This is a genomic window from Streptomyces sp. MUM 2J (genome assembly GCF_022414535.1).
Taxonomy (GTDB): Bacteria; Actinomycetota; Actinomycetes; order Streptomycetales; family Streptomycetaceae; genus Streptomyces.
Map to the genome: position 1 here is coordinate 1 of NZ_JADWYM010000022.1, position 57,671 is coordinate 57,671.

The window sequence follows — 57,671 nt, forward strand, 5'->3', positions numbered from 1 at the left end:
GCTCCCGGCCTGCCCGCGGCCGGCCGTCACCTCAGCGCGCCGTCCCGGCGGTGCCGCGAGACCGCCGAGGCCCTCGGCCTCGACGCCGCGACCGAGACCGCGCTGCGCGACCTGGACCTCGGCTCGTGGCGGGGCCGGGCCCTCGACGAACTGGCCACCGCCGAACCGGCCGCGCTCGCCGCCTGGACCACCGACCCGTCGGCGGCCCCGCACGGTGGGGAGAGCGTTCTCGACCTGTGCCGGCGCGTGTCCCACTGGCTCGACCGGCTCCCGGACGACGCCGGCCGCATCCTCGCCGTCACGGACGCCTCCGTCGCCCGCGCCGCCGTCCTGCATGCGCTGAGCGCGCCCCCGCACGCCTTCTGGCGCATCGACGTCCCGCCACTGGGCCGCGTCCTGCTCACCGGCCGCGCCGATCGGTGGAACCTGCGCATGGAGTGATCGGCGGGCGCCGTCGCCGCCGGGCCGTGGACGGGGCGCGGTCCCGGACGGCGCCGCGCGGGCGGGAGCGCTTCCGCACACCGCGGCGCGGACGGGAGGGTCCCCGACACCGGGGTGGGATCGCCCGGACCATCCGGACATCTGACCCCACAGGTCACCGTTCGGTCACCGAGCGGACTCAAAAAGTCACCGCACGCCCCTCGTGGCTTCGATGTGTCGTACTCCACACTGGGTTCCGGTGCCTGAGTCCCCGGAGCGCGGCCGACCCGTCCCCCACGGGTCGCACACCCCCGCGGTTCCGCCCATCGCCTACGGGACGGACAGCGGCGAGGCCGCCGACTCCGCCCCCGAAGTACCGCTGCCGAGCCCCTCAGCAGCGATCATCCTGGAGGTCGCCCCCGTGCAGACCCAGACCCTCAGCCAGACCCCCGGCGGTACCGTCGGCGGCACCGCCGGAACGGAGCCTGACGCCGAGTCGGACATGCTTCGCACGGTGGCTCCGCAGCCCCGCGTCGTGCTCCGTCCCGAGACCGCGGAGCCCGCCGACTCCCCCGCGGGGGTGCCGGAGGCCGCCGACAGCCCCGGGCCCGTCGAGCCGCCGCCCGCGCGGGCCGCCGAGACCGGCGGGCCGTCCGCGGACCTGTTCCGCCAGTACCTGCGGGAGATCGGGCGCATTCCGCTGCTCACCGCGGCCGAGGAGGTCGACCTCGCCCGCCGCGTCGAGGCGGGCCTGTTCGCGGAGGAGAAGCTCGGCAGCACCCCCGACCTCGACAGCCGGCTCGCCCATGACCTGGACCGGCTCGTCGTCATGGGCCGTATGGCCAAGCGCCGCCTCATCGAGGCGAATCTGCGGCTCGTCGTCTCCGTCGCCAAGCGGTACGTCGGTCGTGGCCTGACCATGCTCGACCTCGTGCAGGAGGGCAACCTGGGCCTGATCAGGGCCGTGGAGAAGTTCGACTACGCGCGCGGCTACAAGTTCTCCACCTACGCCACCTGGTGGATCCGCCAGGCCATGTCCCGGGCCCTGGCCGACCAGGCCCGCACCATACGCGTCCCCGTCCACGTCGTCGAACTCATCAACCGGGTGGTGCGGGTGCAGCGCCGCATGCTGCAGGAACGCGGACACGAGCCCTCTCCCGAGGAGGTCGCCGACCAGCTCGACCTGCCGCCCGAGCGGGTCGGCGAGGTCCTGCGGCTCGCCCAGGAGCCGGTCTCCCTGCACGCCCCGGTGGGGGAGGAGGACGACGTCGCCCTCGGCGACCTCATCGAGGACGCGGACGCCGCCTCACCCGTGGAGTCCGCCGCCTTCCTGCTGCTCAGGGAGCACCTGGAGGCCGTGCTGTCCACCCTCGGGGAACGCGAGCGCAAGGTCGTCCAGCTGCGGTACGGCCTCGTCGACGGCCGTCCCCGGACCCTGGAGGAGATCGGGCGCATCTTCGGTGTCACCCGGGAACGGATACGGCAGATCGAGTCCAAGACCCTCAACAAGCTCCGCGACCACGCCTTCGCGGACCAGCTGCGGGGATACCTCGACTGACCGGGGGCCGCCGTGCGGCGGCCCCCGGTCCCGGGCCGGTCGCCGGAGCCTCAGTCGACCTCGGCCACCGCCCGCGCGAACTGCGCCTTGTACAGCCGTGCATAGGCCCCGTCCGCGGCCAGCAGCTCGGCGTGCGCGCCCTGTTCGACGATGGAGCCGTTCTCCATGACGAGGATGGTGTCAGCGTCCCGGATGGTGGAGAGCCGGTGCGCGATGACGAACGACGTGCGCCCGTGCGCGAGTTTCGCCATCGCCTTCTGGATCAGCACCTCGGTGCGGGTGTCGACGGAGCTGGTCGCCTCGTCCAGCACCAGGATCACCGGGTCGGACAGGAACGCCCGCGCGATCGTGACGAGCTGCTTCTCGCCGGCGCTCACGCCCGTGCCCTCGTCGTCGATGACGGTGTCGTAGCCCTCGGGCAGGGTGCGGATGAAGCGGTCGGCGTGGGCCGCCCGCGCCGCCTCCTCGATCTCCCCGAGGGTGACCTCGCGCGAGGCGCCGTAGGCGATGTTCTCCGCGATGGTGCCGCCGAACAGCCAGGTGTCCTGGAGCACCATGCCCACCCCGGCGCGCAGTTCGTCCCGGGACATCGTCGCGATGTCGACGCCGTCGAGGGTGATGCGCCCGCCGGAGACCTCGTAGAACCGCATCAGCAGGTTCACCAGCGTCGTCTTGCCGGCGCCGGTCGGCCCGACGATCGCCACCGTGTGGCCCGGCTCCACCTTCAGCGACAGGTCCTCGATGAGCGGCTTGTCGGGGTCGTAGCGGAACCGCACGTGCTGCAGCTCGACCCGTCCGAGCAACTCCGCGGGCCGCTGCGCGGGCACCGGATCCGCCTCCTGCTCCTCCGCGTCCAGGAGTTCGAAGATCCGCTCGGCCGAGGCGACACCGGACTGCACCAGGTTCGCCATCGACGCGACCTGCGTCAGCGGCATCGAGAACTGCCGCGAGTACTGGATGAAGGCCTGGACGTCGCCGATGGACAGCGCACCGGTCGCGACCCGCAGCCCGCCGACGACCGCGACCAGCACGTAGTTGAGGTTCGACACGAACATCATCAGCGGCTGCATGACACCGCTGTTGAACTGCGCCTTGAACCCGGCCTCGTACAGCGCGTCGTTCTGCTCGGCGAACTGCTTCGCCGACTCCTCCTGCCGGCCGAACACCTTCACCAAGGTGTGCCCGGTGTACATCTCCTCGATGTGCGCGTTCAGCGAGCCCGTCGACCGCCACTGCTGCACGAAGTGGGGTTGGGACCGCTTGCCGACGCGGGTGGCGACCAGGAACGACAGCGGCACGGTCACCAGCGCGACCAGCGCGAGGATCCACGAGACGTAGAACATCATCGCCAGCACACCGATGATCGTCAGCACCGAGTTGATGAGCTGGCCCATCGACTGCTGGAGCGTCTGCCCGATGTTGTCGATGTCGTTCGTCGCCCGGGACAGCACCTCGCCGCGCTGCCGCTTGTCGAAGTACGACAGCGGCAGCCGCGACAGCTTCACCTGCACGTCCTCGCGCATCCGGAACATGGTGCGGTTCACCGCCCGGTTGACCATCCGCGTCGCCACCGCCATCAGCAGCCCGGCGAGGAGGAATGTGCTCAGCGCCAGCAGCAGGACGTTCCCGACGGCGGTGAAGTCGATGCCCCGGCCGGGGGTGAAGTCCGTGCCGCTCAGCATGTCGGCGATGCCGTCGTCGCCGCTCTCCCGCAGGCCGTGCAGCACTTCGTCCCTGCTCTGGCCCGCCGGCATCCGCCTTCCGACGATGCCCGCGAACACCAGGTCCGTGGCCCGGCCGAGGATCTTCGGCCCGACGACGTTGAGCCCCACGCTGACGACCACACAGGCCAGCAGCGTGAACAGGGTGACCCGCTCCGGTTTGAACCGGCCCAGGAGCCGACTGCCCGACACCTTGAAATCCATCGAGCGGTTGTCGGGGCCGCCCCCGGCCATCATCCGCCCCATCGGCCCCGCCATCAGGCAGCCTCCGCTTCCGTCAGCTGGGAGAGCACGATCTCCCGGTACGTCTCGTTGTCCGCCATCAGCTCGTGGTGCCGGCCCGTGCCGACGACCCGGCCCTCGTCCAGGACGACGATCCGGTCGGCGTCCCGGATGGTCGCCACCCGCTGGGCGACGATCACCACCGTCGCCTCGGCGGTCTCCTCGGTGAGCGCGGCCCGCAGCGCGGCGTCGGTGGCGTAGTCGAGCGCGGAGAAGGAATCGTCGAACAGGTAGATCTCCGGCCGCTGCACCAGCGTGCGGGCGATGGCCAGCCGCTGCCGCTGACCGCCGGACACGTTGGTGCCGCCCTGCGCGATCGGGGCGTCGAGTCCCGCGTCCAGCCGCTCCACGAAGTCCTTGGCCTGCGCCACCTCCAGCGCGTGCCACAGCTCCTCGTCGGTGGCGTCGGGGTTGCCGTAGCGCAGGTTGGTGGCGACCGTCCCCGCGAACAGGTACGGCTTCTGCGGCACCAGCCCGACCGTGCGGGCGAGCACCCGGGGGTCGATGGTGGCGACGGGCACCCCGTCGACCAGGACCTCGCCGTCGGTCGCGTCGAACAGCCGCGGCACCAGCCCGAGCAGCGTCGACTTGCCGCTGCCGGTCGACCCGATGACGGCGGTCACCTCACCCGGGCGGGCCACCAGGCTGACACCCTTCAGCACCGGCTCCTCGGCACCCGGGTAGCCGAACCCGGCGTCCCGCAGCTCCAGGTGACCGTGCCGGCGCAGCTCGGTGACCGGCGCGATCGGCGGCACCACGCTCGACTCGGTCGACAGCACCTCCTGGATACGCTCGGCGCACACCTCCGCCCGCGGCACCATCATGAACATGAAGGTGGCCATCATCACGGACATGACGATCTGCATCAGGTAGGCGAGGAACGCGGTCAGGTCGCCGATCTGCATGCCGCCGCTGTCGATGCGGTGGGCGCCGAACCACACCACGGCGATCGACGACAGGTTGACCACCGTCATCACGATGGGGAACATCAGCGCGAGCAGGTTCCCGGCCCCCAGCGCCATGGCCGTCAGGTCGCTGTTGGCCTTGCGGAAACGCTCCTGCTCGTACTCGTCCCGCACGAAGGCGCGGATCACCCGGTTGCCGCTGATCTGCTCCCGCAGCACGCGGTTCACCGTGTCCAGCCGCACCTGCATGGCACGGAACAGCGGACGCAGCCGCCGCACGACGAGCGTCACGCAGATGCCGAGTACCGGGACGACGGCGACCAGCACGCCGGACAGCGGCACGTCCAGGCCGAGCGCCATGACGATGCCACCGACGCACATGATGGGCGCCGACACCATCAGCGTGAACGTCATCAGCGCCAGCATCTGCACCTGCTGAACGTCGTTGGTCGTCCGGGTGATCAGCGACGGCGCACCGAAGTGACCTACCTCACGCGCGGAGAACGACTGGACCCGGTCGAAGACGGCACTGCGCACGTCCCGGCCGAGCGACGAAGCGGTCCGGGCGCCGTAGTACACGGCGCCGATGTTGCACACGACCTGGGTCAGCGAGATGCCGATCATCAGGGCGCCGTAGGACAGGATGTAGCCGGTGTCCCCGTTGACGACGCCGTTGTCGATGATGTCGGCGTTCAGCGTGGGCAGGTAGAGGGTGGCGCAGGTCTGCAGGAACTGCAGCAGCACCAACAGGGCGATGGGTTTCTTGTAGGGCCTGAGATAGGTCCGCAGAAGTCGTATGAGCACGCTGGTCTCTCGGAGTCGGCGGGAGGGGCCGGGTCGGTTGCCCTTGGCCCCTATCGTCGGGCACTCCCCCCGCGTTACCTCAACCGAATAAGCCGGCGGCCCTGCGCGGTACGGCCGTACGGGTGCCGGTTCGCGGTCCCGCCCCACACACCCGTGCTACGACCGGAACGCTCCCGGATGGGTCTGCTCCCGCACCGATGCGAACTGCTGCCGCACCGCCTGGCCCATCGCCAGCTGCTCACCGGGGTCCAGCACCTGCGCCGCGGCACCCTGCCACAGCGGCGGCGTACGCGGGTCGAGGGCACCCTGCGACACACCGAGCGCCCAGGCCGCCTGCCGGGCGGCCCCGATCGCGGCGTAGTCGGCGGGCTGCGGTACGACGACCTGCGCACCGAACAGCGCCGGCGCCGCCGCCTGCACCGCGGGCAGCTCCGCCGCCGCGCCCAGCAGGAAGACCCGCCGCACCTCCACGCCCCGGCCGCGCAGCACGTCCAGCGCGTCACCGAGCCCGCACAGCATGCCCTCGAACGCGGCCCGCGCCAGGTGCTCCGGCTTCATCGACTCCCGCCGCAGCCCGGCCAGCGTGCCCGCGGTGTGCGGCAGGTTCGGCGTCCGCTCCCCCTCCAGATACGGCAGCAGCACCAGCCCGTGGGATCCCGGCGTCGACTTCATGGCCAGGTCGGAGAGGGACTCCAGGTCCGTCAGCCCGAGCAGCTCGGCGGTGCCGCGCAGGGTGCGGACGGCGTTCAGGGTGGTGACGACCGGCAGGTGCATGCCCGTGGCGTCGGCCAGGGAAGTGATCATCCCGGTGTTGTCCAGCAGCGGCTCGGGATGGACGGCCATCACGGAACCGGACGCGCCGAGCGAGACGACCGCGTCGCCGAGACCGATGCCGAGCCCGAAGGCGGCGGCCATCGTCTCGCCGGTGCCGGCCGAGATCAGCAGCCCCTCCGGGGTCGTGCCGGCCGCCTCCGCCGGTCCGATCACGTCCGGCAGCATCGCCTGGTGCCCGAGCGCCAGCTCCACCAGGTCGGGCCGGTAGGCGCCGGTCGCCGCCGACCAGTAGCCGGTGCCGGATGCCCCGCCGCGGTCGGTGGTGCGCCGCGCCGGCCGGCCCAGCAGCTGCCACACCAGCCAGTCGTGGGCCTGCAGCAGCAGAGCGGTGCGCTGCGCGGCCTCCGGCTCGGCCCGCGCCAGCCAGCGCAGCTTCGTCACCGGCTGACCGGCCTGCGGCACGCAGCCCACGGCCTGCGCCCACGCCTCGCGTCCGCCGAGCGCGTCCACCAGGTCCGCCGCCGCGACCTGAGCCCGTTTGTCGCCGCCGACCATCGCCGGGCGCACGGTGGCGCCCTGCGTGTCCAGCGGCACCAGCGCGTTCTGCTGCGCGGACACGCCGATGGCCTGCACGCCCTCCAGCAGCCCGCCACCTGCGGCCTCACCCAGGGACAGCAGCCAGGCCTGCGGGTCGACATCGCTGGGCCGGCCCGTGCCACCGCCGGCCGGCGGCTCGACCGGATGCGGGGCATAGCCCTGCCGGAGTACGGCCCCGGTGTCCGTGTCACAGACGACGATGCGCGTGAAATCGGGCGAACTGTCCAGCCCGGCGACTATCCCCATGCCGGAGATTCTGCCGTAGCGCGAGGCCTGTCCGGGCCGAGGGCGGGCTTCACCGCCTCGGCGCCCGCTGTCCGGCCGGTCCGCGGTCGGCGGCGGCGCGCCCCCCACTGCCAGGGGACGCCGCCGCGCGCCGCGCCGGACACCTCCTACGTGTTGCTGGTGCCCCAGTCGTCCTCGCCGCCGCCGTTGTGCGCGGAGCGCTCGCGCAGGGAGCGGACCCGCCCGGCGACCGAGTCGGGCAGGTGGTCGCCGACCTTCTCGCTGACCGCGTGGTACGCCCGGCCGGCGAACTGGCGGCTCTGCTGGGCGGCGCTCTCCGCGGTGTTGCGGACGGCCGGGCTCTGCGCGACCTGGCGCGCCGACTTCCTCAGCTGCTCGTAGCGCTCGCGGCCGGCCCTGGTGCCGAGCACGTATCCCAGGGCGAGTCCGGCGATGAACGTGAGCCGGTAGCGCATGGCGGCCACCCTTCCCTTGTGTCGGTCTGCGGTGCGGCATCGGTGTCGGGGGGAACCGATTGGCGGAGCACCCCCCTGCTTGCGCTAATGTATGTGTCGCAGCGAGCGAGCGCGCCCTGGCGACCACCCGGGTGGCACGTTCGACGCGATCGAGGCATTCCTCCGTAGCTCAATTGGCAGAGCAGCCGGCTGTTAACCGGCAGGTTACTGGTTCGAGTCCAGTCGGGGGAGCTCGGTCCTCCGTAGCTCAATTGGCAGAGCAGCCGGCTGTTAACCGGCAGGTTACTGGTTCGAGTCCAGTCGGGGGAGCTCGGTCCTCCGTAGCTCAATTGGCAGAGCAGCCGGCTGTTAACCGGCAGGTTACTGGTTCGAGTCCAGTCGGGGGAGCATGCTGAACGAGGACCCCTTGGGGGTCCTTTTTCATGCCTGGGGGAACCGCGCGGTCGGCGGTGCAGTCCTCCAGGTCAAGAAGGCCGTGCGAAGCCGACCATGCGAGGCAGGAGATCGTATGACCGGCTATGCTGCGGCACACGGCGCGCACACATGTACGCGACACGCCGCTATGGGGCGGTAGCTCAGCCGGTTAGAGCAGCGGACTCATAATCCGTCGGCCGTGGGTTCGAGTCCCACCCGCCCCACCAGTACAGGGCCGTGATCTGCGGAAACGTCTCTTCTGAGGTGTTGGAACGTCAACTCGGGCTCATCGGACTGAATCCGCTGCTCGTGACTTCGGCGGCGAGTTGACGGATGGGGGCAGGCGTTGCGCTGACCTGCGTGAATGCGCCGAAGCGTGGTTGGGGGGAAGGGCCCAGGAGCGGCCTCGACAAAGGGCCGGAGGCGTATTTGGGGACGCTGTGAGGACGCGGGTACGGCGAAGTCGGCCTTCGAGGTCGCCTCAGGGCGGGGTGCATGGTGCCGGCCCAGTGCTACATGGGTGCCTGGCAGGCATCCGAAGTGCGTCCTCGGCCACCCGGGACCGAGAGCAAGGGGTCACGAGCAAGGTCGACGAACGGTACGGGCCGCGGGTGAGTTCCCGGTTGGCCAGTCAATCCTGCGGCTCGGGCGCCCGGGCTTTGGCTGAGTTCTCGACAGGCCGTTGCCATGGGGCCGCCCTGTGCCTCATCGCCGACTGTGCGGCTGTGGAGGCTCTACGGCCTGAGGTCCATCGTGCGGACCGGCTGTCCCGTCGTGCGGGCGATGGTGTCGAAGTCGTGGTCGCAGTGGAGCAGTGTGAGCCCCGCTTCCTCGGCGGCGGCAGCCACCAGGAGGTCGACGGGGCCTGCGCTGCGGTGCTCACCCTTGGCGGTCAGCTGTTCCTGGACGGCGCGGGAGCGGCGGTAGACGCCGTCCGGCACGGGGCACCAGACGTAGTGGGCGTCGAGCGCCGTCTTCAAACGCGTACGGTCTGCGGCCGAACGGGCTGAGTAGAGGACCTCGAGTTCGGTGATGTCGCAGATCGCGACGAGGCCGGCGCCGATCCTGTCATCCCAGTCGGCCGTGTTCTGGCGGAGCAGGACGCGGGCGAGCGCGGAGGTGTCGATGAGGTAATCGGCGACGGTCACTCATGCGCTCCGGTGCCGGGGGTGGCGTCGGCCGTGCTCGTGGGCCGGTACCTGCTCTTGTCCAGGAGAAGGTCCATGTCCAGCGCGCCGTCGGTCACCAGCTCGCGGGCTTCGTCGAGTGCGCGCAGACGCCGGTAACGGGCCGTGACTTCCCGCAGGGCGGTGTTGATGGTCTCGCGCTTGGTCGTGGTGCCGAGTTCCTTGGCCGCTTCTTCCAGGGCCTCGTCGTCGAGGTCGATCACGGTACGGCTCATGGGCGCCCTCCTTTGTGTATCAACTAGAGTATACCAAGATACAAGATCTTTTATATATAGGTCAGTGATGAAGGCGTCTGCCCGCGGGGCCTGAACTGAACCGCCCCGGTTCGAATGGAGGCTCCGGACTGTCCCGAGTTGGGTGGAGTCGAGATGTGGCGCCCTGGTCGGCCGAGGCTTCCAGCTCGGGCCAGGACAGGCCGGGCCCCATGAAGTGGCCGTCGTCGGTGGCGAGGGTGAGAGTTTCCGTCCAGGCGGGGTGGGAGAGCAGGTAGTCGACGCCGTGGTCGCCTTCCAAGTCGCGATAGACGACGTGGAGCGCGTACCCGGAGTGCAGGTGCACGGTGAACGCCGGCCACTCGTCGGGGGAGGAGAGCGTCTTGTACAGCTCTTGAGCGTCGTCCCAGTCGGGGCAGAAGGCGGCGGCCTGTGCTTCCTCGCCCCAGAGGCTTGAGCCGAGGTGGCACGGCCAGAAGAGCGGCAGGTCGAGGAGCCTCGAACCGTCCACCAGCGGGCCGCCTTCGTCACCTGCGATCTCCAGCATGGGCAGATGATCGCACGGCGTTCTCCTCCGGGGCCGCGTCGCCGCTCTCCCGCCGCGTGCCTCGGCCCGTCGGGTTGCTCGCGTGGTCCGACAGTCCTGCCCGTGGTCGCGAGTGAGCGCGTGGGGAGTGACGACCACCCGCATATCCCTCCAGAATCAAGCTCAGCTCAGCGTCTTCAAGGCCGCCGCGTCATACGGCTTCAGTCCGTCGTGGCGGTCGGCGAGGATCTTGGCCGCCCACTGCGGGTCCTGGAGCAGGGCGCGTCCGACGGCGACCAAGTCGAACTCGTCGCGCTCCAGGCGGTCCAGGAGGTTGTCGAGGCTGCCCACCGGTGCGCCCTCGCCCTGGAACGCCTTGAGGAAGTCGCCGTCGAGGCCGACCGAGCCGACCGTGACGACCGGCCTTCCGGTGAGTTTCTTCGTCCACCCCGCGAGGTTGAGTTCGGAGCCGTCGAACTCGGGGAGCCAGTAGTGGCGGGTGGAGGCGTCAAAGACGTCGACGCCGGCCGTGGCGAGCGGGGTCAGTATGGCCTCCAACTCCTCGGGAGTCTCGGCGAGGCGGGCGCGGTAGTCCTGCCGCTTCCACTGCGAGTAGCGGAACAGGACCGGGAAGCCGGGGGACACTGCCTGACGGACCGCCACGACGATCTCCGCCGCGAACCTGGTGCGGGCCACCGTGCCACCGCCGTACTCGTCCGTGCGGCGGTTGGTGCCTGCCCACAGGAACTGGTCGACCAGGAAGCCGTGGGCGCCGTGGATCTCCACGCCGTCGAAACCGATGCGCTCCGCGGCGGCAGCGGCCTCCGCGAACGCGGCGGCGACGTCATCCAGGTCCTGCCGGGCCATGGCCTTGCCCGTGGGCTCGGCGCCCTCGGTGACAAGGCCGGACGGGCCGATGGCGGGGGCACCCGGGAAAGGGGGGTCGCCCTGCTTGCGGACCATCCCGACGTGCCACAGCTGCGGGACGATCGCGCCGCCCGCCGTGTGCACGGCCTCGGCGACTCTCGCCCAGCCCGCCAGCTGCTCCTCGCCGTGGAACCGGGGTACGCGATCGCTCTGCCCGGCCGATTCGTGGCCCACGTACGTGCCCTCGGTGACGATCAGGCCCACTCCGGCGGCAGCACGGCGCGCGTAGTACGAGCGCACGTCCTCGCCGGGGACACCGCCCGGGGAGAACATGCGGGTCATCGGGGCCATCACAATCCGGTTGGGGACGGTGAGACCGTTGAGGGTGATCGGGCGGGAGAGGATCTGGGCCGCGCGGGAGGCGGGCGTGGAAGCGGTCATGCGGGAGGCTCCTCGTGAGTGGTTCCGGCTATACCTGCTGTGTGCACGCGCATCGGTGCACCTTCTCGAAGAACTGCTGGTGACAGCTGAGCGCCGGCGGCCGCCCTGGTGGGCGTCCCGGGGGTGACGAGCGATGCCGGATCGGGATCCCTTCAGCGTGACGAGAAGGGCTGCTGCTGCCGTCGCTGACACGTGTTCAGGACTCCGGATCGGCCAGGAGGAGATCGACATCCACGCGGAAGCCACTGTCGTCCGTCTCGTGGATGTCGAACCAGTGCGCGAGAGCCTCGACGATGCACAGTCCGCGGCCGTGCTCGTCGGGGTCGGCGCACTCCGTCAACAAGCCGGAGGGGCGGGGCCGTCCGGTATCGGCGACCGCGATGTTGAGGACCGGTCGGTGCAGGGCCAGCCTGAGGGTCATTTCGGAGCGGCCGTGGCGTGCGGCGTTGGCCGCGAGTTCACTGACGATCAGCACGGCGGACTCCCGGTCTTCGGAGGCCACGCACCAGTGGTCCAGCACGCGAGAGGTGAAATCCCGGGTGCGGCGTACCTGGTCCTCGGCGGCCGGCAGCGCGAGCAGCGCCTGGTAGGTGGGCTCCGGGGCCGGCTCGCCGGGGAGAGCGGTCCGGACCGCCGGAGCCCCGTTGGGAAGCCTGGGACGGACCAGGGGTGCGGGGGCCTCGACGAACTGAGATCGGTGATACCTCATGGCCCCTCCTCGGCCATCCCCCGCGGGTGGCTTCCCCCGTTGGATGAAGCCTCTCAGGAGGGGGCGGGAAGGGACATGGGCGGCCTGCTGCCCCCGAGGGACACCGGTGGGCGCACAGCACACCGCTCAGTCGAGGCTCAGGCGCGCACGGCAGGCCAGGTGCAGTGCAAGGCGTTCGTCGGCGTTGGCCAAGTCCAGACCGAGGACCTGCTCGACTCTCGCGATCCTGGCGGCCACCGTATTGCGGTGCACCCCGAGCACCGCTGCTGTCTCGGTGAGCCGTGATTCGGCGTCCAGATAGGCCGAGACGGTGGCAATGAGGTCGCCTGGCTGATCCACCAGCGGCGCCAGAAGTTCCCGCGCGGCCGGCTCGAAGGTGTCGGTGCGGGTCCAGGCCAGCAACAGCTGGGCGAACCCGAGCCGGTCTATGTGCAGGAACCGGCCGACTTCCCGTCGGCCGCGTGCCAGACGTGCGGCGTCGGCCGCCTCCCCCAGGGAGAGGGCGAGCCCCTCCGCCCCGCCGTGCGCCCGGCCGACGCCCACGTGCGAGGTCACGAACCGGTTCAGCCTGCGCTGTACTTGGCGTAGGGCGGACACGAGTTCCCCGACCTCGGTCCGGGTCGGCTCGCGATCCAGCGTCACCCATGCCGACCAGCCGTCGGCCCCCTCCACGACCTGCGCATCCAGATTCTCTGCCCGCAGAGCGGCATGCACCTTGTCGCTGAGGGCGAGGATGTCGACCTCCTCCGCCACACCGATGCGCACTCCCACATGCCGGCCGTCGAGTCGCCAGCCCATCTCGGTGAGCCGACGCCTCAGCCCGGGTGAGGGCTCCGCCTCCAGGCGCAACAGTTCGGCGAGCAGTGAGGTCCGCAGGCGCGCCTCACGCTCCAGTTCGGTGCGTCGCGCAGCACGCCACCGTTGCAGGCCGGTAACCGCCACCGTGAGCACGTCCTGAACCGTCCGCTCCCATGTGGCGTCCTGGTGCTCGATCACCGTGGCGAGCCACAGGTCGGCGGCTGTCCCGAGTGCAGAGGGCACCGGTACGACCACGGTGACGGCCGTGCCGTCCCGATCACGGCGCGGCACGGGCGGGTGAGGGTCGAACCCGGGCAGGACCAGCGGGGCACCGGCGATCGATGCGCCGCTGCGGTCGAGGACCGCGACATCGGACCCGAGAAGGTGGGACACGGCCTTCGCGAGTTCCTCAGGCGCCCTCTGCTGCTGTGCGACGGTGTGATGGGCGGCGAGGACGAACCGCATCCGTTCGATATCCGGTGCTGCCAGCGCCTCCTGCGCCGCAACGGCGAGGTCCACGACGGAGTCGTCCTGGCTCCCGACGACGGCGATGGCCAGCCGGTCGGCCAGCAGCACGGTCGTGGGCAGCAACGGTGAGGCGGTCGGAAGCAGGAGGCCCGCGGCGCCCGCGTCGGACGCTTTGCGGAGGAGTACATCGATCCTCCAGTCCGACACGTCGCCCGCATCGACGGCCACGACGAGCGAGTTTCTGCCCGGTTGGCCGCGGAACCCGTGGACGAGCCGGACGTCGGTGATCTCCGCTTCGAGGTACGCGCCCCCGGCCAACGGGCGAACGTTCGACCAGGAAGGATGCGAACACAGGCCGGCGACCGTCAGAGGAGTCATACCGTCCCCACGCCAAATCGGACCGGTTCGTGGTCGAGACCGAAGGCCCGCGGCCCCACCAGGCCCACGTGCTCGGAACGCCACCAGAAGTCGAACCCGGGAAGCCGGACGCAGGCCACATCCAGGCCCTTACGCACTTGGTCGCACTGGACCGGCCGCCCTGTACGCCTGTCCGCCAAGATCAGCGGATCCGGTGTGCCGGCCACCACCACCCCGTCACGTACGGCCAACAGGTACTCGTTCTCCATCTCCACTCGCAGGACCGCGCCGTCGCGTTCGTCGACGACGGTGACGGCATCGTGCCTTCCGGGCGTCCGTGGATTCTGGCGCATCACATGCTCCACGCGGCCCTCGGCGAGGACATCGCCGGCGGCCCCCGCACCCCGCCTCATCCACTGGCGCCCCAGTGCGAGGGCGTGCCCCGCCGAGCCGATGATGGTCGCCTCCTGCAACGTCCCGGCGGGGATGGGATTGAACGCGACGGCCAGCCATCCACCGGCTCCGGCGAGCATCGTCCGGACGAGTCGCTCCAGACCCACGGCTCCCACCCCGTCGAGCAAGCCCCGAAGCCCGCCCGCTCCCGAGAACGCCATCGGGGTCAACGACCGTCCGGCAGCGGCGATGCTGAGCTGATCCAGACGCGGCAGGGCGCGGCCGGTGAGATCCGCGTCGACGACGTCGAAGCCCATCGAGGCGGCTGCTGCGAACATTGCGACGCCGTTGACCCCGGCGATCTCCATCGGCATGACGGCGGCCGGGGGGCCGACGACTCTGCCGATCTCGTCGGCGGCCGCCCGGAACTCGGCGCCCGAAGGCATCTTCTCCGCCAGCGCGGGGGTGGAGCCGACGATGCCGATCGGCAGCACGAGTGCCCGCGGGGGCAGGTCCTGTGCCTGGAGCAGCCGAACCGGCCCGCGTTCGGTCACGTTGTGCGCCAGCCACGTCGCGGCAAGCGAGGCGGGCCCCCCGCCGCCGGACCCGAGCAGGGTCGTGCCCCATTCCAGTGCGGGGATGGAGTCCCCGTCCACTTCGGTCAACGACCCCACCTCCACCCGACGACCTCGTCTTCCGAACCGGTCCCGGCCTCTCCACACTACGCTGGTGGAGTGACCGGCCGCCCGGTCGCTCAGGCATGCCGGTCCGGGTCACGGAGTGAGCGGGGAATCCGCTCTTCGAGCGGCTGGAACCTCTCTGCGAACCCGAAAGCCTGCGGTCCGAACGCGGCCAGGGCCTCCGGAGTCCGCATGACCGGCGGCGTCCCGATGCCGAGGACGGTGGCCCGCTGGCCGTAGGCCAGGCTCTCGGTGGTGATCGGCTCGCAGTTGTCGGCGTCGAGCACACAGATCAGGTCCGGTACGGTGCAGACGACCTCGCCGTCGACCTCGCCGATCAGGAATTCGTTCCGGAACGTCAGACGGAGTTCGGAGTTGTCTTCGAAGCTCGCGAACGTGGCGCAGCCCTGGGCGAACCCTCCGTCGGTCCTGCGTTCCACGTCGGTGACCTTGCCGGTGAAGAGCACCCGCAGGTGGCGGTAGTCGGTGTCGGCGATGGTCCTGGCCAGCGCGGCCACCGGTGGTTCGTGCGCCTCCCGTGCCTCCCGCAGCGTGCGACCGATGCGCAGTGCGAGGGTCAGTGTGCGGCGGATCGCGGTGCGCCGCACCTGCGCTCCCGTCATCGTGAACTCGGCAATGAGGGCGGCGCCGCCCAGGCGCATGGTGATGCCGCGCGCCAGCCACTCCATTCGCTTGTCGTCGCTGCCGGTGTCGACGACGACCGTCTCCCCTCGTTCCCCGACCAGGACCATCGGCGATCCGGGGACGCCGTAGGCGGCGAAGGTCTTCATCTGCAGTTCGGGGAAGGCCCGGCCCATGCCGTCACCGTCGACCACCGGTAGCCCGGTCTGACAGGCGACCAGCAGCGGGATCATCGAGTTGATCCCGCCGCACTCCACCGGGATCGTCGCCGTCGCGGTGCGCCCGAGATGGCGTTCGACGGCGCGCAGCGCGGCAACGGGCTCGGTTCCGGCGGGCATCTTCTCCACGGCTACCGTCGGCGCGCCCATCTGGGCGATCGGCACGATGAAGTCGTCGTCGTCGATCTCGTCGATGTCGACGATGGTGATGGGCCCGGTGGAGCGCATGACGTTCTCCACCATCAAACGGCCGACGTGGGGATCACCGCCCCCTCCGGTGCCGAGGACGGCAGCGCCGCGTGCGAGGTCGTTCAGGTCGTCGATGCCGAGTTCGAAGCTCACTGGATTCCTCTTCTGTGTCCGGTTGTTCCGCTTGTCAGCTGATCTGGAGTGCGCCGACTGCCTTGACCTGGATGCGAGTCGCGTTGCCCGGGAGGTAGGCCAGCGGCACCTCTTCGACCTCGACGACCTCGACGGTTCCCGGCGAGGCTCCCGCCTTGATTGCTCGGTCGACCGCCTCCTGCCGCGCCTCGTCGAGGGCACGGGCACGGCCGCCGGCCTCGATCGAGTAGACCCGGTCGACCTCGCCGCCCACCTGAGCGATGGCCGCTCCCACCGCGTTGGCGACGGAGTAGTTCTCCGGCCGGTGTACCTCGACTCCGTCGAGCTGGTCAGGGAGCAGGATCGAGCCGCCCCCGACCGCGACGACGGGCAGCGGCTCGGGTGAGGTCCGCATCCGTTCCACCGAGGCCGCGACACGGCGGACTATGACGTCCAGCGCGGCCGACACGAGATCGCGGCCCAGGTGCGCGACCAGGGAGGGGTCTCCGATCTCGGCTCGGCCCGCGGCGACGGCCACGTCGGTCGCGGTCAGGGTGCCACCGCCGAACACCATGGAACGCTGCGGGAGGCGGAAACCCACCGACTCGGGGCCCACGTGTGCCTCCGCCCCTTCGAACCGGACCAGGCTGCCCCCACCGATGCCGATCGAGACCACATCGGGCATGCGGAAATTGGTGCGAATCCCGGCCACCGTGACGTCCGTCCCGGCCTCGCGCGGGAATCCGCCGCGCACGATGCCCACGTCCGAGGTCGTCCCACCGATGTCGACCACGGCGCAGTCTCCCAGGCCGGACAGCATCGCTGCCCCGCGCATGGAGTTGGTCGGTCCCGAGGCGAAGGTGACCACCGGGTAGCGCAGGGCGAAGTCGAGGTCCATCAAGGTGCCGTCGTTCTGGCTGAGGTAGAGCGGTGCGGCTATGCCGTGGCCTCGCACGGCTTCGGCGAGTCCGTTCACGATCTGCCGTGCCAGGGAGCGCAGCGAGGCGTTGACGATCGTGGCGTTCTCCCGTTCCAGCAGGCCCATTCGGCCGATCTCGTGGGAGAGCGACACGTCCACCTCACCCAGCTCCGCCTGGATCACCTCCGCCGCCCTCAGCTCGAACTCGGACGTCACGGGTGAGAACACCGAGGTGATGGCGACGCTGCTGATGCCGTATGCCGCCATGTCGCCGGCGGCGCGCTTGAGTTCGTCCACATCGAGGTCACTGATCTTGCGACCGTCGAATTCATGCCCGCCGTGGCACATGTACGCCCGGCCCTCGATCGCGTCGACCAAGTCCTCCGGCCAGCCCACCATGGGCGGCAGAGCGGCTGTGGCAGGCAGCCCGAGCCGAATCACCGCCGTCGGGGCCAGCCTGCGACGCTCGACGAGTGCGTTGATGAAGTGTGTTGTACCGATCATGACGGCGCGTACGTCAGCGGGCTCGAACGCGTGGCGCTGTCGCAACCCGTCCAGTGCTGCGACGATCCCGCTGGTGACGTCTTCGGCCGTGGAGGCCTTGACGGATACCACGACCCGCTCGCCGTCCATCAACACCGCGTCGGTGTTGGTGCCGCCCACGTCAATTCCGATGTGCATGGAGTCTCCGTTTCTCTGGGTGCCCCCGGAATCTGTCGGACGGTAGACAAGCCCGTTGGGGCCGTCAGCAGGCTGCCTGCACCAGGAGTGCTATACGGCAGTGCGGTGTGCACAACCGGACAGCCGTTCCCGGTGCCTACCGAGTCCCACTCGGCGGCGTCCGGCATGCCGGCCCCGCTCGTCGATTTCACAGGAGCCCGGCCCCCGTGTGGTGCCCAGCCGTGGAGCTGCATGCCCGACACGGACACGCCAGGGCGGCCGCGCCTGGCTTCCGGTGGAGGAACCGGGCCGGTGCCGTCCCGGCCGGTTGCGACTCGATCCTGTCCGACGAAGCCGTGAGCCCCGGACAGTGCAACCCGGGTGCGGAGCGGCGCACCCGTGGTGGGCGACCGGACTCTCCACTCGTCTCCACGCACCCCGCGGTGGGCCGAATCACCGGAGCCGGCCAGCGGTGGGCCGGCACCCCGGGCAGCTGGCGGTCCCCGCGGTGCGGGGCACCCCCGGAACGGACGGACGCCGGTGGGCACAGTGCCCAATGACGTACCGACCCTGCCAGCAAGTCGCACATGGCCCTCGGTACGGCCCCGGTGGTCCTCTGACGTTCACCGTTCGTGTCGTCCATCAGGAGGTCGTCACCGTGACACTACGTTTGCCAGTCACCGCCATCATGTCCACTCCGGTGCGAGCCATGGTGCCCGTGATGATCCCCCCGCCCTGCGACCCCGGGGCGGTCGAGCGGGATAGACTCAGGTCGGTGCTGTCCCCGAGCAGGGGCGGCGCGGTGCCGGTCTGCGGGACCGGAGCGCGGCATCCTCGGAGCGCGCATCACCCGGCCGGGACCGCCTGCCCGTGCGCCCGCGAGTCCCGGAGCGGATCGCTGTGGTCCGCTGCTCGGGCCGTGCGCTCCCGCCCGGCGGCGACCTGCGTCCCGCCGACTCGGCTCACGTCGAGCGGGGTGGCCAGATGAGCCTCATAGAACCCGCACAGCAGCACGAGAGAGAACGACACCCGTCGGTGTTCGAGCCGACGGTCCTCGCCGCGGTCCTGTTCACCTCGATCGCCGGGGCGCTGATCGGCCTGCAGATCATCACCAGCCTTGGTGTCACGCCGAACACGTCGATCATGGGTGTCCTCGCCTCGATCGTGGTCTCGCGCATCCCGCTCAGCATCTTCCGGCGCTTCCGTTCGACCCACCGACAGAATCTGGTCCAGACCAGTATCTCCAGCGCGACGTTCGCCGCGGCGAACTCACTGCTGCTGCCGATCGGGATCCCGGTGGTCATCGGCGAACCGGGACTCATGTGGCCGATGCTCATCGGTGCCACACTGGCCATGGTCATCGACCTGCTCATGTTGTACTGGATGTTCGACACGCGCGTATTCCCCGCCGAGAACGCCTGGCCGTCCGGTGTCGCCGCGGCAGAAACGATCATCGCTGGTGATCGTGGTGGCAAACGCGCCAAGAACTTCGGGTACGGGATCGCCCTCGGCGTTGCCGGCTCCTGGTTCGGGCTGCCGATGGCCCCGATGGGAGTGGCGTTCATCGCCAAGTCCCTCACGATGCTCGCCTTTGCCGCGGGCCTGCTGATCGCCGGATACTCGCAGTCCCTGTTCGGTTTCACCCTCGGCGGCTCCAACATTCCCAATGGGATGATGATCGGCGCCGGCCTCGTGGCCCTGGCCCAGGCCATCATGATCGTCTTCCGGCACCGCAAAGCCCCACAACCGGTGACCGACCGCCCCGGCGACGAGGGAAACGCCACCTCTACCAGCGCTCCTCCGGCCGCTCGGATGACCCGAACCGACAAGGACGCGCTGCGCGGCCTGCGGCGCGGGACCCTTCTCTACATCAGCGCCGGGCTCACCCTGGCCGTGCTCGGCGGCCTTTACAGCAGAATGGCACCGCTCCAGCTCGTGCTCTGGGTGCTGTTCGCGGCGGTCGCCTGCATCTGCGCCGAGCTGATCGTGGGCCTCTCCGCGATGCACGCGGGCTGGTTCCCGGCATTCGCCACAGCCCTGATCTTCCTGATCCTCGGGATGCTGATGCACTTCCCCACCGTGGCGCTGGTCCTGCTGGTCGGATTCGTCGCCGCGGGAAGCCCGGCATTCGCCGATGGCGGCTACGACTTCAAGACAGGGTGGCTGCTACGCGGCCAGGGAACCGACCGCTCCTTCGAGCTGGAGGGCCGACGTCAGCAACTCTACGCCGGGCTGGTCGGCCTCGTGGTGGCCGTGGTCGTCGTCGCCCTCACACACAGCCTCTACTTCGACGCCGGTCTGTTCCCCCCGGTCGACAAGGCGTATGCGGCAGCCATCCGGGCCGGGCTCGACACGAGCAGCGTCGCCCAGCTGGCACTGTGGGCCCTCCCGGGTGCGCTGATCCAGCTCGCTGGAGGACCTTCACGCCAGCTGGGCGTCCTGCTGGCTACCGGACTGCTCGTCGCCAACCCCCAAGTGGGATGGATCGTCGCGGCCGGCATGGTCATCCGTTGGCTGGTGCTGCGCCTCAAGGGCCCCGAGGCCTCCACACCGATGACCATCTTCGCGGCCGGCATCATCGCCGGATCCGCCATGTACAGCTTCTCCAACGCCGCCGTCAAGACATGGAGCCGGTGACACTCGCCAGTGTCTCCGTAGCACCAGAGGCCCCGCCCACTCCATCGGTCGGCGCCGGCTCGCCGCCCGGTCCACCCATCGCGGACCGGGCGGCAGAGCCCCTTCGGCCCGACGGCCGGGACTGCCGCGGCGGACCTGCAAGACCAGGCCGATGCCACCGGTCCCCCGATCCGACTCACACTCACGATGCACAACACCGAGACCACACCTTCACACCCCGCGGAGGAGCCGGCCATGGGCTGGTGGCAGCAGCGCAGAATCGCTTTCAGGGCTCCGGTGGAGACCTCCGCATTCGGCAACCTCGCAGCAAGCACGGGCTGGCTCTACGCGGGGGGAGAGGACCACGAGTGGTTGGGCGTCGCCTCCACCTGGCGCAGCCTCGACGGCGCAATCGTGCGCTTCTATCCCGGAGACGCGATCTGCGTGCCCTTCGCCGAGATAACCGCGGACGAACCAGAGGTTCACCAGCGCGCCATGGCTGAAGCCGACGCCATCGCACGCCGGGCCTTCCCGTGCTTCACCCTGGCCGAAGCCCTGAGCTTGTTGCACACGACAAAACCCGCGGCCAAAGCCCCCATCCTCACGGCCGTGGCCGCGTCGGCCCCGGAACACCACCGCTCCGACGTCGCCGACGCCGTCACGTCAGGGCTCTTCGCACCACACAGACCGGTACGCGCCGCGGCCCTGCGCGCCGTCCTGCTGACGAGATGGCCACAGCTGGCACGCCCGCTGGTCGCTCACGCCCTGACCGAGCCCGAAGACGACCTGGCCTCCTGCGCACATGCGTTGGCGGGTGGCATATACCGCCAGGACTGCGGCGCCCACCTCGCCACAGCTCCCGGTCCACCACCCCCGCGACACTCGCAGAACACGCCCGGAGCCCCCCTCGAGGTTCCGGCGGACAGCAGCGGGACACCGCAGCCCGTCACCAGGACCACCCCACCCCCGGGTGAATCGCCCACCACCAGCGGACCCCTCGCGTCACCGCGTGAGGACGGGAACGTCGCCAGCCCCACCATCCCCGACAGCTTCACCTTCATCACTCTCTGATCCCCCCATGCCGCTGAACGGGGGCGGTCCCGGCCGGCGGCATGACACCGCTGTGCGCCACGGGCCGCACACCCCAAGCGCCGGTCGAGGGACGCCTGTCACCGGATTGGGGACGCCCGGGCTGCGACGTCCCCCGTGGGCCGGGATGCAGGACGGTCGCCGTGGTCGCGGTGGCTCTCCAGGGGGAAGCTCGGCCGGACCGGCCGGTGCTCGCCGCCGCACACGCGCGTCCCGCGGTCACGCGACCGTCCCGCGGTTCACGCCTGCTGCGGTACGACGGCCACCGGGCACATCGAGTGGTGCAGCGCCGCGTGGGCGATCCGGCCGAGTTGCAGCCCGAAGTGTCCTTCGTGCCGCCTGGCTCCGACGACCAGCAGATCGGCGTCGCGCGAGGCGTCCACCAGTACCCGGCGGGCGTGGCCCTCGACGGTACGGCGCCGCAGTTCGATGTCGGGCGGGGTGTTCCGCAGGGCCTGGGCGAGGACCTTCTCGGCGTGCTCCTCGTGCGGCACGGCGAGGTCGTCGGCCGGCGACACGTGGCCGGAGGCCTCGTGCGTGGGGCATCGCCAGGCCCGGACGGCCTCCAGCACGGCCCCCCTGTGCCGGGCCTCGTCGAAGGCGAAACGCACCGCGGCCGAGTCGTTCGCGTCCTCGCCCACGCCCAGCACGACGTGACCGCCGTCCGGGGGCGTGGCCCGGTCGCGGTGGTTGTTGCGCAGCACGATCACCGGGCAGCCGGCGTTCGCGGCCACGGTCAGGCTGACCGAGCCCAGGAGCAGTTCGGCGAGACCACTGCGGCCCCGGGAGCCCACCACCAGGGCCGCCGCCTGCCGTCCCTCGTGCACCAGGGCGTACTCGGGCTCCTCGAACACCACCTCGCAGGACACCTCCAGGCCGGGCTGCCGGTCACGTGCCCGCTCCGCCGCGGCCTCGACCACGTCCTGGGGCAGCACCCGTGCGGACGGCACGCCGAAGTCCCGGGCGAGGGCCGCGCCCTCGTAACGGTCCCAAAGGCAGGCGTACACCAGCCGCAGCCTCATTCCGCGCAGCGCGGCCTCGTCCGCCGCCCAGCCCACGGCCCGCAGACTCGGCTCGGAGCCGTCCACCCCCACCACCAGCGGATGTTCCGTTCCCACCCGCACCGGAACCTTCATGTTCATGACTGTCGTTTCTCCTCGTGGTTCGTGTTCGGTCGTGTCCGACGGGACGGCCAGCGGGGCGGGGGCGTGGTGGAGCACGGCTCAGCCCCCGGGAGCCGAGGACCGGCGGCCCGGCGTCCCCTGCCGCCTCGGTCAGCACCTGCGCGGGCCGGCCGGGGGGCTGCTCCGCGTTCATGCCGAGGCCGGAACGCCGAAACCCGGGCCCCTCGACCACCTCGCGCGCGATCCGCTCACCCCACTCCTGCCGTGTCCCGGCGCCGACGCAGCGCACCGGAGCCACGGGGTCGGGCCCCGCACCCCGGACGTGGACAAGCCCGGCCGGCAGACCGCGCCGGCCGGGTTTGCCGCCCACTCCGCCGCTGCACGGCTCTCGGCCGGACCATCGAGACCTACGACAACACTGCGGACCATGGCTTCCGCTTCCTCACGGGGATTCAGGGCCAGCATGGCGGCGCGGGGGCGGCGGGCGCAGGGGCCGCAGGTCCCCGGGCCGGAGGGCCGGTGGGCCCGCAGGCTGGGCCGGTGCCGTGCCGGACGTGCTGCCCCGCGTCCGCCGCGCCCCGAAGCGGCCCGCGGCCCGGGCGGTCACGGCAACGCCGCGCGGAACGTGTCTGCTCCCGGGTGTGCGCCTTGGCCGGCCGTCGGCTGCTGTCGGCAACCACGTTCACCCGTCTGCCGGAACCTGCCCGTACCGCCCTGTCCAGGAGGGCGCGCCGCCGTGGACGCCGCGCATGCCGGCGGACGCCGCGCATGCCCGCGGACGCACGGCACCGGACGCGTCCGCACCCGGTCCGGCCTTCGGGGAGCCTCTCAGGGGGTGTGGGCCCGGTCGCGGGAGGTGAGGGGGATGCGCCAGCACAGGCGGGTGCCGCCGCCGGGACGGCCGGTCACCTCGAAGGTGCCGCCCAGACTCTCCGCGCGGCGGCGCAGGTTGGTCAGACCGCTGCTGCGGGTGACTGCCGGATCGATGCCACGGCCGTTGTCGTGCACCTCCAGCAGCAGTTCGTCGCCGGCGCGGACGGTGACCCAGGCGGCGGAGGCGTGGGCGTGCCGGGCGGCGTTGGACAGGGCCTCGCGCAGTACCGCGAGCAGGTGGGCGGCCGTCTCGTCGGGCAGCGCGGCGTCGACCGGGCCGTCGAACCCGACCGTGGGGGTGAAACCGAGCCGGTCCTGGGCAGCGGTCGTCTCGCCGAGAACCTGGGCGCGCAGGCTCGCCGCTCTCTGGGCGGGCTGGTTGAGGTTGAAGATCGTGCCCCGCAACTCCCGGATGGTGGCGTCGAGTTCCTGGATGACCTTGTTGATGCGGTCGCCGGTGTCCGCCCGGTCGAGGCGGGCGCCGATGCTCTGCAGGGCGAGCCCGGCGCCGAAGACCCGCTGGATGACCATGTCGTGCAGGTCCCGGGCGATGCGGTCGCGGTCGGCCATCACCTCGCGCTCCGCGCGGGCGGCGGCCAGCTCGGCCTGCGCGGCGAGTTGATGGGTGATGTCCCGTGCCGTCGTCGAGAAGCCGATCAGGGAGCCTTCCTGGTCGCGCATCGGGGAGACGGTGACGGCTACGTCCACCTCCGTGCCGTCGGCGCGGCGCCAGCGACTCGGGTAGGAGTCCGTGCGTCCCTGGGAACGGATCTGCTCCGCCGCGGTCCGCAGCGCGTCGAAGGCCGTCGCGGACATGAGCGTCTGGACCGGCCGGTCGAGGATCTCCTGCTCGGAGTGGCCGAACAGTCTGTGGGCGCCCGGGTTCCAGGTCCGGACGAGCAGGTCCGGATCCAGCGAGATCATGGCGTCGTCGGAGGAGGCCACGACGGCCGCGAGCCGGGCCTCGGCCTCCCGCGCGGCCTCCAGCTCGGTGTGCAGGGCGATCAGTCCCCGGTTGGTGTCCTCCAGCTCCTGGCTGAGCTCGTCCACCAGCCGCGCGCGGCGCTCCAGTTCTGCCTGGGGCCCGGCCGCGGCGGGTGCGCCGTCGGTGGTGCGCGGGTTGGGCAGGTCCCTCATGTCCGACCCCGTTTCGCCTGATGACGGGAACCGACTCATGATGCCATGGCGCCGGCCTGGCGCAGCACGAGCACGGTGGCGTCGTCGGTGGGCCGGCCGTACTCGCGGTGGAGCACGGCGGCGACGATCGCCGGATGGCGTTCCAGCAGCCGGGGGTGGTCCTCCAGGTTCCAGCCGGAGCGGATTCCGTCGGAGACCAGGACGAGCGTCGATCGGGGCTCCCACGCGGAACGCTGCACATGGACCGTGGGAAGGGGCAGATGGGTGCCCAGAGTGCCGGGACGGTCCAGCAGATGGACCGACCGGGGACCGGTCAGGATCCGGCCGCAGATGTTGCCGACGGCCGCGTGGACGAGTTCGCCGCGGCCGGGGTCGATCACGCACACACCCGCCACACCGCCTCGCGTGCCGCGCATCGCCTCGTGGACGTGACGGACGGACAGATCCGGTTCGGAGGCGGGCGCCTGCCCGAAGGCGGCGACCGCGGTCCGTGCCGCCGCGGCCGCGGCCGGTCCGTGCCCGAGGCCGTCGACGACCAGGGCGGCCGCCCGCGGGCCGGGCGCGACCGCCCAGGCGTCCCCGGAGGCGCCGTCGCCGCCGAGCGGGACGTTGACGCCGCCGAACCGCCACTGCGCAGGCCCGGCGGGCGCGGTGCCGAGCCGGACGTAGACGACCGTGCCGCGGCGCGTGGAGTACCAGTCGAACTCGGTGGCGTTGCGCCGCACCACGCTCAGCCCGGCACCCAGACCGCCCCCGCGGAAGGGCACCGCGGCGGGCGGGACCGTCCCGGAGGGTGGGGCGAGCGCCGCGGCGGTCGTCCCCGGGCCGTGGTCGACGGAGATCAGCTCGATCCCGTCCCCGGCCGTGCGGGCCAGCACGTACCCTCCGGGGTGGGCGTGCCGGAGCAGGTTGGTTCCCAGCTCCGTCGCCACCAGTTCGGCCACGCCCTCCCGCAGCGCGTGCCGCCCGGCGGCCAGGCGGGCCACCGCGCGGCGCAGCGCGCCGACGTCCTCCTGCGCGACGATCGTGTGCCGGCGGTGCTCGTGCCCACCCGGCGCCGCCTCGCTCCCGGCCCCCGGAGTCATCGCTGCCATTTCACGATCACCACCGTCGTGCCCGACGCCGCGGCGGAGGTGATGGTCATGTCGTCCACCAGTCTCCGTGCCCCCGGCAGCCCCAGTCCGAGGCTGCCGCGGGTGCTGAAGCCGTCGGTCAGCGCGGCGCCGATGTCGGCGATGCCCGGCCCGTCGTCGGCGAACGTGGCGCGCACACCCCGTCGGCCCTGGCCGTAGACCTGCTCGACGCTGATCCGGCCGCGGCCGCCGGTGGCGTAGTAGAGGATGTTGCGGGCCAGCTCGCTGCCCGCCGTGATCAGTTTTGTCGCGTCCACCAGGTTCAGCCCCACCGCCTCGGCCTCGCAGCGCAGCACCTTGCGCACCCGGATCAGGTCGGTCTCGTCGACGATGTCGAAGACGGACGGTTCCCAGCCCCGCGCGGTACCGGTGGTCATGGCCGGCCTGTACCGGCGTCGGCGCGCCGCAACCGCTCCAGCAGGGCCAGGCCCTGCTCGGCGTTGAGAGCGGTGTCCAGATGGCCCATCTGCACGCCCAGTTCCACCAGGGTGATGGCGACCGCCGGCTGTATGCCGACCACGGCCGCCTGCGCCCCGAGCAGCCGGACCATCGACACGATCCGCGCCAGCACCCGGGCGATGAAGGAGTCGACCACACTCAGCCGGCTGACGTCGATGAGCATCCCGGTCGCCCGGGTGCGGGCGACCTCTCGGGTGAGCTGGTCCTCGATCCGGACCACGGTGGTGTCGTCGAGATCGCCCTGGAGCGCCACCAGCAGCGTGTCACCGATCTGCATGACCGGAACCACGTCGTCGGTCACCGCGGCTCCCCGTCGATCAGCGTGTGGGCGGCGGTCTCCGCGGTCGCGGCGCGCTCCGCCAGCACCGCGAGGGCCAGTTGCAGGGCGTCCTGCAGCGTGTTGCGGGAGCGCAGCCGCCCGATGTCGATGCCCAGGTGGACCATGGACTGCGCGGTCTCCGGCCGTACCCCGCTGAGGATGCTGACGGTGCCCATCAGCGAGGCCGCCTGCACCGTCTTGAGCAGGTGCTGGGCGACCTGGGTGTCGATGGTGGGCACCCCGCTGATGTCCAGGATGGCGACCTCGGCCTGGCTCTGGGCGATCTTCTCCAGCAGGCCCTCGGTCAGCCGGGTGGCGCGCAGGGTGTCCAGGGTGCCGATGATGGGCAGCGCCAGTACCTTGTCCCACACCTGGATGACCGGTGTGGACAGCTCCAGGATCTCGTCCCGCTGGCGTTGCAGCCGCTGCTCGGTCTCCCGGCGCTCGGTGACGTCCCGGATCGCGGCGGCCACCAGCCGCCCTTCGGGCGTCTCCAGCGGGCTGAGGCTGATCTCGACGGGGAACTCCGTACCGTCCCGGCGCATTCCGGACAGTTCCAGCCCCGCGCCCATCGGGCGCAGCCGGGGATCGGAGAGGAACCCGTTGCGGTGGCCGATGTGCCGGTCGCGGAACCGCGGCGGCACCAGCACCTCGATCTCCCGGCCGACCAGTTCGTCGCGCTCGAAGCCGAACAGCGTCTCTGCCTGCCGGTTGACCAGGACGATCCGTGCGTCCGGCCCCACGATGACCATGGCGTCCGGAGCGGACTCCAGCAGGCCGTGGAACAGCGACTCGGCCCGCGCGCTCTCCGTCACGTCCCGCAGGACCTTGACGAACCCGGTCACGGACCCGGCGTCGTCGCGTACCGGTGTCAGCGTGACCCTGGCGAGGAACCGCCCGTCGCCCTTGCGGACCCGCCAGCCCTGGAACTCCCGCCGCCCGTCCTGCCGGGCACCGTCGAGTTCCTGCTCCACCAGACCGGCCGCACGGTCCTCTGCGGTGTGCAGCACCGACACCGGCCGCCCCACCACCTCGTCCGCGGTGTAGCCGGTCATCGCCTCGGCGGCGCGGCTCCAGCGGACCACGTCACCGCCCGGACCGAGCTTGACGACGGCGTGGTCGGTGACCGCGTCCAGCATCGTCTCCAGGTCCCGCAGGACCGCCTGCTGATCCCGGCCACCACCCGATGGCGTCGTCATACCGGTGCCCCCACCCTTCCGCGTCGTCCGTCCCCGGGCCGAGCCGACCGCTCGGCAGCAGCCGTGATGCCCGGCGCGGCCGATGCTACCCGCTGCCGACGGGGCCCCGTCGACCGCGACCAGGGCTCCCCATCGGCAGCCCTTCCACGGCAGACCGGCACGCGGCCCTGACGGGCGCGGAACGCCGCCGCGCGGCCGGGTGCGAACACCTGTGCGCGACCCGGCGGTGGTCTCCCCGGCACGACGACGTCACCCGGCCCGGCGAAGGCGTTCGGCACGGGGCTGAACGGGGAGATTCCTTTCCGGCTCTCCCCGTCACCGCCCCGGCGCCTCCCGTGGCGGGAGCGCCCCGGGCCGGGCCGCACGTCGAGTGTGCGGCCCGGCCCGGGAACCGGGGAGGGACTACGCGGCGGGAACGATCAGACCGTAGTGCCCGTCGAAGCGGTGGTAGACAACGCTGCCGCGACCGGTCGTCCGGTCGGTGAAGAAGACGAACGGCAGGCCGGCCAGCTCCAGACGGGCCACGGCGTCCGTGACACCGATCTCGGGTACCGGCACGGTGCCCGGGCCGGTACCCGCTCCCTCCGGCTCGACGAGACGGCCGTCCTGTCCGCTCGCCGACGCCATGCGGTGGTGGCCGTCCTCGTCGCGGTAGACGATGCTGTCCTGCCCGGACACGGCGTCGGTGAACAGGTAGAAGTCGTAGTCCAGCAGGTCCAGGTCGACGACCGCGTCGTGGACCGGCTGCCGCGGCAGACCGAACGACTTGCGCCGTACGATCCTGCGGTCCTCGGGGACCACGTGGTGGCGCACCGGCCGGTGGTGCTGACCGGCGCCGTCCCCGGCCGTCCGTGAGCGGGACTCGGCGGTTCCGTGGTGCCGGTCCTGCCGGTGCCCCCGCGCGCGGGCGAGGCGGGCGGCCAGCCGGTCGCGCAGCAGGTCCACGGCCTCGAACAGGGAGTCGGCGGCCACGTGTGCCCTCACCGGCCGTCCGTTCAGGTTCACCACGGCCTGCGCGTGGGCGGGCCTGGCCGCCGCGGGGTTGGCCGCAAGGCTCAGCTTGACCTGCGCCGCGAGGACCGGCTCGCCGACGTGCTCGATGACGGTGAGCGTCTTGTCCTGCGCGTAACGCGCCGCGTTCCGGGGGACCTGCCCCCGGGTCTCCACCTGGACATCGACATCCGGCCTGCTCTTGAGACGGTTCATCAGGCGTCCTCCATCCGTGATCACTCAGAGCCTGCCCGGCCGGGCGCGGCTCTCCCAGAGCTGGCCAGCCCCTGTCGGCAGGCCGAACGTCCCTGGGGCAGGTGCCGGACGGCCCGGCCGAGGTGGCGTCCGGATCCGGCGCGGGCTCCCTCCGGGTGCCGGACCGTCAGGGTGCAGCGGGGAGGAGCACCTCGGGCAGGGGCCTGCGCGGTGTCGGGGGCGTCGGCGGCGCGTACCCCAGCCGCAGGATCACCTGCGGCCGCCGCCCGGATTCGGCGCCGGCCACCACTTCCCGCAGCGCGGGAATCTCCAGGGGGTGGCTCATCGGTGTGGTCGCGATGCCTCGCGTGGTGGCCGTCAGCAGCACGCGCTGCAGCGCCTGACCGCTCCTCACCCATGCACCGGGCCCGTCCGTCCCGGTGGACAGCACGGCGATGGTGGGGGAGGAGGGGAACGGCTCGGCGGGGCGGTGCAACTGCGGCAGAGCCAGCCCGAAGTCGCGCACCGGCAGGACCTCGAGTGCGTCCCACGACCCCGGAGCCACCGGCGGGAGGGCGTTCCGGCGGCGGGGGGCCGGACGCGACCGCCCGGCCAGCTCCGCACGGCGGACGCCCCGGGCGCGCAGTCGCTCGTCCGCGGTACGGACGAGGTCGAGGATGGCGTTTCGGGCCACCGTGTCGGCGACGTGGAACACGGCGCCTTCGGACTCGGCCGCCGCGGCCAGGGCCCTGAGGACCGGGGCAGGCACCATCGCCGAGGTGAACGGCAGGCGGTTGGTGTGCCGGTGCGGGAGGGCCGCCGCCAACTCCACGAGCGACTCGTCCGGTTGCGCGTACGACCCGGCAAGGACCCTGGCCACCCGGTCCGGTTCGGCGGCTTCGGGGAACAGCCTGGTCTCCGGCGTCCAGCCCTGCGCGTGCAGGGCGAGACGCAGGTTGAACACGGCCGCGCCGATGCTGATCAGCATCTCCCGACCGGACGGATCGATGGCCTCCAGCCTGCGACCCGGGTCGGCGAGGACGTCCACCGTGCCGTCCCCGATCCGGAACAGCCACGGCTGGCTGTTGTGGATGGACGGTGCCGCCGTCGCGGCCCGCACGCAGGCCGTGAGGATCTCCTCGGACGGCTTTCCGGGCTCCCGGCTGACGGGGGGCCGGCGGCCGGTCTCGGGCTCGGGCATCGTCGGACTCCCAACATCCAGGGCCGTCGGCCGCTCGCTTCGGGTGTGCAGCGGTCGCTTCTCAGGCGGTGAGCTGTTCGGCGGGGGCGGTGAACTCCTCGGCGGAGGCGGTGAGTTCGAAACGCACGTCCACGACGCCCTCGATCGCATGGACCAGACGGAGCGCCGTGGGCACCAGGGAGGTGTCGCGGAGGCGTCCCTCCATCGTGACCACCCCGCGCACGACCGAGACCTGGAGCGAGGGCTCGTCGGGGAAGAGCGCCGACACGACCTCGTGGTGGACCTCGTTCCGGATGGCCTCGTCGGAACGCAGGAAGCCCTTGAGCACGTCGCAGGGGCTGACCACACCGATGAGGCGGTCGTCCCCGTCGACGACGGGCAGGCGCTTGACCCGTTTGGTCCCCATGAGCCGTGCGGCCTCCGCGAGGACCGTCTCGGGCCGGACACAGACCGCGGGTGCCGTCATCAGGTCGCCGACCTTCACCGCGGACGCCTTGCCGAGCTCGTTCGCCCGCAGGAGGCGCTCGAGACGCGACGGGTCGCTGTCGCGCAGCTCCTGCTTGGGCAGCAGGTCCGAATCGGAGACCATGCCCACGACTCGGTTGTCGCCGCAGAGCACGGGCAGGGCACCGACGTTCCACCGGTGCATCGCTTCGATGACGTCCTTGTAGGTGGCGTCGCGGCTGACGGCGACGACGGTGGTGGTCATCACGTCGCGGACGGTGTGCGGAGCATCGCTGGTGAACACGGCGTGTCTCCCGGGACATGCGCAGGACGAGGGATGTCGGAATCCAGGTCGCTCAGGGACTTGGACCGCTGGTTGACCGGTGCCTCTTCGCCTCTTCATGGTGGGGCCGCGCGCCGCCGCCGGGCAGGGCCGGTCGGGCCCCTCCGCACGGCCGACAGGCTCATGGTGCGGTCGGGCCCCGTCGCGGACAGCCTGCTCGTGACCGCGACGCCTCCACCGGTCACCTCACCCTCCCACACGGCCCCGCGCCGGCAGGGAGGAACCGGCGGTGCGAGGAGGAGGCCGGCCCTGCCGGGCTCGCGGACTCAGGTGTGACGCCGGGGGGAGCCGTCCCCGTCGCCGGCCCGTGGCGGTCCGTCGAGCCCGGCGAGACGGCGCAGCGCGCCCTCCAACGGCACCCCGCCGAGTCGCGGGTCGATCAGGTGGTGCAGGACCAGACCGTCGAGCAGGGCCAGCAGGAGTACGGCGACGGCCTCCGCCTCCGGGTCCCCGGTCTGTGCGGTGAGCCAGCCGGTGAGGGCGGACCGGCACTCCCCGAGCGCTGCGGCCAGTTCCAGGCGCAGCCGTTCGTTCCGTGTGGCGGCGAGCAGCGCTTCGCTGAACAGCGCCGTGGTCTCGCTGTCGGCGGCGTAGCGGGCCACCAGTTCCAGGAAGAACTCCAACCCGGTCCCGGTGTCGGCGCCCCCGCGCAGCACGCTCAGCAGTCCGTCGACCTCCTGGCGCAGTGCCTGCAGGGCCGCCTCGACCAGGAGGTTGTCCACCGACTGGAAGTGGTAGTGCACCAGACCGGGCCGGACCCCGGCCCGGTCGGCGACCCGCCGGGTGGACACCGTGCCCCAGCCGTCCTCGACGATCAGTTCGGCTGCGGCCCGCAGCAGCCGGGCTCGGGTCTCCCGCCCGGTTTCCTGCGAGGTCGGCGCCATGTCGTTTCCTTCTTCTCCGGTGACGCGCAACACGTCTTGGGCGTTCGACCAAATCGTACGGGTTGACCGATCACACCGACAAATGGGTCGCGCGGCCCGCGCGCGCCGTCACTGTGCCCGCTCCCGGACCACCCGTGCGATGTCCAGTCGTCCCACGGCTCGGAGGGCGGGAAGCTGTGAGACGGCTGCTGCCGCAACCACGGAGACCGCCGCCAGCAGCAGTGCCGGCCAGCCGAGGCTGAGCTGCATGGTGAACAGATCGCTGTTGAACGATTGCAGGAACGCCCATGCCGTCGCCGCGCCCGCGACCAGGCCGGCCGGCATGGCCAGCAGGGTGGCCGTGAGGTTCTCGGTGGCGAGGATGCCCGCCACCCGGCGCAACGGGACGCCCGCCGCCCGCAGTGTGGCGAGTTCGCCCGTGCGTTCCGCGACGTTCACGGTCATCGTCACGTAGATCACGGTGAAGGCGAGGGCCCCGCCGAGGACCAGCATGGCGCCGATGAAGATCCAGAAGAGTTTCAGGTAGCTGTCCACCTGGTCGCGCAGTGCTCGCGCGTCCGTATAGGCGACGACGCCGTCGAGGCCGGTGATCTGCGCGCGCAGCTGTGCCCGGTCGGCACCGTCGGCGAACCGCAGCAGGTAGGTGTCCGGCTGGGTGCCGGTCACGGTCCGGACGGTGTCGAGGGAGGCGTAGAGCACGGTGCCCATGGGCTCGTGCACGAATCCGGCGAGCGTCACCTGCCGGGCCCGTCCGTCGGGTCCGGTGAGCGTGATCCGGTCGCCGGTCGAGACGTGCAGCCGGTCGGCCAGCGCCGCGCCGGCCAGCACACCGTGCACGGGCAACTGCTGTGCGTCTCCGTCGGCGCGCAGGAACCGGTGCATCTGCGTGTCGGGCCGGTATCCGGTCAGGGAGGTGGTGTAGGAGCCGTGCGCGGAGGAGGCCGTGACCGGCAGGGTGGCCGAGGGCTCCACCGAGGCCACCCCGCGCGCGGCCCGCAGCCGGGCCCCGAGGTCCTCGGTGCCCGCGGCCGCCGTGACCGTGGCGTCCTGCCGCTGGACCTGGTCGAACTGCCGGTTGACCATGGCCCGCATGCTGGTGAGCATGCCGACCGAGGTCAGGACGAGGACGAGTGCGAGCACCGCGCCGCTCATGGTCGCGATGGTGCGTCGCCGGCTGCGGCCCAGGTCGCGCAGCGCCATCCGCCAGCTGACCGGCAGTCGCCGGGCGCGGGCCAGGAGCCGCGCGACCCGCCCCGGCCGCGGGGTCCGGCTCCCGTCGCCCCGCATCGCCTCGGCGGGCGCCGTGCGGGCCGCGGCGAGCGCCGGAGCCCCGCCCGCCACCAGCCCCACCACCAGCCCGAACAGCAGCCCGAGCAGGCTCGTCGGCACGTGCCGGCCGACCACGGTGTCGGGGATGTCGAGTGCGGAGGTGTAGGCGCGGGTCACCGCGGAGGTGGCCACGGCGCCCAGGACGACGCCGGCCACCGCACCGGCCGTGGTCGAGATCACGGCGTGCGCCAGATAGTGGCGTACGACGGCGCCGCGACGGGCCCCCGCGGCGAGCAGCGTGCCGATGATCCGGCGCTCGGCCAGCACCAGCCGGGTGATCAGGATGTAGGCGGCCACGCCGGCGGCCGACAGGAACAGCAGAGGGAAGGCCACGGCGAGTTCGTTGAAGCCCTTGAGGTCCTCGGCCAGGGCGGAGTTGGAAGGCTGGTCGGCGCGCGGTTGCACGTGAACGGCGCCCGCGGCGCGCAGGGCGGCGGTCGCCCGGCTCCTGTCCGTGTCGCCGCTGCCCGGGGTGAATCCGACCAGGGCCTGGTTCGGGGCGGACGTTCCCGCCAGTGCCCGGGCGGTGGTCTCGGGGACGTAGAGCACGGCGAAGGAGTGCGGGTCGGCGAGCACCTCCTGGCGGTCGCGTGCGGGCCACAGGTATTCGGGTGACACGGCGATGCCGCGGACCGTGAGGGTGCGCCAGCCGCTGCCGTCGTAGGCGCGCACCCGGTCGCCGGGCCGGAGGCCGAAGGTGCGGGCGGCATGGCGTTCGAGCACCGCGCCGTCGGAGTCGCCCGCGGCCGGCGCCCGGCCCTCGGTGATCTCCACCTGGTTCACCGCGGGGGCCCCGGCGTCGTCGGGCAGTCCGGCGACGCGGCCCTGGAGTTTCTGGCCGGTGATGTCGAGCGGCACGTCGGCCTGGGTGCGCGTGGTCACGGCCGCGACGCCGGAGACGTCCTCGACCCGGGTGGCGAGCGGTCGCGCGTCGGGTGCGGTCGCGGTGAGGTCGGCGAAGTGCAGCCGGCTGTAGGTGCGTTCGTAGGACGCGCTGAGATTGAGGTAGGCGTCGTAGCTGGCGATGAACAGGGTGACGCCCAGCATCACGGTGATCGCCACGGCGGTGAACTGGGCCAGCCGCCGCCGCAGATCGCGCCGGGTCTTGGTGAACATGATGTGTCGCACGGCGCGCCTCACCAGGTCACGGCGGCCGCGTCGGCCGGGACGGACTGCCGCTCGACGGACTCGACGCGCCCGTCGCGCATGTGCACGACCCGGTGGGCCATCGCCGCGATCCCGGCGTTGTGGGTGACCATCAGCACGGTGCGCCCCTCGCGGTTGCTGCGCTGTACCAGCTCCAGGATCGCGCGGCCGGTGGCGGTGTCGAGCGCGCCGGTGGGTTCGTCGGCGAGGAGCAGGTCCGGGTCGGTGACCAGCGCCCGGGCGATGGCCACCCGCTGCTGCTGTCCGCCGGAGAGCTGGGCGGGGAAGTGGTCCATGCGGTCGCTCAGGCCGACGGCGGTGAGCAGCTCCGCCGCCCGCCGGCGGTCGCCGCGGCCGGTGAGCTCCACGATGACCTCGACGTTCTCCCGTGCGGTCAGCGTCGACACGAGGTTGAAGAACTGGAACACGAATCCGATGTGCTGCCGCCGGAAGTCGGCGAGCCGGGCCGGCTGTCGCTCCGTGAGTTCCTCTCCCGCGACGGTCAGCCGGCCGGCGTCCGCCGACTCGATGCCGCCGATGAGGTTGAGCAGGGTCGTCTTGCCGGACCCGCTCGGACCGAGGACGACCACGAGTTCCCCGGGCTCGATGTCGAGATCGACGCCGCGCAGCGCGTGGACTGTTGCCTCTGCAGTGCCGTAGGTCTTGCTCACGCCGCGCAGTCGTACGCCGCCGCGGTCTTCCGGTGTGGTCGTCATGTCGCGCTCTCAACGCTCCTGATCCGGTGTGGTCCCAGCGGCACCGGCCGGCGTCCCACGCGGCGGCGCTCCGGCGGGAGGTGTTCCCCGCACCTCTACTGGGCGAACGCCCAAAGCGTACGCCTTGGGCGTTCGCCCAAGCAAGGTGCTGCCTCAAGCCGAAGCCCTCACGCTGTGGTGAGGTGACGGACCTTCCGGGCGGAAACGCCCGGGATGCCGAGAGTCGCCGAGGCGTCTGAGCAACGGCACGCCATCAGGAAGACCGGGGTTCCCCGGCTCACATGCCGCTCACGCTGATCCCTCACGGGCTGCGCGACGGGCGGATCCCGGGCATGCGAACGGCTCGGCGAAACCGGGACGGTGCGCTCCGCGCCCGTGCGTGAGCTCTCACGCCCGGGCGGAGAACGGCGGTGCGTCGGTCAGTTCTGGTTCACCGGCCAGACCGCCGCCGGATCGCAGTGGGCCGGGCAGGCCAGCAGGTAGACCTCGTTGCCGAGGAACAGGTTGTACATGTCGGTGCCGACACCGTAGGGCTGCTCCGGTTGGCCGGAGTGGGTGACGAATTCCATGTGTTCCGGTACCTGGCACATGTACACCAGCTCCGCGCCGCACGCGCACCGGTAGGACTCGGGGGACTGCGCCCACGACGGCCTTCCGCCCACCTTGAACATCCGGGCTCCCCGCCCCCGCCGGACTGGGGCGTCCGTGAAGGGCCGCAGTGTCAGCGGCAGGGCGCGCACGGCCGGTTCGGGCTGCGCCGCCGGCTGCGCCGCGTCGCGCTGGAGCAGTACCCGCCAGAAGGGCCGCGGGTGAGGCGGCTGCGGAGCGTCCCAGTACCGGGGTACGAGCCGGCCCTCGTCGCTCAGTTCAGGGTTGGAGGCGTCGTTGTGGGCGCGGCAGTGGAAGACCAGAAGGTGGTCGCCGCCGAACGGCCCCAGGTCGTCCGGGAGATCGAGTTGGAAGAACAGCGACATCCGTTCACCACAGAAGCACTCCGGCCACTCCTGGCCCTCATCGAGGAAGGGCCAGCCACCCACGGAGTTCCGTGTCGGGCGGTCCAGCGGTTCGGTGCCGACCTCGAGCACGTAGGCGGCCAGTGGGGCCCGCGTCGCGATCTCCGCCACCGTCGCCTCGGCCGAGGGCGCGTCCGGCAGCGGCGGCGCGGTGGCGAGGTCGAGACCGAGCCGGGCGAGCACCGAGTCCACGGCCCGGTGCAACTCGTCACGATCGTCGCAGTAGCGGCGGGCCTGCTCCGCGTGCTCCTCGTACAGGCGCCCGAGAGCCGAGATCTTCACCACCTCGGTCCAGTCGTCCGTCCAGTGGCCGGTCAGCGGAGCGCGCAGCACATCCCGCATCACCTCGACCACCGCAGGGCTGCGCACGGGGGCGAGCAGATCGGCCAGCAGGACCCGGGACGTCCAGTCCGGCAACCGCCAGTACAGATCGACGAGCTGGGGCACATCCTCGGACTCCACCTCCCCCCGAGCCGACTCGATACCGGCCATGTCGTGCGTACGCACCATATGTTCGAACTCGTTCGATCCCCACATGATCCGCAGCCTAGACCCGAGGTCTGACACACCGGATCGGCACCGCGTCCGGCAGGGTGGGCGGGCCGGCGCGTCGCCGGGGCGGCCTGCCGGGTCCGAGGCGCGTGGCCGGGGCCTTGCACAGCACGTGGAACGTGAGGGTGACCGGCGGGTGGCTGCCCCGGCGGTCAGGGGGTCACGGCGGGTGCAGGTGGGTGTGGAGGGCGGGCAGCTCCGTCCGGAGCCGCTGATCGCGGTCTTCCGCCGAAGCCGGTGATGACCCTGCCTCCGGTGTCCCGGGCGGGATCCAGGTCGCCCGGCGCCGCCGGCGCCACGGGCTGGGACAGAGCAGCACGAGCGCCGCGCCCAGGACGCTACCGTCCCTCCCGGTGAGGCGGAACAACGCCTCCGTCGACGTACGGCGGGCCTACGCGGCCGGGACGGGGCGTGCCGCCCATGCCTGAGCCTGTCCCGAGGTGCGCTCCTTGAGGGCGAGGACCAGTGGTTCGCCGGCGAAGGTACCCACGGGGACGACGGCCTCGTCGGGGCGGGGCCGGGACCGGATCACCCCGTCCCGGCCGATGGCGAACATCATCCGTGACTGCTTCTCGGGGTCGTCCGAGCCGCACGGCCGGATGCCGATGCCGGCGGCGTCGCCGTCGGCCTTGAGACAGAAGTCGGGAGCGGCCATGTTGTGCAGCCGCCCCTCGGAATCCAGCGCCCAACGCTGCGTCGGGGCCGATGTGCAGGTCGCGGCCACCGCGTCGGCGTGCTTCTGCACGCGTTCGTTCTCCACGTCGAGACACAGACCGCTGTCCGTGTGCACCAGCTGGGCGGTGACGCCGACACGGATCTGGGTGGGCGGCTGGCTACGGCTCGCGGACACGGGCGGGCTGCTCGGCTCCCGATGCGGTGAACCACCGGCGGGCCGGCCGTGGTCCAGCACCGCGTTCGTGACGGTCGCGGCGACCACGGCCGCGGCGGACACGGCGAGTGCGGCGGTGAGGGCCCGGTGCTTCGGGGCGGCACGATGGGCCGGGCCGGAGCCGTGGCGCGTGCCGGCCCCCTGGATCGTGTCGGTGGGCGTCCGGGGAGATGCGCCCGGATCGCCCGCGGCGTCGGACCGGTCCCGGGGTTGCGGTGACGGCTCGAAGGCCCCGCGGGCGGGGCGACCGGCGGTGTAGGCCGCTCCGCCCCACACCAGCAGTCCTTCGGCCAGGGCGGTCCGCGGCTCGTTCGACAACCTCGTCAGTTCGTCCAGCAGTTGCGTGCACGGGGCACAGCCGGCCAGGTGCGCGACGAGGTCCGGATGGCGTCGGGTGTCCTCCGTGTGTGAGGCGGTCTCGATGATGCGGTCGAACCCCTGGCACTCCGTGGTGCCGTGGGATGCCAGGTGTGCCTTCGCGTGGGCGTTCTGCAGTGCGAGTGGGGCCTTGCCCCTCAGGCCGGGCACGGTGCGCGGGGGAATGCCCAGGTACCGGGCCACGCTGACGTCCGGCTCCTCGTCGACGACCGAGTACCACAGGACGCCTCGTACCTGCTCGGGCAACTGGTAGAAGGCCCTGAGCATGACACCCGGCGCGTCGCGCTGGACGGCGCCTGACGGGGACGTCGGTGAGGCCAGGGGCTGTTCGGCGTTCCGCGCCCACGTCAGGAAATCGGTCCGCAGCCACTCCCGCCTGCCGTCAGCCGTCCACAGGAGTGCCGTCCTGGCCACACAGGTGAGCGCGTGGTGGCGCCAGGTGCCCAGGGGGTCGATGCCGCTGCGCAGCTCTTCCACGGCACGGGTGAAGGCCTCCGCGGCAAGGCGGTTCCCGGCCGTCTCGTGGATGGTGCACCCGCGCGCACAGGTCAGGACGGCGGGCAGGTGCCGCTGGCGGAGTTCCAGTGCCGCCGGGCCGGCGCTCTCGTCCTGGGTGCGCAGGAAATCGGTGAGTTCTGTGTCGGACAGCGATGCGTACGTGGGGGTTGTGGAGTCAGTGGGGTGATCTGTGCTCCCGACGTCCGAATGTGTCACCTTGGGCCTCGCTTCCTCGTATCGCCGGATTCACGGGTTGCGGCGCGCTGCCGCGCCGAACGGCGCCGGTGGATGAACACGGCCTGGCTGCCGCCCGCAGGGAGTGACACGGCGATCTCGTAGGGACGACATAGTGAGCGGTGAGGGGGTGCGGCGTAAAGGGATACCGGCGGTAAGTGCCTTGCACAGGAGGATTTTCGGGTGTTGACGCGGGAAGCCGCCGGATTCTCATGAGGAGTCGTGAGGGTCTGTGGGGCCTTGGCCCCATGCCGGACGGTTGACGAGTTTGCGCTGCGGTCAAGGGATTTGACGGGTGTGCCGTGCGGACGGGGCTCGCGCACCCGTGCAGGATGCCCGGCCGCGTTTGGTGTGGGAGAGCCGCAGGCGGCGCCGGACGGGCAACCGCAGTCGCCCACGGCCGAGTTCGCGGAAGCCTGGTCACACCAGGGCCCTTCGGGTGGCATGCGTGCGTTCGCAGCGGTTTTGCGGACGGGTGACTCCGGAGCGTGGAACGGAATCCGGCTGATCGCCGGCCGGTCCCGCTGCCGTGTGCATGCACTGCTGCACGGGTCGGCGATGTGGTGGGACTGCGCGCCCCGGACGTTCTGCCTCAACCGCGCACGGACGAAGGACGGTTCGGGTTCCGGGTCCCGCTGTTCCGGCGGGACGAGCAGGAACGACGCGTCACCGGGACCTTGAGGACCGGTAGGCGAGTCCGGCGCCCGTGGCGGTGGAGAACCTCCAGGTCGTCGCCGCCCGAGCGGTGCATTCCACGCCGTCTCGCGGAAGGTGGCGCAGTGTAGCGCCTCGCCATGGATTCGGTAGTTCCGCTTGACGCGGGCTGTGGTGGACCGTTGTCCTTTCGACTCCCAGGGCCGCGCAGCAGCCCACGTCCGGAAGGCACCCGAAGTGAGTCCCCGAATGCGTCGTACCGCCATGACCGCGGCAGTTTCCGTGATGACCCTCTCGCTCGGATGCGGGGCGTCGAACTCGACGGAGAAATCCGGCGAGGTGAGCCGGTCCAACGGCAACGACCTCACGGTGGGACTGCTGATGCCGGAGACGACGAACACGCGATACGTGAACTTCGACTACCCCATCATCAAGCGCAGGGTCGCCGAACTCACGGAGAACCAGGGCAAGGTCGAGTACGCCAACGCGGGCGCGAGCGCGAGCAGACAGGCCCGGCAGATGCAGGAGATGATCGACGGCGGGGTCGACGTCATCCTGCTCGACGCCGTCGACGCGCACGCCATCTCCGGCCTGGTGAAGAAGGCCAGGAGCGCCGGCGTTCCGGTCATCGCCTACGACCGGCTCGCCGAGGGCCCGATCGACGCGTACGTCTCCTTCGACAACGAGCTCGTCGGGGAGGTGCAGGGGCGCACCTTGCTGGCGGCGCTGGGGCCGGGGGCGAGCCCCTCCACGAAGATCGTCATGATGAACGGCTCGCCCACCGACCCCAATGCCGCGCAGTTCAAGGAGGGCGCTCTCGCCGAGCTGAGGGGCAAGGTGACGATCGCGAAGTCCTACGACGTCAAGGACTGGAGCCCGGACCTGGCCCAGACCCGTATGACCGAGGCGCTCGACGCACTCGGCGCGGAGGACGTGGCCGCCGTCTACTCCGCCAACGACTCCATGGCGGGCGGCGTCGTCAAGGCCATGAAGGCCGCGGGTGTCAGCAGCATGCCGCCGCTCACCGGTCAGGACGCGGACCTCGACGCGGTGCAGCGCATCGTCACCGGCAAGCAGTACATGACCGTCTACAAGCCCTACCCGGACGAGGCCGAGGTCGCCGCCGAGATGGCCGTCGACAAGGTCCAGGGCAAGAGCATCCAGTTCGACGCCCTCACCCAGGACCACGTCGACAGCCCGACCGACAAGGGCATCCCGGCCCAACTGGTCACGGTGAGCGCCCTGACGCAGAAGAACATCAGGGAGACGGTCGTGGCGGACGGCATCTACAAGATCTCCGACATCTGCATCGCCAAGTTCGCGGCGGCCTGCCGGGCGATCGGCCTCGACTAGTGCCGCAACAGGCGACGTCCGCCCCGTCGCGGCGCCCGGCACGCACTCCCGCCGCACCGGCCGAAAGCCCGAGTACGCCCAGTACGAGGACTTCCGGCCGGCACGCCGGGAGCACGCACCGGACGCCGCTCCCTGACGGGCGAACGTTGCCTGCCGCGGCACGGGGAACCGCCGTCCGGTGCGTCGGGGCCCGCGCGTACGCCGCCGGTGGTTCCCGGGTCCCGGTGCGCTCGCGCGCGGTGGTCCCGCTCTGAACCGCCGACCGCGTCCGCCCCCTCCCGCACGCATCTGATCCAGCGGCTCCGGCCGCCCGTGGAGAGCGAGTGGGTCAGTTGTATTCGGCAAGCTGCCAAGCACGAACATCGGCGGCGGTTTTCCGACATGGACGATAGTCCCATGCCGTAATTCGTCAGTCACCGGGGTCCGGCGGTGAGCAACGTTCAGCATTGACGTTTCGCCACCATGTGGAATCACCGCGTACGCCCTGCGTGTTCCTTTCTGCTGCGCTGCTTCCGGCGCGCGGCATTCAGAGCCGGCGGGCACGGAGAATTGCCCCCACCGTGCCGCAAAAGAAACCCCACTTCGTCGATCGGATGGGTGTCACGGTGAACATCGCGTGTCCGTCGGCCGTATGTCTTCAGTGGGGGAAAGCAGAGAAAGGAGAAGCCAGTGTCAAGAAATAGATCGACACGGTCGCCACGCGTGGTGCGGAGGGACCGGGCCCGGCGCTGGAAGCGGTCGAAGCTGACGGTCGCGCTGGTCGGCGGGCCGGTGATCCTCGCGGTCGTCGCCGGATCGGTGTTCGCGGCGGGCAGCCGTCACCACCACCGCCGGCAGGCGGACGGCGGGGCCTCCGCGCAGCCGGCGCAGGCCGGCACGCCCAATCCGGACTGCACACTGGTGGTCCCCGACCACCCCCTCACGGCCCGCGGCCTGGCCACGCCCTACGAACTCGTCGCAACGGATCCGGCGAAGGGACCGTGCCACGAGTCCCATCCGGATCAGGCGGCGTTCGTCGAAGCCGTGATCCTCACCAAGGACGGCAAACTGACCGTCTACAACCCGCTGGTGGTCGACAAGGGCACGAAACCGGCCGCACGCCCGGTCCGGCCCTCGGTGCCGGCGGGCTCGACGGTCGGCATATGGTTCGGTTTCAACAACGCCCGTCTGACCCTGCGGGCGAGTCGCCGCTCCGACAGCCTCGCTCAGGGCAAGTGCGTCAACGGTGTGGGGGGCTCGATCTTCGGCCAGTTCGCCTACTGCAATGCTCCGGACTTCTTCAGAGCCGCCAACGACCGGATCACCGACAAGCAGCTCGCGATTCCGGCGCTCGGGACCGCCAAGGACGGCCTGCCCTGCCCGACCACGAGGGACTTCTCCGTCGTGGACCAGGACGGAAGCGACAACGTGGTCACCCACTACCTTGCCGACGCCCGCGGCCGGATAGCCCAGAACAACGCCGCGAGCGTGAAGGCGATGAGCAGGGCAAGGCGCATCGACAACCGGGGCGACCGCCATCACCACCATGACGGCCGGGCCAGGTCGGCACAGGCGGCCACCCCCTCGGACCTGGCCAACGGCAGCGACAACCTGCTGCTGACCCAGTTCATGGATCCGGCCCTGGGCTGCAAGCCGTTCACCGCGCCGAACCAGTCCAGCGACGGCCGGGCCACGTCAGCCCTGGCGCTGGACGAGCTGTCCGCCGCGGCCAACCAGAAGGCCCCGATCGCGTTGATCCCGCAGAACGACCCGATGACACTGGTCGACGGCCGCGCCAGTGCCGAGAAGACCAACGCCTACCGGGCGGGGGTCAACATGCCCGCCCTCGGCTCCGACGCCGATGGTGACGGGACCTCGTACTGCAGGACCCTCTTCAGCGATCCCTCGGGCATCCAGCGGGTCTTCAAGGACAAGTCGCTCTTCGAGAAGGCGCCCTCGCCCGACCCGGCGACGGCCCCGAACCTCTTCGGCTTCCTTGCCGCACGTGCCGCCGGGACCTTCAGCGACCTCGGCTGCGACACCCTCCTCGGCGTCTCCAACCCCGTCACCCTGACGACGGACGGCGACGGCAGGGTCACCGACGCGGTGCTGACACCGCTCGGCCAGGCACCCGCGTCCCCCGAACCCACGGACGGCGCTTCCCCGGCCGAGCCGCCGAGCAGCACCTCGTCCCCCGCAGGTGACGGCCCGACCGCTTCGGCCCCGTCGAGTGCCGGGCCTCCCGCCTCAGCCTCCGCCTCAGCCCCCGCCTCAGCCCCCGCCTCAGCCTCTGCCGGGACCGCGAAGCCGTCCCGCGGGACCGACGTCAGGTACTGAGGAGACGCCGGCCGTCCCGCTCGCGCTACTCCGCTCCGGAGGCACTCCGCCCGTAGCGTGCCGGGGCGACGACACCCCCACCGTCGACCTCCGCACCCGCACCCGGCGACCGGCAGCGCCGTCCCGCTGCCGCTCGCCCGCACCGGTCGGTCATCCGCCCGACCCGGCGCCGGCGGCACCCGCCGCCCGGCCGCACCGGGTGCCCGGCCGCACCGGGTGCGGCGCACCGTCCCGCCCGGGCGGGACGGCCGTTCAGCCGAGTTCGGCGAACGACTCCACCGTGTGCGTCTTGCCGGTCACGACGATGACGTCGCCCTTCTGCACGACGGTCTCGGCGGTGGCGTAGGTGAAGGCCTCGCCGGGGCGTTTGACGCCGACGACCGTGACGCCGTACTTGCTGCGCACATGGCTCTGGCCGAGGGGCAGTCCGGTGACGATGTCCGGGGCGACCGTCTTGACCAGGGCGTAGTCGTCGTCGAACTCGATGAAGTCCAGCATCCGGCCGGTGACCAGGTGGGCCACGCGCTCGCCCGCCTCGTGCTCGGGCAGGACGACGTGGTGGACGCCGAGGCGTTCGAGGATCTGGCCGTGCTGGCGGCTGACGGCCTTGGCCCAGATGTTGGGCACCTCCGCCTCCAGCAGGTTGGAGCTGACCAGTATGCTCGCCTCCACGTCGGTGCCGATGGCGACGACGGCGCTGGTGAACTCGTGGACACCGAGCTGGCGCAGTGCCTCCCCGTCGGTGCAGTCGGCGACGGCCGTGTGGGTGAGGGTGTCGCTGTACTTCTGGACGAGGCGGGTGTCGGTGTCGAGACCCAGCACGTCCCAGCCGCGGTGCATCAGCTCATTGGCCAGCGAGTAGCCGAAGCGGCCCAGGCCGATGACGGCGACCCGCTGGTCACCGGTGCCCCGGGGGTGGGGCTCGGCGCGGCGTTCGCGGCGTCGGCGGCGCAGGGAGTGGAGGTAGTTAGCCAATGACGGGTCGCTCCTCGGGCAGTTCGTAGCGGCGGGTGCGCTCGCGCAGGGCGAGGGCCGAGACGAGGGTGATGGGACCGAGGCGGCCGATGAACATCAGGCCGACCAGCAGCAGGTGCCCGCCGGTGGGCAGGCCGGCGGTGATCCCGGTGGACATGCCCACCGTGCCGAAAGCGGACACGACCTCGAACAACACGCTCTCCATCGGGTACCCCGTCATTGCCAGCAGGGTCAGCGTGGAGGCTATGACGACGCCGATCCCGGCCAGGGCCACGGTCAGGGCCTGGCGCAGGGTGTGCGGGGCCAGCCGGCGCCCCAGCATGACGGAGGCGGGCTCGCCGCGCATCTCGGCCAGCATCGCCGCGGCCAGCACCGCGAAGGTGGTGACCTTGATGCCGCCGGCGGTGCCCGCGCTGCCGCCGCCGATGAACATGAGCACGCATGTCATCAGCAGGGTCGAGGCGCGCATCGCGTCGATGTCGAGGGAGTTGAAGCCCGCCGTGCGGCTCATCACGGAGTGGAAGAAGCCGTCGAGGATCTTCCCCGCCACGGTGTGCGGACCGAGGGTGCCGGCGTTGGTCCACTCCAGCAGGCAGGTCAGCACCGTTCCCGCGGCGAGCAGGACGACGGTGGTGATCACCGTGAGTTTGGTGTGCAGGGTCCAGTTGCGGCGCCCGGTCGTACGGCGCCGCCGCCGGTGGCGCAGGAGTTCCAGCAGGACCGGGAAGCCGATGCCGCCCAGGATCACGGCCGCGGCGATCGGCAGGAGGATCCACGCGTCCTGCGCGTAGCCGGTGAGGCTGTCTGCGTGCAGCCCGAAGCCGGCGTTGTTGAACGCCGACACCGCGTGGAAGTAGCCGAGGTAGACGGAGTCACCGATGCTTTCGCCGTACCCTTCGCGCAGGCGCACCGCCAGTACGGCGCCGACGGCCAGTTCGACGGCGAGCGTCGTGCCGGCGACGCCGAGCAGCACCCGGCGCACGTCCCCGATGGCGAGGCTCCTGGTCTCGGCCTGGGCCGTCAGCTGCAGCCGCAGCCGCAGCCGTCCCGAGATGAGCAGGGCCAGCAGCGAGGCCATCGTCATGATGCCGAAGCCGCCGACCTGGATGAGGGCGAGGATGACGCCCTGCCCGAAGCCGCTCCAGTACGTTCCCGTGTCCACGACCGCCAGACCGGTGACGCAGACCGCCGAGGTGGAGGTGAACAGCGCCGTCACGAAGCCGGGCTCGGTGCCGTCCGCGGAGGCGATGGGCAGGGACAGCAGCACCGTGCCGACGACGATGACGCCCGCGAACGCCACGACGACCGCGCGGGCGGGATGGACGGCCAGGAGCGACAGCCGCGCCCGCGCCTTCGATGCCGGTCCCGCCACCGCTGTCCCTCTCCCGTCCGCCCCCGTCTGTCGTGACGGTCACCCTGGTGTGCCTGCTGATGCCGGGGACTGCCAAGATCCCGGCCGCACACCCTACCCGGGGACCTCGGCCGGAGCGGTGCGAGGTCCCGGGTGGCGCGGTGGAGTGCGGTCCGGGCGTCCGGCGCGGGGTGCGCACCGAAGGCGGTTCCGGCGGGCCCGGCGTGCTCGGGGCGGCACACCGGCGCCGGTGCGTTCCGGGAGGACGGGGGGTATCGGGAGGGGCACCGTCGGGACGGTCCCGGGGCTGGTGCCGTCGGCGGGACGTCCGACGCGGGTGCCGCCGGTGCGTCCCCGGGGCAGGGGCGGTCACCCGGGGCGCCGCCTGCTCAGCCGGCCAGGGGGTCCAGGGTCAGCGGCTCGATGCGGCCCTCCAGCATCTGGCCGAGTCCCTGCACGGCGCACACGTCAGGGCGCTCGGCGATGGCCACCGGCATGCCGGTGGCCTGACGGAGCATCTGATCGAAGCCGGGGAGCAGCGCACTGCCGCCGACCATCGTGATGCCGCGGTCGGCGAGGTCGGCCACCAGGTCGGGCGGGCAGTCCCGCAGGACCTTGCCGATGCCGTCGAGGACGGCCGTCAGCGGGGTCTGGATGGCGTCGCGGACGGCGGCGGTGTCGATCTCGACGGAGCGGGCGAGGCCGGTGGCGACGTCGCGGCCGTGGATCTCGGTGGAGGCCGGTCCGTGCGGGGAGAGCCCGTTGCCGGACAGGGCGACCTGCAGGGGGCGGACCGACTGGCTGGGCAGCATCAGTTCGTGCGCGTGCCGCAGATGCTGCACGATCGCGTGGTCGACGGCCTCACCGCCCACCGGAATGCGCTGGGCGGTGACGATGGACCCGAGGGAGAGCACGGCCACCTGGGTCGTGGCGGCCCCGCACACCATGATCATGGTGGCCTCGGGCTGCTCCACGGGCAGTCCGCAGCCGACGGCGGCGGCGATGAGCGTGTCGACCAGCTCCACGCGCCGGGCGCCCAGGCCGACGAGTGTCTCGATCGCGGCGCGCTGGGCGAGCGGGTCGGCGTCGTGCGGCGTGCAGGCAGCGGCCCGAAGGAAGGGCTTGCGGCGCAGCTGGCGGCGGATCTTGTCGCCGATCAGGTGCCGCAGCATGCGCTGCGCCATCTCGATGTCGACGACCGTTCCGCCGGAGACGGGACGGGCCACCCGGATGTAGTGCGGGGTACGGCCGGTCATCCTCTCGGCGAACTCGCCCACCGCGATCAGCGCGCCGGTGCGGGTGTTCACGGCGGCGGCGGAGGGCTGGTCGACGACGAGCCCGGAGCCCTTGACGTAGACCCGCGTCCGCGCCGCGCCCAGGTCGACGGCGAAGTGGCAGCGGCGTAGCTGCTCCAGGCTGGCGGTCATGGCAGGTCCTCCCGAGAGCGCAGACCGTGGGGGCCGCCTTCGTGGCGGGCCTCGCTTTGCGTGGGCCGCCGGTTCGGCAGGCCGTACTCGCATGGTGCGCGGGGAGTGTCGGGCGGCGCCTGCTGGAGGGGGCCGGGCGGGGCGCCGCTGAATGGGGGGTTTTGCCGGTTATGGCGCGAAGTGAAATATAGGTACCACGTGGGGGCGCGGGTGCGGCGCCGACACCGGTAGATCGCGGTGCGGCGCCGACTCCGGTAGTGGAGTGGCCCCGCCGTGGACGCGCGTGCGGCGGCGGCGCCGCCTCCCTGGGACGGGGAGGCGGCGCCGCCTGTCTTGCCGGCTCGGGCCTCAGACCAGCCAGCCGATGAGGTGGACCAGGCCGGCGAGGACGTCGGTGAGCAGATTCATGCCGTGTCTCTCCTTGCGGTGATGCGTGGGGGACCAGTGCGTCGGCCACGGTCTGCAGCCCGTCGCTCGCACACCGTGAGTGTCGTCCGCCTCGCGCGCCGAAGTCGCTCCTACGAGCGCCGATCACCTGTTCCGGGGAACAGGTGATCCCCTGTTCGGATCACCCCCAGCTCGATCAAGTCCTGTGGCCTGACGCGGAGTTGATTCGCCGTCGCCGCCACCTCCTCCGGCGTCCGCTTGAGGATCGCGGCGGCCATCTCCGGCGCGATCACCGAGAAGTAGCTGTCGGGCGTGGCCCAGGTGCGACCGGGCGCCGCCAGCGCCAGGGCACCGCCGGAGCCGCCCTCGCCGATCAGCAGCGTGGTCACCGGAGTTCGCGCTGCGGCCACAGCCCCGAACAGGTCGGCGATGGCCGCGCCCGCCCCCTGCCGTTCCGCGTCCGCGTCGTTGGCCGCGCCCGGGGTGTCCACCAGCGTCAGCACCGGTACCCCGAGCCGGTCCGCCAGCCGGATCAGCCGGGCGGCGGTGCGGTAGCCCGCCGGGCGGGTCGCCCTCCCGGTCTGGGCGGCGAAGGCGACGGTGCGCCCCGCGTGTTCGCCGAAACCGCACCGCATGCCGTCCGGGTCCCTGCCGCCGCAGCGGTCGCCGGAGATCTCCACCCGGTCGGTGAAGTAGGCGCCGAGGTAGGCCTCCGCGCGGGGCCGGTGCCGGTCCCGCGCCCGGCGTACGGCGTCCCAGCCCGTGTCCGGCAGCTCACGCGTACCGAGCGGCACCGGCACCGGTGCGGGCTCCTGCGACGGCCGGCCGAGCAACCGCAGCCACCGGCCCAGCACCGCCCGCAGCTCCCCCGCGGGCACGACGGCGTCGGCCGCGCCGGCCTCGACCTGCGCCTCGGCCGTGTACGCGGCCGGGTCGGCGTCCGGCGGACGCACGCGGGAGCCAGCGAACCCGACCTGGGCCCCGGGCAGCGCGAGGATCACGTCGGCCCCCGCACCCAGCGTCGCCCAGCCGCCGCCTGTCGTCGGGTCGCGTACCACCGCGATCTGCGGCAGCCCGGCCTCCCGGGTGAGCACCGACTGCCGCGCCACGCGCTGGAGCTGGGCCAGCGCGAGCATCCCCTCCTGCATCCTGCTGCCCCCGGTCGCGATCAGCGCCACGACCGGCAGCCGGTGCGACCGCGCGTGGGCGTACGCCGCCTCCAGCCGGTCGCCGGTGCGCTCCCCGAGCGAGCCGCCGAGGAAGCCGAACTCGAAGGAGACCAGCACCACTCGGGTGCCCTCGACGGTGCCCGTGCCGCATACGACGGACTCCTCCTCGCCGGTGCGCTCGCCGGCGCGGGCGCGCGTTTCGTCGTACCCCTGCCAGCCGAGCGGCCCGCCCGGCACGAAGGGCCGTGCGGGGGCCTGTAGTTCGGTGAAGTCGTCGGTGACCAGGGCGAGGGCCCGGCGGGCGGAGAGCCGCTCAGCCATGGACCAGCGCCCGCTTCATGATCTTCCCCATGTCGTTGCGGGGGAGCGCGTCGAGGTAGCGGACCGTGCGGGGCCGCTTGTGCGGGGCGAGCCGGCGGGCGACATGGCCGGCCAACTCCTCCGCACCGGGCGGTGAGCCGGGATCGGAGGGCACGATCCACGCCACGACCCGCTCACCGAGGTCGGCATCGGGCTCCCCGGTGACGGCGGCCTCGCGCACTCCCGGATGATCGAGCAGCGCGTTCTCGATCTCGCCGGCCCCGATCTTGTAGCCGCCGCTCTTGATGAGGTCGGTGGCCTTGCGGCCGACGATGCGCACACAGCCGTCGGGGTCGCGCACGGCCATGTCCCCGGTCCGGAACCAGCCGTCCTCGGTGAACGCGGCAGCCGTGGCGTCGGGCCGGTTGAGATACCCGGTGAACAGGTTCGGCCCGCGCACCTGGATCTCCCCGACGGTCTCCCCGTCGTACACGGCGACGGGCGCGCCGTCCTCCTCCACCAGCCGCAGTTCCACCCCCGGCAGTGGCACACCCACCGTCCCCGCCCGCGGCTCGCCGCCGACGCGGACGCTCGTGTTCATCAGCGTCTCCGTCATGCCGTACCGCTCGACGACCCGCCGTCCGGTCGCCGTGCTGATCCGCTCGTGGTCGTGCAGGGGCAGTGCCGCCGACCCGGACACCAGCAGCCGGGCCCCGGCGAGTGCCCCGGCCAGGTGCCGGTCGGCGGGCAGGGCCTCGGCGATGCGGTGGTACATGGTCGGGACCCCGAAGAACATGGTGGCGCCGGTGGTCAGCTCCCGGGCGACGCCCTCGGTGCCGAACCGCCCGAGATGGCGCACCGAGCCGCCGCGCCGCAGCGGACCGAGGATGCCCAGCACCAGTCCGTGCACATGGAACAGCGGCAGCGCCTGCACGAGCACGTCCGCCCCGGTCCACTGCCAGACGTCGGCGAGCGCGTCCAGCGTCGCCGCGATCGCGCGGCGAGGGATGACGGCCCCCTTGGGCGGGCCGGTGGTGCCGGAGGTGTAGACGACCAGCGCCGGTTCGCCGTCCTCGGCCCGGCGGTCGTCGGGGACGGGGCCGGTGGCGTGGACGTCGATGTCGGCGCGCGGCACCGCGCCCAGGGACGCGGGCAGTTCGTCGCCGGGGGCGGCGAGCACCAGCGCGGGCGCGCTGTCGCCCAGGATGTGCCTGAGCTCCTGCTCCCCCGACCTCGGGTTGAGCGGCACGGCGGTCACCCCCGCGAGCAGCACGCCCACCGCCGCGACGGCCGTCTCCAGCGAGGGCGTCGCCCAGAGCGCGACCCGCTCCTTCCCGCGCACCTGCCGGCCCACCGCCCCGGCCGCCGCCGCGAGCTGCGCATAGGTCAGGGCCCGGTCACCGAACCGCAGGGCGGCCCGCTCGTCCGGGTCGCCCGTGAGGGCGGGAAAGAGGGAGGACACGGCAACTCCTTCGGTAGGGAACGACAGGGCCTTCCTACCCCGGGCCGGGCGTCGTCCGCCGCCGGCGGAGGTTGACGCCCGTCACGTCACGTCGCGGCCTGCCCGCCTCCCGCCGCACGATGGTGTCCCGGGAGCGCCGTCGGCCCCTCGGCGGGCCCGCACGGCTGTCACCGTCGCACGCCCGCACCGCGCCCTGCCCCGCCCCGGAGCGCCGGGCATGCCGCTCGACGCCGACCAGCCGCACCCCCTCGCGCGCGCCGAGAAGGGGAAGCCGTGTGCGCGGGCGGCCGTGACCGCCCGGGCGACGAGTGGCGGGAGACGGTCGAGGGCGGCGCGGGCGTCCGTACCGGAGAGCGACAGGCCGTCGACCCTGCCGTACCGCGGCGGCGGTCAGGCCGCCTCCGCCACATCTGCCACCACGCAGCTGACGTTGTCGGGGCCGCCGACGTCGTTCGCCGCGTCGATCAGCACCCGCACGGCGTCGTCGGGAACGGGGGCGGAGGACAGGAGCGCACGGATGCGGTCCTCGGGGACGACGGCGGACAGGCCGTCGGAGCACAGCAGGTAGCGGTCGCCGGGGCGGGCGTCGTGCAGGCGCAGGTCGGGGGCGGCCGGGGTGCCCGGGCCCAGGGCCTTCAGGAGCAGGGAGCGCTGCGGATGACTTGCCGCCTCCTCCTCGGTCAGCCGGCCCTCGTCCAGCATCGACTGCACCAGGGTGTGGTCGTGGGTGATGCGGAACAGCTCCCCGTCCCGCAGTACGTAGGCGCGTGAGTCGCCGATGTGCGCCAGGGCCAGCTGCGGGCCGCCCGTCCACAGGAGCGCGGTCAGGGTCGTGCCCGCGTCGCCGGGACCCCCGGTCGCGTCCCGCACCGCCTGGGCCGCCCGCTGCAGGGCGTCCTCCAGGAGGCCGAGGACACCGCCCGCGGCGGGCTCGGCGGTGTCCAGGACCCGCAGCGCCTCCAGCGCCGCGGCGCTCGCGGGCCCGCCCGCCCGGCCGTAGCCGTCGGCCACGGCCAGCAGCCGGCGCCCCGCGTGCGCCGCGTCCTGGTTGGCGGGGCGGACCCGGCCCCGGTCGGAGTGGGCGCAGTAGTGCAGTTCCAGCATGGTGGTGTCCTTCCGCGGTACGGCCGACAGTTGCTCGACGAGGAACGAGGCGAGGTCCCGCCGGGCCGCCGTCTCCGCCTCGACGCGTGCCCAGAACGCGCGGACCTCGCGGGCGGCGGCGGCCGGGACGAGGGTGCACACGTGGCGGATGTCGGCCAGCGGCATTCCCAGCCGCCGCAGCCACGCCACCAGCCGGGCCCGTTCCAACTGCCCGGCGGCGTAGTAGCGGTACCCGGTGTCCGCGTCGACCCGGGCGGGCCGCAGCAGCCCCAGCTCGTCGTAGAGCCGCAGCGCCTTCGGCGACAGCCGGCACGCCTTCGCGAAGGCGCCGATCGTCATCGTCGGCATGTCCGGCCCGTCCGGCTCGCCCGTGGAGTTCATGCGCACCTCTGCATCGCTCGCTCGTTCACGCCTCTGATGCTGGGGCTTCACCGAAGGGGAAGGTCAAGCGGCCGTCCCGGTTCCACCCGGAGCCCGGAGCCCGGAGCCCGGAGCCCGCAGCCCGGAGCCCGGCGGACACGCGGCTCCCCGGATCGCCGGGTGGGCCCGCCGGCGCGGAAGCCGCCGTGTCCGAGCCGGCCCTGACCGCGGTGCCGGGCCCCCGGTCGTGTTCTACGCGAGTCTCATGCCCTGACGGTAACGAGAGGATGTGGCAACGCCGTCGGGGCGACGCCCACTCCCGGCCCGGTCCGCGGCCGGGCGCGTCACTTCCCGCCCGGGCCGGCCACCCGGCCGGGGGACGGGGCACCGACCGCCGTCCGCTGCAGCAACCCCCAGGTGAACTCGGCGACGACCTCGTGCGGCACCCCCTGCGCGTCCGGTGCCGTGAACGCCAGACCCCAGCGGGTGGGGGCGGTGCCCTCCAGGGGGCGGGCGGGGGCGAACGCGCGGGCCGCCTCGTCGACCGTGCAGGACCAGGGGATGAGGTCGTCGAGGGTGCGCAGCGTGGGGCCGTCCGCGTCCGGCGCGCGGACGAGCCACTCGTTCCACACCGCGCCGTTCGGGCCGACCAGCACCTCGAAGCGCAGGTCGGGCCAGAGGGGGAGCGGCCACTGCCAGGCCGCGCACTCCAGGTCGCCGACAGCGCGCTTGCCCTCCCGCTCCGGGGTGCCGAGGACCGACCGGTAGCGGGACGCGGCGGAGCGGGCCCGGGGGGAGCGGACCATCGCCTGCCAGCGCTTGTTGGCCTCCCGCATCCCGGTGAGGGAGACCCCCAGCGCGCGCCGGGCGTCCGCGACCAGATCGGGGTTGTGGTCGGCCATGCGGCGCAGCAGGACCAGCTGGAAGTCGTGGGCGGTGAAGGGCTTCGCGGGTTCGCGGGAGGACATGCGTCCATCCTCGCCTCCGGACGGCGGCGTCGGGGACGGTGCCCGCGGGCGGTCTCCGGGCCCGCTGGGCCGGGAGTTTCCGGGGCCGCAGGGGCCGTTGCCCGTGATCCGCACGGTGACTAGCCTGTGTTCGTCATACCGGTCGCCTGTTGACATCCCGAACGCGGGCGCCGTCTCAGATCACCAAGGAGGAGGCCGGTCGTGGGACGCCTCGTACCTGCCGTGACCCGGGCTCTGGACATCCTTGAGCTCTTCCTCGACGGCGACGGCACCCTCTCCGCCCCCGACATCGTGCGCAAGCTCCGGCTGCCGCGCACCACCGTGCACGAACTGGTCACCACGCTCGCCGCCCGCGGGTACATCGCCCCCGTGCCCGGCCGGCCGGGACGGTACCGGCTCGGCGTGCGCGCCTACCAGCTGGGCAGCCGCTACGCCGAGCAGCTCGACCTCGCCGCCGAGGGCCAGCAGGTCGCCCGCGCCGTCGCCGAGACCTGCGACGAGACGGTCCACGTCGCCGTCCTCGAAGGAACCGACGTCATCTACATCGCCAAGGTCGACTCCACGCACGCGGTGCGCATGGTGTCGGCCGCCGGCCGCCGGCTGCCCGCCCACTGCACGGCGGTCGGCAAGATGCTGCTCGCCGCGCTGCCCGAGCAGGAACTGGCCGCACGGATCCCGGACGGTGCCGCACTCGCCGCGATGACCCCCCACAGCATCAGCGATCCCGCCGTGCTGCGCGACGCTCTCGCCGGGATCCGCCGGCGCGGGATCGCGGTGGAGAGCCGCGAGTCCAACCCGGACGTGAGCTGCGTGGCCGCTCCGGTCCGCGACCGCACAGGCCAGGTCGTCGCCGCGCTCTCCGTCTCCGTGCCCATGATCCGCTGGAACGACGGACGCCGCGCCGAACTGGAGCAGCTCGCCGCCAAGGGCGCCGCCGAACTCTCCGAACGCCTCGGCCACCGGAGCGAGGACCGCTCTCTCCCCGGCCCGAGGACCGGGGCGTCCACGGAGGGATCCCGATGACGGCGGACCACGAGGTGGCGGTACGGGCCGGGGCGTCGCTCGGCGAGGGGCCCACCTGGGACCCGGCGACCGGACGCCTGCTGTGGGTCGACATCCTCGGCTCCCGCGTCCACACCTACGACCCCTCGCCGGGCCGCCGCGCGGTCCGCACGACCGGGCAGCACGTCGGCGCGGCCAAGCCGAGGGCCGGTGGGGGCCTGGTCCTCAACCTGCGGGACGGGGTGGGGCTGCTCGACCCCGACGGCACCTTCCGCTGGCTGCACCGCGAACCGGTCCCCGGCCGCCGCGCCAACGACGCCGCCGTCGCCCCCGACGGCTCCCTCTGGGCCGGGACCATGCGCTACGACGAGGCCCCAGGCGGCGGCACCCTCTCCCGCCTCACCGCCGACGGTGCGGCCGGGACCGTCCTCGGCGACGTGACGGTGAGCAACGGCACCGGGTGGAGCCCCGACGGTCTCCTCATGTACTACATCGACTCCCCGACCCGCCGCGTCGACGTCTTCGACCGCAGGCCGGACGGACGCGTGACGGGCCGCCGCCCCCTCGCCGTGATCGAGGAGGGCGCCGGGTTCCCGGACGGCCTGACGGTCGACGCCGACGGCTGTGTGTGGGTGGCCCTGTGGGACGGAGGCGCGGTACGCCGCTACACCCCCGGCGGCCGCCTGGACCGCACGGTCGCTCTTCCGGCGCCGAGGGTCACGGCCTGCGCCTTCGGCGGCCCGGACCTGACGGACCTGTACATCACGACGGCCCGCGTCGGCCTGACGGCGCCGACGCCGCTGTCGGGGTCGGTACTGGTGGTGCCGGGCGCCGGGCAGGGGCTGGCGCAGCCCGCGTTCGCGGGGTAGCGGCCGGCGCCTTCCGGTGCCGGCGGGCGGGGGCGGGCGCAGTGGCGGGAGACCGCCGCGCGCCCGGTGCCCCCGGCCCCGGCGCCCGACGTCCTGCCGCCCGCGAGGGCTCGCGGCCCTCCGCCGTGGCACCCGGCGCCGGGCCCTGCCCGCCCCGGTGCTCCGCACCCGGGCCGCGCGGGCGGCGGGCGGTCACCTCAGTCCGGCACGCTTGAGCTCCTCCGAGGTCAGCGGCGGACCCGGCAGCGCCGGCTTCAGCGGTCCGACCACGGCCGCGAGCAGCACCGCCGGCGTCAGCAGCACACCCGCACCCCGCTCCAGCGACGTCACGTCGGTGACCCGCCGAGCGATCCGCCCGTTCCCCGTCGCGGTCAGCATCAGCCGGTCGACGTACCCCGCCACCAACCGGTCCCGTAGTGACGGGCCGTCCGGCGTCGCCCCCGGATAGAACACGTCCTGACCGATCGCCAGGTCCCAGCCCGCCGCGACCGGCCGGGCCACCGCGGCCTGGACGCGGCGGGCCAGCCCGGGCGTCCCCCACCCATGACGCCGTATCACCTTCCGCAGCAGCAGGGCGCTCTGGGCGCCGACCGCGAGTCCGTGCCCGTACACCGGGTTCAGGGCGGCGAGGGCGTCGCCGAGCACGGCGAAGTTCTCCGGCCAGGCCGGCATCCGCTCGTAGTAGTGGCGGCGGTTGACGGTGGTCCGGGTCACCGACACGTCCGTCAGCGGCTCGGCCTGCCCGATCAGGTCACCGATGATCGGGTGCCGCAGCTCGTCCCGTGCGAAGCGGACGAAGTCCTCCTCCGCGCCGGTCGGCTGCCCGCCCCGGGTACCGGAGAGGGTGACGATCCACCGTCCGTCCTCCACGGGCAGCAGGAAGCCCGCCCGTCCCGGCCCGCCGTCGCGCGGGTCGGGCTGCACGTTGATGATCGGGAAGGCCTCCCGGGCCGCCTCGGGGGCGAGGAAGAGCCGGCTGGCGTACACCAGGCCGGAGTCGACGACGCGGACCTCGGGCTCGGGCAGCCCGAGCGCCGTCAGCCACCGCGCGGCCCGCGATCCCCGTCCCGTGGCGTCGACGACGAACCCGGCCTCCACGGTCCGCTCGCTGCCGTCCCGGTGCCGGATCCGGACGCCGGTGACCGCCGCGCCGGTGCCGGTGAGGCCCAGCGCCTCGGCCTGTTCGACGACCTCGACGCGCTCGTCGGCGAGCACCTGTGCGCGGATCACGGAGTCCAGCAGGTCGCGTCCGGCCAGGACGACGTGGTGGGACTCGGGCCAGCGCCGGAACCAGCCCTGCCCGCTCAGCGCGACGATGTCCGTGGTGACGGGCTGCCGGCGGGCCCCGAAGTCCCGGAGCGCCGAGGTGATCCCGGGCAGCAGTTCCTCCGCCGCGCGCACCCCGCCCGACCAGAGCATGTGCGCGTGCCGGGCCTGCGGCAGTCCCTTGCGCGGTTCGGCACCGGCGGGCAGCACGTCCCGCTCCACGACCACGACCCGGTCGGCGAAGGCCGTCAGCGCCCGCGCGGCGAGCATGCCGGTGTGGGAGCCGCCCAGGACGACGGCCGTCCTGGCGCCGCCCGCGGCGGCGGTTCTGGCGGGGGACGCTGGTTCACTCATGCGCGGGCACGCTCTCTGCCAGGGCGGCCGCACGGGCGCGGACCGCTTCGATGTCGTCGTGCCGGCGCAGGACCCGGGACACGGCCTGGATCTCCTGCAGCAGGTACGCGGTGTCCGGTCCGGACGGGGGAGCGGTGCTGTCGGTCCGGGGAGTCCGCTCCCGGGCGGCGACGGCGTCCAGCATCGTCACGGCGGCGGCGAGGGCCTTCGCCCTCCCCGGTGCGAACCCGAGGGCGACGGCGGCCTCGTGCGCCCGCGCCCGCAGGCCCTCGTCGAGGTACCGGGAGAGCGGCAGCAACGCGTCGCGGATGAACGTCTCACGGCGGATCAGGCGCAGTTCCGCGGTGGAACGCGGCGCGAAGGGGGCACGCCCGCCACTGACGGTGCGCATCAGCCGGTACAGGGGCCGCAGCCGCCAGTGGTCGGCGCGGATCCGCCACCGCTCCTGGAGGTACTGCCCGCCGTGCGGCAGGATGAAGCCGACCGCGACCAGGGTGGCGGAGACACAGGCGGCCGAGGGCGCCAGTTCGGTGCTCAGCCAGTCGAGGCGGCCGGTCCCGGTCCAGCGGGCGGCGACGGCGGTCAGCTTGGCCGCGTCGAAGAGCAGGTTGGTGCCGTAGCCGATGCCCAGCAGCCGCAGCCCCCAGCGCAGCCAGGCGTCGAGGCCGTCGGTGCGCACCCAGTTCCAGATCAGCCGGGCCGTCACCGAGCAGGCGGCGGTGTGTGCGAGCAGGTAGAGCAGGATCTCCTCGCGCATGAACGGCGTGCGGGCGTAGTAGGTGTCCAGGTCGCGGGTGCGTTCGACGGGAACGTCGGCGAGGGCGAACAGCACCCACAGCGCCACCACCACACCGGTGTACACGACGACGACCCAGCGGGCCGCGCGGCGGGTCGAGCGCGAGCGGTCGGTGCCGTTGCGCCAGGCGACGATGAGCAGCAGCCACGACGCGCACAATGCGGTGAGCAGCGAGTACACCCAGGGCGCGGAGATGTTGGGCACGCCGGTGACGCGGTTGGTCCAGCTGATCGTCGAGGGGTAGGCGAAGACGAACACCGCGCACGCGAACAGGAGGAGCCCGCCGACACCCCGCAGCAGCGGGTCCCGCCACATCTTCACCAGGCTCGGCAGTTTGATGGCGAGCGCGACCGTGAGGGCGGCGATCGGCAGCCAGAAGGAGACGGAGAAGCGGCTGAGCAACCCGGCCGGATCCAGGGCCAGTTGGGCAGGGGCCGACATGCCCGCCGCAGCGGGGCCGACCGCGGTCAGCGCGCTCACCGCACCCGGCCTCCGCGTCTGCGGTACCCCATCGACCGCTGCACCGGGCCCAGGGGAGGCTCGCCGCCGCCGGAGGTCAGCGGGCGGAACGAGGCTGCCAGCCGGTGGCCGAAGTCGTCGGACTCGGCCTCCTCCCGTTCCCGGGAGCCGTTGCGGGCGGCGATGCTCAAGGCGGCGTCCTTCCAGTCGCGCGGGCCCGTCAGCGCGTCGGCGACGGCGCTGGCGGCGACGTGGTGATGGCGGTGGCCGGCGTGCACGTGCCACAACTCATGTCCGAGGATGACCAGTTGCTGCACGTCCTCGGCGCGCTCCTCGACGATCACCAGGTCGAAGTCGGTGAACTCCACCCACAGACCGGTGACCTCGATCTCGTCGGGGAACCTCTCGAAACGCAGTTCCAGGGGCCGCCCGCCGCGGCGTGCGCTCATCTCCTCGCACAGGGCCCGGCAGAGCGCGCGCACATCGGCCGGCGGCTCGGGTCTGCGGTGCACGGCTGCCGCGAGCTGGGCGGCGAGGTCGCGCATGGCAGAGCCGCGCCGCGAGCGTCGGCGCAGCGCCGCCACGAGGTCCGTCACGCCCTCTTCCCCTCCGTCCGTCTCGTCGGGTCCGCTGCGAGATTCCCGCTGCGTGACCGGATGTTCGAGCCTACGCGGCCGGAACTGTCCTCGTCATGTGATCCGGCGACCGTTGTTCAACCGGTAACGACCGAGGCTGTCCAGAAGGGCGGCGAGGAGGTGCTGCAC

General features: G+C 72.3%; 46 protein-coding genes and 4 tRNA genes. 12 read left to right on the forward strand and 38 right to left on the reverse strand.

The genetic code is table 11. The annotated features are described in order from the left end of the window. Together I3F54_RS18610 and I3F54_RS18615 are read left to right on the forward strand one after the other, a co-directional pair. On the forward strand, positions 1-441 hold a 441-nt coding region (locus tag I3F54_RS18610), incomplete at its 5' end, for a histidine phosphatase family protein (protein WP_240119949.1). A gap of 238 nt (positions 442-679) precedes the next feature. Further along, positions 680-1,978 carry an RNA polymerase sigma factor gene (locus tag I3F54_RS18615; RefSeq protein WP_240119950.1) on the forward strand — a complete coding sequence of 433 codons (1,299 nt, stop codon included), beginning with the start codon at positions 680-682 and terminating at the stop codon, positions 1,976-1,978. A 50-nt stretch (positions 1,979-2,028) separates the two neighbouring features. On the opposite strand, the gene I3F54_RS18620 is transcribed toward I3F54_RS18615, so the two are convergent. From I3F54_RS18620 to I3F54_RS18635, 4 genes are all read right to left on the reverse strand, one after another. Continuing rightward, positions 2,029-3,957 carry an ABC transporter ATP-binding protein gene (locus I3F54_RS18620; RefSeq protein WP_240119951.1) on the reverse strand — a complete coding sequence of 643 codons (1,929 nt, stop codon included), beginning with the start codon at positions 3,955-3,957 and terminating at the stop codon, positions 2,029-2,031. Beyond that, on the reverse strand, positions 3,957-5,690 hold the full coding sequence (locus I3F54_RS18625; RefSeq protein WP_240119952.1) for an ABC transporter ATP-binding protein: 1,734 nt from the start codon (positions 5,688-5,690) through the stop codon (positions 3,957-3,959). Before I3F54_RS18625 ends, I3F54_RS18620 begins: the two co-directional genes overlap by 1 nt. 156 nt (positions 5,691-5,846) lie before the next feature. After that, on the reverse strand, positions 5,847-7,307 hold the full coding sequence (locus I3F54_RS18630) for an FGGY family carbohydrate kinase (protein ID WP_240119953.1): 1,461 nt from the start codon (positions 7,305-7,307) through the stop codon (positions 5,847-5,849). A 146-nt stretch (positions 7,308-7,453) separates the two neighbouring features. Beyond that, entirely contained in the window at positions 7,454-7,762 is a 309-nt protein-coding gene (locus tag I3F54_RS18635) for a YtxH domain-containing protein (protein ID WP_240119954.1), read from the reverse strand. Between the two features lie 158 nt (positions 7,763-7,920). Here I3F54_RS18635 and I3F54_RS18640 point away from each other — a divergent pair. From I3F54_RS18640 to I3F54_RS18655, 4 genes are all read left to right on the forward strand, one after another. Beyond that, positions 7,921-7,993: transfer RNA gene (locus I3F54_RS18640), tRNA-Asn, on the forward strand. Between the two features lie 5 nt (positions 7,994-7,998). After that, positions 7,999-8,071, forward strand: a tRNA-Asn gene (locus tag I3F54_RS18645). Between the two features lie 5 nt (positions 8,072-8,076). Further along, a tRNA-Asn gene (locus I3F54_RS18650) sits at positions 8,077-8,149 on the forward strand. 177 nt (positions 8,150-8,326) lie between these two features. Next, positions 8,327-8,403 (forward strand) — tRNA-Ile (locus I3F54_RS18655). 507 nt (positions 8,404-8,910) lie between these two features. Here I3F54_RS18655 and I3F54_RS18660 read toward each other — a convergent pair. The 9 genes from I3F54_RS18660 to I3F54_RS18700 all read right to left on the reverse strand — a co-directional run bounded on the left by I3F54_RS18660 (position 8,911) and on the right by I3F54_RS18700 (position 17,595). After that, complete coding sequence (locus tag I3F54_RS18660; protein WP_240119955.1) at positions 8,911-9,324, reverse strand: PIN domain nuclease; 414 nt, start codon at positions 9,322-9,324, stop codon at positions 8,911-8,913. Then, positions 9,321-9,578, reverse strand: a complete 258-nt coding sequence (locus I3F54_RS18665) for a type II toxin-antitoxin system VapB family antitoxin (protein WP_240119956.1) — start codon at positions 9,576-9,578, stop codon at positions 9,321-9,323. The genes I3F54_RS18660 and I3F54_RS18665 overlap by 4 nt, the downstream gene beginning before the upstream one ends. A gap of 61 nt (positions 9,579-9,639) precedes the next feature. Then, complete coding sequence (locus tag I3F54_RS18670) at positions 9,640-10,122, reverse strand: hypothetical protein (protein ID WP_240119957.1); 483 nt, start codon at positions 10,120-10,122, stop codon at positions 9,640-9,642. A gap of 162 nt (positions 10,123-10,284) precedes the next feature. Continuing rightward, entirely contained in the window at positions 10,285-11,409 is a 1,125-nt protein-coding gene (locus I3F54_RS18675) for an NADH:flavin oxidoreductase (RefSeq protein ID WP_240119958.1), read from the reverse strand. A gap of 196 nt (positions 11,410-11,605) precedes the next feature. Beyond that, positions 11,606-12,118, reverse strand: a complete 513-nt coding sequence (locus I3F54_RS18680) for an ATP-binding protein (protein WP_240119959.1) — start codon at positions 12,116-12,118, stop codon at positions 11,606-11,608. Between the two features lie 126 nt (positions 12,119-12,244). Continuing rightward, on the reverse strand, positions 12,245-13,702 hold the full coding sequence (locus tag I3F54_RS18685) for a CdaR family transcriptional regulator (RefSeq protein WP_240119960.1): 1,458 nt from the start codon (positions 13,700-13,702) through the stop codon (positions 12,245-12,247). Positions 13,703-13,758: 56 nt separating this feature from the next. After that, positions 13,759-14,790: a DUF917 domain-containing protein gene (locus I3F54_RS18690; RefSeq protein WP_240120041.1), complete on the reverse strand. Its 1,032-nt coding sequence runs from the start codon at positions 14,788-14,790 to the stop codon at positions 13,759-13,761. 98 nt (positions 14,791-14,888) lie between these two features. Continuing rightward, positions 14,889-16,016, reverse strand: a complete 1,128-nt coding sequence (locus tag I3F54_RS18695; RefSeq protein WP_240119961.1) for a DUF917 domain-containing protein — start codon at positions 16,014-16,016, stop codon at positions 14,889-14,891. Positions 16,017-16,050: 34 nt separating this feature from the next. Next, positions 16,051-17,595, reverse strand: coding sequence for a hydantoinase/oxoprolinase family protein (locus tag I3F54_RS18700; RefSeq protein WP_240119962.1), 1,545 nt, complete (start codon positions 17,593-17,595; stop codon positions 16,051-16,053). A 963-nt stretch (positions 17,596-18,558) separates the two neighbouring features. On the opposite strand from I3F54_RS18700, the gene I3F54_RS18705 reads away from it, so the two are divergent. Continuing rightward, the gene (locus I3F54_RS18705) at positions 18,559-20,211 is read left to right on the forward strand and encodes an OPT/YSL family transporter (RefSeq protein WP_240119963.1); all 1,653 of its coding nucleotides are present in this window, start codon (positions 18,559-18,561) and stop codon (positions 20,209-20,211) included. Positions 20,212-20,445: 234 nt separating this feature from the next. After that, a complete protein-coding gene (locus I3F54_RS18710) occupies positions 20,446-21,261 on the forward strand; it encodes a hypothetical protein (protein ID WP_240119964.1) in 816 nt (271 codons plus the stop codon). A 257-nt stretch (positions 21,262-21,518) separates the two neighbouring features. On the opposite strand, the gene I3F54_RS18715 is transcribed toward I3F54_RS18710, so the two are convergent. The 14 genes from I3F54_RS18715 to I3F54_RS18780 all read right to left on the reverse strand — a co-directional run bounded on the left by I3F54_RS18715 (position 21,519) and on the right by I3F54_RS18780 (position 38,317). Next, the gene (locus I3F54_RS18715) at positions 21,519-22,421 is read right to left on the reverse strand and encodes a universal stress protein (protein ID WP_240119965.1); all 903 of its coding nucleotides are present in this window, start codon (positions 22,419-22,421) and stop codon (positions 21,519-21,521) included. Between the two features lie 810 nt (positions 22,422-23,231). Then, positions 23,232-24,413, reverse strand: a complete 1,182-nt coding sequence (locus I3F54_RS18720) for a PAS domain S-box protein (protein WP_240119966.1) — start codon at positions 24,411-24,413, stop codon at positions 23,232-23,234. 35 nt (positions 24,414-24,448) lie between these two features. Beyond that, the gene (locus tag I3F54_RS18725; RefSeq protein WP_240119967.1) at positions 24,449-25,507 is read right to left on the reverse strand and encodes a SpoIIE family protein phosphatase; all 1,059 of its coding nucleotides are present in this window, start codon (positions 25,505-25,507) and stop codon (positions 24,449-24,451) included. After that, a complete protein-coding gene (locus I3F54_RS18730; protein ID WP_240119968.1) occupies positions 25,495-25,923 on the reverse strand; it encodes an ATP-binding protein in 429 nt (142 codons plus the stop codon). Before I3F54_RS18730 ends, I3F54_RS18725 begins: the two co-directional genes overlap by 13 nt. Continuing rightward, on the reverse strand, positions 25,920-26,306 hold the full coding sequence (locus tag I3F54_RS18735; RefSeq protein ID WP_205382952.1) for an STAS domain-containing protein: 387 nt from the start codon (positions 26,304-26,306) through the stop codon (positions 25,920-25,922). Before I3F54_RS18735 ends, I3F54_RS18730 begins: the two co-directional genes overlap by 4 nt. Further along, complete coding sequence (locus I3F54_RS18740) at positions 26,303-27,523, reverse strand: PAS domain S-box protein (protein WP_240119969.1); 1,221 nt, start codon at positions 27,521-27,523, stop codon at positions 26,303-26,305. Before I3F54_RS18740 ends, I3F54_RS18735 begins: the two co-directional genes overlap by 4 nt. A gap of 402 nt (positions 27,524-27,925) precedes the next feature. Then, positions 27,926-28,729 (reverse strand): sigma 54 modulation/S30EA ribosomal C-terminal domain-containing protein, encoded by an 804-nt coding sequence (locus I3F54_RS18745; protein ID WP_205382954.1) that lies wholly within the window; start codon positions 28,727-28,729, stop codon positions 27,926-27,928. Between the two features lie 166 nt (positions 28,730-28,895). Continuing rightward, positions 28,896-29,909 (reverse strand): nitroreductase family protein, encoded by a 1,014-nt coding sequence (locus I3F54_RS18750; RefSeq protein WP_240119970.1) that lies wholly within the window; start codon positions 29,907-29,909, stop codon positions 28,896-28,898. A 61-nt stretch (positions 29,910-29,970) separates the two neighbouring features. Continuing rightward, the gene (locus tag I3F54_RS18755) at positions 29,971-30,657 is read right to left on the reverse strand and encodes a CBS domain-containing protein (protein ID WP_240119971.1); all 687 of its coding nucleotides are present in this window, start codon (positions 30,655-30,657) and stop codon (positions 29,971-29,973) included. Between the two features lie 305 nt (positions 30,658-30,962). Next, a complete protein-coding gene (locus I3F54_RS18760; RefSeq protein WP_240119972.1) occupies positions 30,963-31,580 on the reverse strand; it encodes a TetR/AcrR family transcriptional regulator in 618 nt (205 codons plus the stop codon). Between the two features lie 108 nt (positions 31,581-31,688). Continuing rightward, positions 31,689-34,037, reverse strand: coding sequence for an ABC transporter permease (locus tag I3F54_RS18765; protein ID WP_240119973.1), 2,349 nt, complete (start codon positions 34,035-34,037; stop codon positions 31,689-31,691). Between the two features lie 8 nt (positions 34,038-34,045). Continuing rightward, on the reverse strand, positions 34,046-34,771 hold the full coding sequence (locus I3F54_RS18770; RefSeq protein ID WP_240119974.1) for an ABC transporter ATP-binding protein: 726 nt from the start codon (positions 34,769-34,771) through the stop codon (positions 34,046-34,048). Positions 34,772-35,190: 419 nt separating this feature from the next. Then, complete coding sequence (locus I3F54_RS18775) at positions 35,191-36,294, reverse strand: hypothetical protein (protein WP_240119975.1); 1,104 nt, start codon at positions 36,292-36,294, stop codon at positions 35,191-35,193. Positions 36,295-36,727: 433 nt separating this feature from the next. Beyond that, on the reverse strand, positions 36,728-38,317 hold the full coding sequence (locus I3F54_RS18780; RefSeq protein ID WP_240119976.1) for a ricin-type beta-trefoil lectin domain protein: 1,590 nt from the start codon (positions 38,315-38,317) through the stop codon (positions 36,728-36,730). Between the two features lie 936 nt (positions 38,318-39,253). Between I3F54_RS18780 and I3F54_RS18785 the strand changes: the two genes are divergently transcribed. After that, positions 39,254-40,342, forward strand: coding sequence for a sugar ABC transporter substrate-binding protein (locus tag I3F54_RS18785; RefSeq protein ID WP_240119977.1), 1,089 nt, complete (start codon positions 39,254-39,256; stop codon positions 40,340-40,342). Between the two features lie 702 nt (positions 40,343-41,044). Continuing rightward, a complete protein-coding gene (locus I3F54_RS18790) occupies positions 41,045-42,658 on the forward strand; it encodes a hypothetical protein (RefSeq protein WP_240119978.1) in 1,614 nt (537 codons plus the stop codon). Between the two features lie 252 nt (positions 42,659-42,910). Here I3F54_RS18790 and I3F54_RS18795 read toward each other — a convergent pair whose 3' ends face one another. From I3F54_RS18795 to I3F54_RS18825, 8 genes are all read right to left on the reverse strand, one after another. After that, entirely contained in the window at positions 42,911-43,633 is a 723-nt protein-coding gene (locus I3F54_RS18795; protein WP_240119979.1) for a TrkA family potassium uptake protein, read from the reverse strand. Next, on the reverse strand, positions 43,626-45,005 hold the full coding sequence (locus tag I3F54_RS18800) for a TrkH family potassium uptake protein (RefSeq protein ID WP_240119980.1): 1,380 nt from the start codon (positions 45,003-45,005) through the stop codon (positions 43,626-43,628). The genes I3F54_RS18795 and I3F54_RS18800 overlap by 8 nt, the downstream gene beginning before the upstream one ends. Positions 45,006-45,373: 368 nt before the next feature. Next, entirely contained in the window at positions 45,374-46,411 is a 1,038-nt protein-coding gene (locus I3F54_RS18805) for a rod shape-determining protein (protein ID WP_240119981.1), read from the reverse strand. A gap of 348 nt (positions 46,412-46,759) precedes the next feature. After that, positions 46,760-46,891 (reverse strand): hypothetical protein, encoded by a 132-nt coding sequence (locus I3F54_RS32125; protein ID WP_275676413.1) that lies wholly within the window; start codon positions 46,889-46,891, stop codon positions 46,760-46,762. 38 nt (positions 46,892-46,929) lie between these two features. Then, complete coding sequence (locus I3F54_RS18810) at positions 46,930-48,288, reverse strand: carboxyl transferase domain-containing protein (RefSeq protein WP_240119982.1); 1,359 nt, start codon at positions 48,286-48,288, stop codon at positions 46,930-46,932. Further along, on the reverse strand, positions 48,281-49,729 hold the full coding sequence (locus tag I3F54_RS18815; protein ID WP_240119983.1) for an acyl-CoA synthetase: 1,449 nt from the start codon (positions 49,727-49,729) through the stop codon (positions 48,281-48,283). Before I3F54_RS18815 ends, I3F54_RS18810 begins: the two co-directional genes overlap by 8 nt. A gap of 390 nt (positions 49,730-50,119) precedes the next feature. Further along, complete coding sequence (locus I3F54_RS18820) at positions 50,120-51,181, reverse strand: MerR family transcriptional regulator (RefSeq protein ID WP_240120042.1); 1,062 nt, start codon at positions 51,179-51,181, stop codon at positions 50,120-50,122. A gap of 356 nt (positions 51,182-51,537) precedes the next feature. After that, positions 51,538-52,161: a hypothetical protein gene (locus I3F54_RS18825; protein ID WP_240119984.1), complete on the reverse strand. Its 624-nt coding sequence runs from the start codon at positions 52,159-52,161 to the stop codon at positions 51,538-51,540. Between the two features lie 201 nt (positions 52,162-52,362). Here I3F54_RS18825 and I3F54_RS18830 point away from each other — a divergent pair, with 201 nt between their 5' ends. Together I3F54_RS18830 and I3F54_RS18835 are read left to right on the forward strand one after the other, a co-directional pair. After that, positions 52,363-53,184, forward strand: coding sequence for an IclR family transcriptional regulator (locus tag I3F54_RS18830; protein ID WP_240119985.1), 822 nt, complete (start codon positions 52,363-52,365; stop codon positions 53,182-53,184). Further along, positions 53,181-54,032: an SMP-30/gluconolactonase/LRE family protein gene (locus I3F54_RS18835; RefSeq protein WP_240119986.1), complete on the forward strand. Its 852-nt coding sequence runs from the start codon at positions 53,181-53,183 to the stop codon at positions 54,030-54,032. The genes I3F54_RS18830 and I3F54_RS18835 overlap by 4 nt, the downstream gene beginning before the upstream one ends. A gap of 192 nt (positions 54,033-54,224) precedes the next feature. On the opposite strand, the gene I3F54_RS18840 is transcribed toward I3F54_RS18835, so the two are convergent. The 3 genes from I3F54_RS18840 to I3F54_RS18850 form a co-directional block, all read right to left on the reverse strand. After that, entirely contained in the window at positions 54,225-55,568 is a 1,344-nt protein-coding gene (locus tag I3F54_RS18840; protein WP_240120043.1) for an FAD-dependent monooxygenase, read from the reverse strand. A 76-nt stretch (positions 55,569-55,644) separates the two neighbouring features. Next, a complete protein-coding gene (locus tag I3F54_RS18845; RefSeq protein ID WP_240120044.1) occupies positions 55,645-56,889 on the reverse strand; it encodes an MAB_1171c family putative transporter in 1,245 nt (414 codons plus the stop codon). Between the two features lie 35 nt (positions 56,890-56,924). After that, positions 56,925-57,452 carry a toxin-antitoxin system, toxin component family protein gene (locus tag I3F54_RS18850; RefSeq protein ID WP_240120045.1) on the reverse strand — a complete coding sequence of 176 codons (528 nt, stop codon included), beginning with the start codon at positions 57,450-57,452 and terminating at the stop codon, positions 56,925-56,927. Between the last annotated feature and the right edge of the window lie 219 nt (positions 57,453-57,671).

What these genes read in the sequence shown, in the direction of transcription:
- I3F54_RS18620 (WP_240119951.1), bottom strand. Translation starts at nt 3,957, where the DNA reads ATGGCGGGGCCGATGGGGCGGATGATGGCCGGGGGCGGCCCCGACAAC.
- I3F54_RS18630 (WP_240119953.1), bottom strand. Translation starts at nt 7,307, where the DNA reads ATGGGGATAGTCGCCGGGCTGGACAGTTCGCCCGATTTCACGCGCATC.
- I3F54_RS18635 (WP_240119954.1), bottom strand. Translation starts at nt 7,762, where the DNA reads ATGCGCTACCGGCTCACGTTCATCGCCGGACTCGCCCTGGGATACGTG.
- I3F54_RS18665 (WP_240119956.1), bottom strand. Translation starts at nt 9,578, where the DNA reads ATGAGCCGTACCGTGATCGACCTCGACGACGAGGCCCTGGAAGAAGCG.
- I3F54_RS18670 (WP_240119957.1), bottom strand. Translation starts at nt 10,122, where the DNA reads ATGCTGGAGATCGCAGGTGACGAAGGCGGCCCGCTGGTGGACGGTTCG.
- I3F54_RS18675 (WP_240119958.1), bottom strand. Translation starts at nt 11,409, where the DNA reads ATGACCGCTTCCACGCCCGCCTCCCGCGCGGCCCAGATCCTCTCCCGC.
- I3F54_RS18680 (WP_240119959.1), bottom strand. Translation starts at nt 12,118, where the DNA reads ATGAGGTATCACCGATCTCAGTTCGTCGAGGCCCCCGCACCCCTGGTC.
- I3F54_RS18700 (WP_240119962.1), bottom strand. Translation starts at nt 17,595, where the DNA reads ATGCACATCGGAATTGACGTGGGCGGCACCAACACCGACGCGGTGTTG.
- I3F54_RS18705 (WP_240119963.1), top strand. Translation starts at nt 18,559, where the DNA reads ATGAGCCTCATAGAACCCGCACAGCAGCACGAGAGAGAACGACACCCG.
- I3F54_RS18710 (WP_240119964.1), top strand. Translation starts at nt 20,446, where the DNA reads ATGGGCTGGTGGCAGCAGCGCAGAATCGCTTTCAGGGCTCCGGTGGAG.
- I3F54_RS18715 (WP_240119965.1), bottom strand. Translation starts at nt 22,421, where the DNA reads ATGAACATGAAGGTTCCGGTGCGGGTGGGAACGGAACATCCGCTGGTG.
- I3F54_RS18720 (WP_240119966.1), bottom strand. Translation starts at nt 24,413, where the DNA reads ATGAGGGACCTGCCCAACCCGCGCACCACCGACGGCGCACCCGCCGCG.
- I3F54_RS18725 (WP_240119967.1), bottom strand. Translation starts at nt 25,507, where the DNA reads ATGGCAGCGATGACTCCGGGGGCCGGGAGCGAGGCGGCGCCGGGTGGG.
- I3F54_RS18730 (WP_240119968.1), bottom strand. Translation starts at nt 25,923, where the DNA reads ATGACCACCGGTACCGCGCGGGGCTGGGAACCGTCCGTCTTCGACATC.
- I3F54_RS18740 (WP_240119969.1), bottom strand. Translation starts at nt 27,523, where the DNA reads ATGACGACGCCATCGGGTGGTGGCCGGGATCAGCAGGCGGTCCTGCGG.
- I3F54_RS18745 (WP_205382954.1), bottom strand. Translation starts at nt 28,729, where the DNA reads ATGAACCGTCTCAAGAGCAGGCCGGATGTCGATGTCCAGGTGGAGACC.
- I3F54_RS18750 (WP_240119970.1), bottom strand. Translation starts at nt 29,909, where the DNA reads ATGCCCGAGCCCGAGACCGGCCGCCGGCCCCCCGTCAGCCGGGAGCCC.
- I3F54_RS18760 (WP_240119972.1), bottom strand. Translation starts at nt 31,580, where the DNA reads ATGGCGCCGACCTCGCAGGAAACCGGGCGGGAGACCCGAGCCCGGCTG.
- I3F54_RS18770 (WP_240119974.1), bottom strand. Translation starts at nt 34,771, where the DNA reads ATGACGACCACACCGGAAGACCGCGGCGGCGTACGACTGCGCGGCGTG.
- I3F54_RS18775 (WP_240119975.1), bottom strand. Translation starts at nt 36,294, where the DNA reads ATGGTGCGTACGCACGACATGGCCGGTATCGAGTCGGCTCGGGGGGAG.
- I3F54_RS18785 (WP_240119977.1), top strand. Translation starts at nt 39,254, where the DNA reads ATGACCGCGGCAGTTTCCGTGATGACCCTCTCGCTCGGATGCGGGGCG.
- I3F54_RS18805 (WP_240119981.1), bottom strand. Translation starts at nt 46,411, where the DNA reads ATGACCGCCAGCCTGGAGCAGCTACGCCGCTGCCACTTCGCCGTCGAC.
- I3F54_RS18810 (WP_240119982.1), bottom strand. Translation starts at nt 48,288, where the DNA reads ATGGCTGAGCGGCTCTCCGCCCGCCGGGCCCTCGCCCTGGTCACCGAC.
- I3F54_RS18820 (WP_240120042.1), bottom strand. Translation starts at nt 51,181, where the DNA reads ATGCCGACGATGACGATCGGCGCCTTCGCGAAGGCGTGCCGGCTGTCG.
- I3F54_RS18825 (WP_240119984.1), bottom strand. Translation starts at nt 52,161, where the DNA reads ATGTCCTCCCGCGAACCCGCGAAGCCCTTCACCGCCCACGACTTCCAG.
- I3F54_RS18835 (WP_240119986.1), top strand. Translation starts at nt 53,181, where the DNA reads ATGACGGCGGACCACGAGGTGGCGGTACGGGCCGGGGCGTCGCTCGGC.
- I3F54_RS18840 (WP_240120043.1), bottom strand. Translation starts at nt 55,568, where the DNA reads ATGCTCGCCGCGCGGGCGCTGACGGCCTTCGCCGACCGGGTCGTGGTC.
- I3F54_RS18845 (WP_240120044.1), bottom strand. Translation starts at nt 56,889, where the DNA reads ATGTCGGCCCCTGCCCAACTGGCCCTGGATCCGGCCGGGTTGCTCAGC.
- I3F54_RS18850 (WP_240120045.1), bottom strand. Translation starts at nt 57,452, where the DNA reads ATGCGCGACCTCGCCGCCCAGCTCGCGGCAGCCGTGCACCGCAGACCC.